Here is a 57,671-nt window from a genome sequence, read left to right as displayed (position 1 = left end):
TTAGCTAATGGACCATTACCATTCTTACTATTTATCAAAAGGATAATCTGATGAAAACAATTAAAGTTTTAAGTCTCTTTCTGCTCGCCATGGGTCTAGCCGCTGTCGCCAGTTGCAGCTCCGATTATAACAAAGAAGGCACAGGTGAGTATTTCGACGATAGTGTGGTCACTACTAAAGTTAAAGCGGCCATTTTAGGTGAAAAAAACTTAAGTGTGGCTGAAATTAATGTTGAAACATTTAAAGGCGTGGTTCAGCTCAGCGGGTTTGTCAAATCACGTGAGGATATCAATACTGCAGTAAAAGTAACAAGCAAAGTTCCAGGTGTCATTTCAGTCAAAAACGATATACAGCTAAAATAACCCTTCACTCGACTTCGACTAGACCAATTGGTCATTTAGCTTCAGTCATTCCGCAACCCGTTCTGGCGTTGCGGATTTTCTTTTTGCAGCTGATTTTCTGGTGTTAGGCCTGAGCCACCAGTGGTAGGAATAGTAATGTCAAAAATAATTCAAAATACACTAGCACCACAGGTTCAGAATCAATTGATCCATGACCTACCCGCTTTAGAGCAAGTAGAATTATTATCACAAGCTAAATTAGTCCAACTTAACTTCGCTGACTTACTGTGTCAGCCAGGGGAGTTATATCAATACGTTTATTTTCCGTTAACGGCCTTTATTTCATTGATCGCTAAACTGCCAAAACACCCTGCATTGGAAATGGGCTTAATTGGCTATGAAGGCATGCTTGGTGCAACAACGTTGTTGAGCACTCGACAAGTCCCTTCTGAGGCAATTATCCAAGGTTCAGGTAAAGCCTGGCGTATCCCAATTGCAACGTTTGAAGACTTACTTGCTCAAAGCAGCAGTCTGAGACAGATATTGGAAACTTACCTATACCAATTATTATGCCAATTATCACAAAATGCCGTCTGCGCACATTTTCACTCAGTCGAATCTCGGCTTGCACGCTGGCTATTAATGAGTCATGACCGCATACAGACTAATGAGCTGTTTCTCACCCATCAGTTTTTATCTGATATGTTGGGTGTTAGGCGAAGCAGTATTACCGAGGCCGCGGGAGAATTGCAGGCCAGCGGCTGTATTTCATATAACCGTGGGCGGTTATATATCCTCGACAGACAAGGTCTGCTGGCTCGTTGCTGCAGTTGTTATCATTTAATGCGTACTTAACAGTATCTTTTTTACTCCACAAACCAACAAAAATGCCATTATGTGTGCTAGCGTACATAGCATTGATACTTTGCGCTGTAACCTCTATAAACGACACTAAAGCACAAGGACACACTATAAGTCATGGACACACAACAATTGGAAGCGGTGCCAGAACAGGCACTGAAAAAGGCTAATGCCCCCCCCCCCGAAAACAACCGGTTACTAAACGACTTACCTGATGAAGTCAAACAGCGTATTTTCCCGCATCTAGAGCTAGTGTCATTAGAGCTTGGTGACGTGGTCTGCGAAGCTGGCTCGAAGCTGCGTTATGTCTATTTTCCACTGGACTCTATTATTTCACTGCTCTATGTGATGGAAAATGGTGCATCTGCTGAAATTGCAGTCGTTGGCAATGATGGCATGGTCGGCGTTGCACTGTTTATGGGGGGAGAAAGCACCACGAGTCGAGCCGTAGTACAAAGCGCTGGCGTTGCTTATCGGTTGTTTGGTCAACGGCTCAAAGACGAATTTAACCGCCATGGTGCTCTGCTCCACCTCTTGCTACGTTATAGCCAAGTATTGCTCACCCAAATGGCCCAAACGGCAGTTTGCAATCGCCACCATAGTATTGAACAGCAACTATGTCGCTGGCTGTTACTCTCTATCGATAGGCTATCGGATGATCGCGTATTGATGACGCAGGAATTAATTGCCAATATGCTTGGCGTACGCCGAGAAGGCGTCACAGATGCGGCTGGAAAACTGCAACGAATGGGAATAATCAATTACAGTCGCGGTAATATTGAGGTACTGAACCGCAAATTGCTGGAGCAAACCTGTTGCGAATGTTACTCCGTCGTTAAGCAGGAGTCAGAACGTCTGATGCCACTAAAAAATAGTCAACCTCGCAGGCTATTTCAGTCATACATACTCTAGATAAACTTTACCGTTGTAAAACCCTATTTTACTAAGGTGAAAGTTCAGGCTTCAGATAGCAAAGCTGTCTGTGGTACACCCTAAATAAATCGGGCAGTCATCAAAACTAGATACGCAAGGATAGCGTGTACTGATACTGCCAATCCCAAACGCCTGCACAACCACCGCAATTCCTTGCACTTATCATCAAACGACTTTCCTTTAAATCCACAAAGTGCCTACATCTAAATGCTAATGCCACGGACTGCATGCGCGCTAACGCACAGACGTTCAATATTTAACAGGTCATTCTGAATATACGGTTCATGCACTCTTGCACTGCACCGGATTACTTGAGGTTTATATGAATAAATTCACTGAACAAAATAAAACCATCGTTAAAGATGAACAGAATACTAAAACCAACAAAGCCAATCCTCCGGTCACCGCTAGCAACAACCAAACGGGTAAAACTATCGCAGGAGATAAAGCTAAACAGGAGGTTGATGTCAGCCAAAATACCGAAAAACAGCAAAAAGATGCCTTTAACGGTAAATGGCAAAGCCAGATCCAAGCCGCAAAAGGTAATTGGAGCAAAATCAGCGAAGCTGAATTACTTAAATCGAACGGCAATGAAGCCAACCTAAATGAACTCGTGCAAAAGCATTATTCATTGAGCCGAGATGACTCGAGCAAACAGGTAAAAAGCTTTATTGATAAATGTAAATGCTAAACCTTGCGGTTGTACTGAATAACAACCGTATTTAGCTTAGGCCAGTGTCGCTATTGCTGCACTGGTTCTCTTTCTGTTAGGGAGTACCATCATGAATTTATCGTATCGCAAATTTATTTTTACCTTAGCCATCTTACTCACCCTTTCGCCACTACTGTCAGTATCGGCCGCTGATACAGCAACGAAAGCAATGGATGATGTACGCCAAGAAAGCCAAATTGCAACAAGTTATGCCCTCAACCCCTATTTACGCGCTAATGATCTAAAAGTCACAGTACAAAAAGGTAAAGCAGTATTGACAGGTAAAGTGGACGAAAAAATCAGTAAAGAACTCGCTGGTGAAATAGCTCAGGGCGTATCAGGTATTAAAGATGTTGATAACCAGATAGTCGTTGACATCAATTATATGCCCAAAGTTAACCCAAATGGTTTTGGTGACAAAATTGATGATGCCAATATCTCGGCCGCTATTCGCTCTAAATTGCAATGGAATAAAGATGTCGATGACGTCGGCACAGAAGTCATGACTAAATCCGGACGAGTCACGCTAAATGGCACAGTAAACAACCAGAACGCAAAAGATATTACTCATCGGTTGGCACTCAATACTCGCGGCGTAAAATCAGTCACCAATAATTTGAAAATTCAGAGCGCTACGATAACCAAAGACGAAAATGCCAAGCTGAAAGAAAAAGCTGAGAGTAACAACATCTCAGATAGCTGGATCACCGCCAAAGTAAAATCTAGTTTTATGTATTCGAGCAATATTAATGGCTCTGATATTAATGTCAGCACTAACAACGGTATTGTGACACTGACAGGCAAAGTCAGCAGCGGCAGCGAACAATCATTAGCAGTTGAAACAGCACAGAATATTCGTGGTGTTAAAAGTGTCACATCCAAAGCATTAACATTTTAATAACACCAACTAATTCAGGCATAGTGTTATTGATCAGCATCTTTAATTGTGTGTCTTTCGATGAGGCTTTCGCCTTTATATTGGCAATATCGCGCAGCGATAAGCCTATGAACGAGAGGCATGGATGCCGAACAGGGCTGTAAAGCAAGGATGCTGTTGGACGGGACTCGAACCTGCGCCCCCGGCGTGACAGGCCGACTTCTGTTTATAAAGAGTCTAATATCTCCATGGAAGGAGTGTATGCTCAACATTGTCAGGAACAATGTGAGTCCAACTGAACTACCGCGCTTTTAAATTTCACCAACAAAACGAAAAAAGCCTCTGCATTGCTGCAAAGGCTTTCATCTTTATTTGGCGGGTGAATATCGCGCAGCGATAAGCCTATAAACGAGAGGCATGGATGCCGAACAGGGCTGTAAAGCAAGGATGCTGTTGGACGGGACTCGAACCCGCGACCCCCGGCGTGACAGGCCGACTTCTGTTTATAAAGAGTCTAATATCTCCATGGAAGGAGTGTATGCTCAACATTGTCAGGAACAATGTGAGTCCAACTGAACTACCGCGCTTTTAAATTTCACCAGTAAAACGAAAAAAGCCTCTGCATTGCTGCAAAGGCTTTAATCTTTATTTGGCGGAGCGGAGCGGACGGGACTCGAACCCGCGACCCCCGGCGTGACTGGCCGACTTCTGTTTATAAAGAGTCTAACCAACTAAACTACCGCGCTTTTAAATTTCACCAGCAAAACGAAAAAAGCCTCTGCATTGCTGCAAAGGCTTTCATCTATATTTGGCGGAGCGGACGGGACTCGAACCCGCGACCCCCGGCGTGACAGGCCGGTATTCTAACCAACTGAACTACCGCTCCAAACTTTTTATTATACCGCTACTAGAGCACTATAATTTTAATTTTCAATAACTTGACTGGCGGAGCGGACGGGACTCGAACCCGCGACCCCCGGCGTGACAGGCCGGTATTCTAACCAACTGAACTACCGCTCCACTCAAGTTGCGGAGAATAATACGGTCGAGCCTTGCTAGCGTCAACCGTTTTTTTCACTCGCCTATATCGTTTAGTTAAAATTTCGCCAACCTAATCTAAAAACCCTGACTAATGAATAAAATATCTTCATATTCATCAAACTAACTTTCCCAAAAAACCGTTAAATATTCCAAAGAGTACGCTCTGTTTTATCGATGATTATCGAATTCATCGGGCATAGTCAGGTCGATTTCATCCTGGGAAAGTGCCGCGGGTTTGTTTTCCGCCGCTTCATCCAACAGACGCTGCTCAGCCGCGGCTAATGCCTGCGCAAGACTCTGACGCTTACGCCACACAATTAAACCTAACACGCCTAAAATCAACAGCACCGCATTGATGCTAATGATCCAGAACATGGCATCTTGCTTCGCCAACGCCTCTTCTTCTGCGGCTTTTTGGGCGGCAATGGCGGCTAATACCTCTGGACTGGGTGGAGGCTCCGGCGGTTGCACTAGGTTGAAAAAGAGTTCGGGTAAATCGAGCACTATTTCACGCCCCGTGTGCGTTGTTGTCGCAACAAACCCTTTGATGCGATAACTGCCAAACTCAGAAACGGGCGGTAATATCAACTCAGTGTCGGGTTCGGTTAGCCCATTAAGCACCACAGGCAGTTGCAGCCCAGCCGGACCGACCAATTCAAAAGAAAAATGGGTATCAGCTAGCTGCAATACAGTGCTATCGGCGTGCAGCATGATTTTCCATTGGCCCGTTAAGGGATCTTCAGGGGTAATCACCTCAGCATTTATTGGCCGTGCGGATAAGGTAAAAGGAAAAGAAACTTGCCGCTCAAACACATTATTACGCGCTTGAACCACAAAATCATATTCCCCCCAGGGCTGCTTAAGGTTTATTTCACTGGTAAAAAGGCCATCGTCGGGCTTTTCATCGAGCTTTTCACCACTGTCCTTGTAGGAACCGGCAATGATATCGCCGGCGGCAAAGTTTTCATCCCCTGCCCTATGCTTACTCACAAAATGTGCGGTCCATTCAACCAGATAATCTAGACCTGGCATACGCACGCGCTCAGCATCCCCCATAAGCTGGGCAACAATTTTGACCTGTTCCCCTTGAAAAAGCGGTTGAGGCAACGGCTGAACTTCGATTTCAAGCTTAGAGACTTTCTTGATCTTGGAGCCAGGTACGACCTTGCCGACCAACTGCCAAGGCCCTGGCGGTGGCGATTCGATGTAAATCATGTCACCGGTAATACCGTCAACCCATTTGACGGTTTCGGGGTGACGACTGGCGTACCACTTACTACCATCGGGAAGCACTATCACCACGGGGGCAGAGCCGTATTCACGCTCCACCAATAGGGTCATGCTGCTCACCATATGATCTATTCTAAAGCGGTTTTTAAGCTCCGAAGCTGTATCTAATGACACCACTTTTACCTTGGGTGTCTGCGCATTCGTGGTGATCGTGGGAGTGGCGATCGTGGAAGTGGCGTTAGTAGGAGTGGCTGTCTTCGCGTTAGCAACAGGCTCAGGCTTATCCGCTGCCCATATGGCGGCACTGGCAAATAGCGTGCTTAACACTAAACCAATCTTGAACAGGGTTGTATGGCGCGACTTGGTCATAACCGATTATCTATCCTCTCCAGAGGCATTTTCCTGATTTTGCGACTAAATCAAGGCGTTGTTCATGCATGACTAGTTCATCGGCCGATGCGCTGATCACTTTAAGATTAAGTGAATTAGGATCAAACCTTTGGATCCCGCCCGCCTCTTGCCCGGCTTCTTCATTTGATAAATTGAATTTGGTTTGACCGCCCGTCATGATTAAGTAGACGTCGGCGAGGATCTCGGCATCCAATAATGCGCCATGGTACTGACGACGGGAGTTATCGATACCATAACGTTTACACAGGGCATCGAGGTTATTTTTTTGCCCTGGATGCAAAAATTTGGCAATTTCTAACGTATCGAGGATGTCACAAATGCTGGCCGTTTTCGGACCTTGAGGCTGCAGCAGTGAAAACTCATGGTCCATAAAGCTCACGTCGAAGTTGGCGTTATGGGCGACAATTTCAGCACCGTCAATAAACTCGATAAACTGCTGGGCGATTTGGTGGAACCGCGGCTCATGCGCAACGCGCTCATCGGTAATACCGTGCACCGCAATGGCTTCGGGATCGATAGCTTGTCCGGGATTAATATACTGGTGAAAATAGCGGCCAGTCAGGCGACGGTTGATGACTTCAACGCAGCCGATTTCAATGATCCTGTGTCCCAAATAGACGGCACCACTGCCCTGGTTCATACCCGTAGTTTCAGTATCCAGAATAATCTGACGACTGGCGTTTGAGATAATATTCATACTTTTATGCGCTTCTTATGACAATTTTTAGTTATACTCGGCCGAAATTCACGGCAATGGTAACAATTCGATGACTGAACTAAAACTGATCCACATCTTCACCGACGGCTCTTGCTTAGGCAACCCCGGACCCGGTGGCTATGGCATTGTAATGAATTATAAAGGCCATACAAAGGAGATGTCCGACGGTTTTGCCCTCACAACCAATAATCGCATGGAATTACTGGCACCTATCATCGCCTTGGAAAGTTTAAAAGAGCCCTGCCGCGTGGTGCTCACGAGCGATAGCCAATATATGCGTCAAGGGATCATGACGTGGATCCACAACTGGAAGAAAAAAGGCTGGATAACCTCTAACCGTACGCCTGTCAAAAATGTGGATTTGTGGAAACGCCTCGATAAGGCCTCACAAATACATCAGATTGACTGGCAGTGGGTAAAAGGTCATGCGGGGCATGCAGAAAATGAACGCTGCGATATCCTCGCCCGCACTGCCGCAGAAGCAAACCCAACCCAAGTTGACGAAGGTTACCAACCTTAACTTACTATACTGCCAAGGGTATTTGTGCCTCCCCGCCATTTTACCTAAGAAATATTAAAGAAATTCCCACAAAACTGCACAAATGCCTGCCCTAAAGACGTCGCTTGGCGACTCTTATGGGTAATGCGATAAAATTGCCGCTCCAGGACTAAGCCTTCTATCGTCACTAGGGCTAATTCTTTACGGCTGATGTCTTTATCCAGTGTGAGTTCAGATAATACCCCTAAGCCTGCACCTTGTTTAACGGCCAGTTTTATCGCATCGGGCGTAGTGAAACAGAACTTGGCCTCGGGCTGCATATCCAGTTCATTAGCCGCATTTACAAAATATTCTCGGGTTCCCGAACCTTCCTCCCTCAGTACCCAAGATTGACCTCTCACCATAGAAGGTGTAACAGTTTGCCCGGCTAAGGGGTGCGCCGGATGGCAAAATACCAATAATCTGTCCTTATGCCATGCCTCAACATTTAGACGATTGTCGGTGCAATGTCCTTCGATAAATCCCATTTCCGAGCGAAACTGTGCCACGGATTGGATCACATCCTGGGTGTTAGTGATCGCCACATCAACATGGGTTTGAGTATGCTGCTGGCAAAAAGCCACCGCCGCCTTTGCAAGGAGATAATTACCGATAGTGGAACTGGCGCTGACACTTAGGTGTCCCACCAAGTCCCCACCTTGAGTGGTAAAAGCCTGCTCAATTTGCTCGACCCGGTGAAGCAACTCCGTTGCCAGTGGCAATAATAAATTCCCTTGAGAATTGAGCTGCAGCCGATTGCCTATCCGTTCGAATAGGCGCGCATTGAGCTGTTTTTCTAATTCGGCCAATGCCATAGACGTGGCCGGAGGCGATAAATTGACTTGATCCGCCGCTTTAGCAACCTGGCCATTACGTGCTACGGCTTCAAATACGGCAAGTTGCCTTAAGGTAATTCGCATATCACACTCGTTTCTACGCTACGTTATTTTACATGTTCGGATAAATGCCCTGAACGTCCCGCCGTGGGGGCGGTGGTCCAGTTAGGTTGCAATACTTTGCGTTTATCGCGAATTGGCGTTAATGGCGATTCTAATTTACGCGCCACAATCAGATATAAACTGCCCGTACTCGGTAACCAAGAAGCCAAGGTTTGCTGCATAAAACGCCCTTCATTAAACTCGCCAATTAAGGGGTGATACACTAAACGCTCGTCACTCACCACTTGATACCCCAAAAGGCCAAGCCAATCTCGTACCCGTGATGGCATAAAAAAACGCCCATTCCAGGGGAGACAATCTTGATATTTAGGCCACAATTTGCCTAAAAAAACCGGACTTAATGGATTAAACCCCACAATAAATAGATACCCTCCGGCGATCAGCACTCTGTCAGTTTCACGTAAAATGCGGTAGGGATCGGGCTCAAACTCTAACAGTAGACTCATCACTACCGCATCTATAACGCCATTTTGCAGCGGCAGATGACAAAAATCCCCAACTATGGAGGCATTGTCGCTGGCCGTGAGGGAAAAGTGGTGGGCAACGGGTGATTCCATACTCGACAGCTCTGCACTTAAAGGGCCGAGCTTCAACAAATGATACCCAAAAACCCTAGGCCACCAATGGGTTAATTTCTCAGCAACCGCTTGCTGTAAGGCGGAACCATTCGGCAAGTCTTCCCATTGCTCGGGTTTGCGTTCAGTACTGAAATACGACACAAAGTTCCTCCTTCCACCATAAAACATTGCCATAGATGAATCGATACTGGGTATAAACATCACCCATTCAATCGCTTCCAATAAAACGGCAACAGTCGCCAAGCACCGTCCACTTGTGGATAATAACCTTATCTATAAATCGAAATACAGCTATAGGTAGTTCTATGCTCACTATAACAGCGATTAATGCCTTTAATGACAATTATATCTGGGTGTTACAACCAGGAACGCTATCCCAAGTTTATGTGGTAGACCCTGGCGATGCCAACGCGGTCATTGCCTATATTGAGGCTCATCGGCTAACGCTTGCGGGCATTTTACTCACCCATCACCATAGGGATCATACTGACGGTGTCGCGGAGTTAGTGGCATATGTAAAGCAAACAACCCAGGGCGTCCTCAATGTGTATGGACCACACAATGAAGCTATTAACGGGATCAATATACCACTTGATCCCAGTGTTACCGCAGCGCTATCACTTCCGTTTCTCAAGCATAAAATACAAATACTTAGTGTTCCTGGCCATACCGCAGGCCATATTGCCTATGTTATCGAAGATGCTCTTTTTTGCGGTGACACGTTATTCAGTGCTGGCTGCGGCCGTTTGTTTGAAGGAACGCCCCAGCAAATGCTCCACTCCCTCAACCAACTGGCAAACCTACCCGCCAATACCCAAGTTTACTGCGCCCATGAATATACCCTCGCAAATCTTAAGTTTGCCCTAACGGTCGATCCAAACAACACCGCATTACAGGCATATGCTCGACAAGCTGCCGAACTGCGTGCACAAGGCAAGGCAACCATCCCCTCTAGCATCGCATTAGAACAAGCCATCAATCCGTTTTTACGCCCAGATGACCTAAATATACTGAGTAGCATAAAACAGCATTTCAACATTCAAGATTCCAGCAAATTAGATAAACTCACCTGCTTTACCCTACTTAGACAGTGGAAAGATATTTTTTAGCAGAAACAGTTTTATTTCCGCTTGAAATTTATACAGTTTTTCCCACCTTTGATAAGGTAAGTCAATAATAGCCTTACACTATGTGAGATAATTAAGGGACAAGATAGAAAAGATCCCATAGAATGGCTCGTTTTTGCGTGAATACTTTGCGCTCTGTGTTGTCATTATCTTCATTAAAATTATTCGGTTAATAATATAACTGGCATAAATGAAGCCCTGACAATGCACTAACAGAGGACTACCGTTTTCCATGAGAGTATCACTTTATGTTGTAGTAGGGGGATTTGCCCTGCTCACTGGTTGTCAGACCTTAGACAACCACGAGGTTACTAAGCCAGAAGCTGAAACCGTCGCAACCGAAAATACAGTCCCACAGTATTACCTCGCATCCCCAGCCGAATCGGCTCAAATTACCGATGTGTGGGAACGAATTCGTCAGGGAATGCAATTACCTATCCCGGATCAGAAATTGGTTAATCAATACCGTGATTGGTACATTAAGAACCCAAAGCATCTAGAAATCATTTCAGAGCGCGCGGCGCCCTACATGTACATGATTGTGGAAGAGCTTGAAAAACGTCATCTTCCTATTGAGATTGCGCTACTACCCATTATCGAAAGTGCCTTCGATCCTTCTGCTTCATCTGCCAGTGCTGCTTCGGGTTTATGGCAATTTACCACACCCATGGCCAACCATTTTGGCCTAGAAATGAACTGGTGGTACGACGGGCGCCGTGATGTCCCGGCATCCACAGTTGCGGCGTTGGATATGCTGGAATATCTCTACGAGAAAACCAATAATAATTGGCTCTATGCTTTCGCCGCCTATAATTCCGGCGAATCTCGAGTACTCAATGCCATTAAACGCAATGAGGAAAAAGGGCTTGAAACCGATTTTTGGTCTCTTAATCTGCCCAAAGAAACCGAACGCTATGTGCCTCAATTACTCGCACTCGCCGAAGTCATTAAACATGCGGACGAGTATGGCATCAGTTTAGCCCCCATTGAGAACAGCCCTACCATTGAGGTTGTGGATATCGATAGCCAGATTGATCTTGCGATGGCCGCAGGGCTTGCCAATATGACCACCCTTGAGCTGCAAAAACTCAACCCAGGTTATAACCGTTGGGCAACCTCGCCATTGGGACCGCACACTTTAGTGCTACCAATTGATAAATCTGAAGAATTCAAAAAAGCCCTCGCAGAAACAGAAAGCGAAGCACGGGTCAGTTGGTTGAGATACACCATAAAACCCGGCGATAGCATTGGGGTAATCGCAAAAAATCACCATACGACCATTGCCGCCATCCGTGCCGCTAATGGGATGAAAAACAATACTATTGTGGCAGGTAGACATTTGATCATTCCGGTATCTGCGGATGATAAACAGCTGTACGCCATATCAACGAGTCAAAAATTACCGAAGAAAACTCGGGCTCTAGCAACGGGTCCCCAGTTGACCTACAAGGTGCAATCAGGCGATACCCTATGGGAAATTGCCCACCAGCATAAGGTAAGTGTAAAGCAGCTAACAGCATGGAACCATTTGAATAAAGGCAGCAAATTGCATGTAGGGCAGCAGCTCACCATCATAGCGCCACAGGCTCAAGTGACGGCGGAACAAATTCGGACTGTGAGTTATAAGGTGAAATCCGGCGATTCATTAGCGCGGATCGCCAGCAAATTTAACGTTACTGTAGCCGAGTTATTAGAGTGGAATGGCTTAACGCCATCGCAATATATCCAACCCGGTCAAGTGTTAAAACTGGTGGTTGATGAGAGCAAGTTAAGCGCCTAAATGCTTGGCCTAAGCTCGACAGATATACAAAGGCAGCGACCTCGGGACGCTGCCTTTTTTTTATATTTTTAGTACTAGGCACGGCACAAAAGTACTCAACTATCTGAAATGGCTATTTGGTAACTGCTAAAACAACTTCGGGCGTTTCTTTAAAAGCTATCTAACGGTAAAGCCACCTCACATTAAAAGCCAACCAACGCTAAAAGCCAACTAGCATTAAAAACCACCTAACTTTTTCAGTAGAGAATCCTGTAACTTTTCCTTGGCCTTATCGGTTTCTTCCTTCAACTGATTGTTGAGTAATGCCTGAGTATCTAAGGCATATTCTGGCTTTTGGAAAGTCCCTGTAATGGCTAATGGGATATCGACCCCCACCAATGCATCTTTCTCACTTCCCCCCTGACCTTTAAGTGAATTAACCAAACTGGTCGTCAATTTATAGTCTAATGTTTCGGTCAATAAATTTGCACTGCCCTTACCCGCTAACCGTAGTAAGGGTGATGACATAGCAAGATCGGGATTGGTTGCGATACCGTTTTCAAGGGAAAAATTCCCCGTCAGACTCGAAAAGTCGGTTTTACGCTCCTCTTTCGTATCTGCCGATAAATCTCCCTTTAACTTAGCCTGAGCACTGCGGATCATCTGTGGAATATTAACGCCGTAGAGGGCGCCATCGGTCACATCAAAGCGGCCATTTGCGAGCAGATTTTTCTTTAGCAGCTCAGGGATCAGGCTCTTACCTTTTCCCTTAATATTGATATTGGCCGTTCCTGCTAATAAATCCACCTCGGCAAAATCTTTAAGTAACGATCTCACTTGTACACCCGTCACTCGCTTATCAAATTGATAACTCGCCACACTCTGACGCGCATCCACTTGTGCGTTTACCATCAACTTACCTTGGTATAAATCGGCGGTTAGCTGTTTTAGATCAACGACCCCGTCTTTGACGCCTAAGTCTAGCAGCCAGTTCTGAGTGGAAAGATTAGCGACCTTAATGGATTTCACCGCCAATTTAAGCTTCATATCGAGGGACTTAAGCGCACTTAAATCAGGTTCAGAGGCTTTGGCGGCAGTGGTTGCCTGAGCGGTTTTTTCTGTTCCTTCTGTTGTTGCAGATTTTGGCAATAGAGCATCAAGATCGATATCACCCACTTGGAAATCGGCATTAATTTGCGGAACTTTCCCGCCGTAATTCAGCGTTAATTGGCCCGAAGCACTCATATCCGCGGCGCTCAGCTTCATAATATCCGCAGACAGTTGCTTTTTATCTAAGGCTATTTGAGTGTTTAGACTAATTGCGGTGCTCACTTTTTGATTAGGGATGCTGTCACCTTCAATCACAGTGTCAATATTGAATTTATCAATAACTAATTGATTGAAATCTGCGCTCAGTTTAATTTCACCCTCCCCTTTACTGCTCACTTTCATCTCGGCTAAGGATGCCGTAAATTCGTAGGCTATGGGGGCAAACTTATCAAGGGAAAATGCGCCTAAGGTTAAGCTCTCTAGGGTAAATGTTTGCGTCTGCCCCTTAGCCTCATCGATCAAATTGATTTGTGTGTTGGTGATAGCAACACCGCCCACCTCGATACTTGCAAGCTGAGTTTTAGTGGCAGGTTCACTGGCAGAGCTAGCTTTAGCAGCAGAATCCCCCGTTAACCCATCTAAGCTTGAACTGCCATTCTTGCGGGTAACTAAATTGATTGTAGCGCCGTCCAAACTCAATTGGGCAATTTCAATCTCTTTACTCAGGAGTGGCATCAAGGCCACTTCCGCTATGGCTTTATTCACTTCAAGCATAGACTTAGGTGTAAAACCCTCAGGATTTGAGAGCGAAATTCCCCCTAAATTAATGCCAATAGTGGGGAAAAATGTCCATGAGAGATCATCACCAATCACTAACTCGCGACCCGTTTGTTTTTTCACGGCGTTGACTATTTCAGGTTTAAAGTCATTCGGATCAAAAAATACCGTGAGATATAAGGTAACGACCAATACTAAGGTCACCAAAATAGCTAAAAGCCACTTAATCAATTTCATATAAACATCCTTATCGATAGCATCTTACATTCAAGTATCGAGCCTTAATTTAAAAAGGCAAAGTTCAACGACTCCTCGCTAATGGCGATCCCATTTTGATCCGCATAAATCATCATCCCGGGTTTAACGAGTACGCCCCCTATTTCTATAGGCACATTCACTTGTCCTTGGTTCAATTTATCTGTCTTTATCGGCATAGCACCGAGTGCGTAGACCCCAAGGTTAAAGGTTGCCAATCTCGCCGCATCGCGGATATAGCCATTGATCACCACGCCCTGCCAGCCATGATCTAACGCACTTTGGGCAATAAGATCACCTAGAAGCGCCCTACGGGCCGAACCGCCGCCATCGACGACCAACACTTTGCCATGACCATCCTGTGCCAGCACCTCCTTCACTTTAGAGTTGTCTTCAAAGCACTTCACAGTCACAATCTCGCCCCAAAAAAGACGTTTTCCACCAAATGCAGTAAAGGTGAGCGGTAATAGGGTGAGCTTCGAAGGATAGTGGTCGAACAAATCAGGTAATAGATCAAGCATTTGAATCTCCGCACTGGTTAAAAATTTAGACTACCCATTATTGTAGACCTCGACAAGGCCAAAACAAAAACGGCACAGTTTTTATTTAATTTTGACTTCTAATTGCTTGGTGAAAATTGGCATTCACATTATAATCTGTGATAGTTAACGTCCTGTGACAACCTCTTAGGGTTTTTACCTAAGTGATATCATTATTTAGTTCCTCTATTTTCTTTGTTATAAAGCGAAAACCAAATGACTACTGATCTTGATTTACAGAGCGCAATCGCGGCTCTTGATGAATATGGATATGATAAAAAAGTCTCAGCGGATCTTGAGCAAGCCCGTAACAAACAACAGATGGGAAAATATATCAAATCCCTCGACTATAGTTTACGTCGACTATTGATATTGCAAGAAACAGTTAACGAATTAGTCGAAGAAAAGAAACATCAGCTTGCATTGCAAGAGCATGTTCAAACCTACAAAACAAAGATTATCAATTTATCTCGGGAATTTAACATCTCCTATGAGGATGTCTTAGCCATCATGGCAGAGTTAGCTAATAAAAAATAATCTCATCTTTAAGCCTTTTTACACTGTTCATATACTCAAAAATTAGCCCTGTAACCTAGGGCCTATCAGCTTTATTGAGTAAGTGACTCTTAGTTTGTAAAAAAGAGGCTAGATAAAAATATCGAGCCTCCTAGGTCTAACCTGTTATTTATCTTGCATCAGCTGGCGGATATATTTCACTGGCGCACTGCCATAACTTAAAAATTTCTCATGGAAGGTTTTAAGATCAAAATCCTTATCCTTGGCCTTTTTGTATTCTTCACGGAAATCATAGATCTCACGATAGCCTGAATAATAACTGGTGAGCTGAACTTGGCTTAGCGTTGCACGGCGCCACTTACCTTCAGCTTCAGCCTGCTGTTGAAATGCTTCATCCATCATCAAGGCTATCGCCTCTTTTTCAGTCATACCTTTTACATGGATGCTGTAATCTAAAATAGTGTTGCTGATAACTCTCAAGTTCCACTTGTAATACATGAGCCACATTTCAGGTTCAAAATTACCGTAGCCTTCCTCAAGCATCATGCGTTCGGTATATACAGCCCAGCCTTCGACCATAGCCCCATTACCAAATAAGCTCTTCACTAAGCTTAGTGACTCATTGGAATAAACCAACTGGGTATAATGCCCAGGAATAGCTTCATGGATATTGAGGATCTGCAAAATCCAATGGTTATATTCACGTAAATAGCTTTCAGCAGACTCATCGCTCATATCATCGAGTGGCGTGACATTGTAATAGGTATTACCTAATTTCTCATATGGACCAGGGGCACTGATAGAGGCTCCGGCGAACCCACGCATATATTCTGGGGTTTCACGCACGACTAACGGTTTTTTAGGGTCGAGGGTCACTAAGTTTTTCTGATTAACAAAGTCGATTAACTGTGGAATTTGTTTACGAACCTCATTCACAAAGTCGTCACGTTTAACATGTTGGGTCGATAATTTATCAATTAACTGACGAATGGCGATTTTATTATCCGCAGGTTTTGGCGTAGTGAAATATTTAGACCACAGTTTATCGGTTAACTTGGTCATTTCACCTTGAACTCTTTCTTTATCCGCCATGGCCTTTTCGTAGAGTTGCTTTGCCGTCATGCCCGCTTGAATATCGAAGGCAAACTTCTGTTCGTATAATGCTTCTCCAATCCTAAAGCTACGGGCGCCGTCTTTTTTGAGTTGCGACACAAGGTTGTTAAGCCATGTAATATGCCCGTTGATTGCCACCGTTGCCGCATCGAAACGCGTCTTAAATAGGGCTTTTTCACTATCGCTCAAACCTGAATCGGCAACTTGCTTTAATAAATCATCGGAGAAAACAGAAAATGCCCCTTGGTTCTGCATGATGGCAAGTTCAGTATGCTCTAAGGTGGGCTGATTGATATTAGCCTGCGCCGCCGCGTAATAAGCGGGAATATTTTCCATACGCGCAAGCACCGAGCGCAATCTATCATCTAGCGGGGCAAAGTTCTCGTTGATAATTTGGGCAAAACCACCCGCGACATTATAGTTAGAGGGATCCCACTGCCAAGATTTAAAAGTGGTGATATCCCACGCCATACTGCCCAATAAATTATTGATTAAGTGGTAATCAATCAATTCATTGGCGCTTAGGGATTGTTGATCAAACTTGGCGAGGGCTGCCTGCTGGGCGTTAACAAAAGCCAAGGTTTTAGCACGGCTAGCCTCATTAGGTATATCAAGGTAGCCATCATTGACATGTTTACCACTGTATAGAGCCCAAGTGGGTGATAATTCCCACAGGGAATCGATAAAAGCATTACTAAATTGTGCAAAGCTTGTGGCTTGAACTTCTGCGGTAACCGCAGCTGCGCTGGTATTAGTCTGAGATTGGCAGCCAACAATACCGGCGAGCGATAACAGTATCGCAAGGGAGAGCGTAGTTTTTTTCATTATATTTCGTCCTTTATACTATGATGTTCGAGCCCAAGTTTTAAATCAGCTCATTTAACGCTTTAAATCAACTCACTTAACACTATGCCAAGGGCAATGACACACAAGTGTGGCAATTAAAAATGCACTAAGTTAATCATATTGCTTCAGTAATTGCAGCTATGTTGCCACAGAATACATGCTCAGTTACAAATTTGTAGTTCAGGCATAACGCGCAACGAAGGATAAATAGCAAGCGCGTATCTAAGATAATCAAACATAATCAAGGGGGGATGAGCAAAGATCATTTCTGGTAAATCCTGCAATATTCGCCTTTTATTTACCACCGCCTGCTATAATACCGAGCTGCTTCGCTGTTGAGTCACACTTAACAGTTTGCCTATGAATTATTTATTTGAGACACCCAATGCCATTTTCCAAACTTGGATTAAGCGAACCGATTGTAAAAGCCATTACAGAACTCGGTTATTCAACTCCGACCCCCATTCAAGCTAAGGCGATCCCCGTTATCCTCAGCGGCAGAAATGTGCTCGGCGCCGCACAAACGGGCACAGGTAAAACCGCCAGTTTTGTGTTACCGCTACTGCAAATGTTTGCCGATAGCCCCAAAATCCGCCCTAAGCGAGTACGCGCTATTATCCTTACACCTACCCGTGAACTTGCGGTGCAGGTCGAGGAAAATATTCGCCAATATGCAAAATATCTGCCGCTGACCTCCATGGCCATGTACGGCGGTGTCGATGCTACGCCGCAAAAAAAACGCTTAATTGAAGGCGTCGATATCCTAGTGGCGACCCCTGGTAGATTACTCGATATGTACACCCAAAGAGCCATTCACTTCGATGAATTATCTGTACTGGTATTAGATGAAGCCGACCGAATGCTCGACATGGGATTTATTGAAGATATCAATAAAATCATCGAAAAATTACCGCCACAAAGACAAAATTTGCTCTTCTCGGCCACCCTGTCGAAGCAAGTACGAGTATTAGCTAAGACCGCCGTTGAAAATCCCATAGAGATTGAAATTGCACGAAACGCGGCCACGGCGCCACAAATCGATCAGTGGCTCACCACAGTTGATAAGGATAAAAAATCTGCGTTACTCAGCCATCTGATTAAAGAACAAGCGTGGGATCAAGCGTTAATTTTTATCCAGACCAAGCAAGGTGCCGCCAAATTAGTCAGTCAGCTTGAAAAGCGCGACATTAGCGCAGAAGCCTTCCACAGTGGCCGCAGTCAAGCGGTTCGTGAGCAGCTTTTAGCCGATTTTAAATCCGGTAAACTGGCATTTTTAGTGGCAACGGGCGTCGCATCCCGCGGCATAGATATCGATGCCCTCACCCGGGTTGTTAACTATGACCTACCCGATGAAGCCGATGATTATATTCATCGTATTGGGCGTACAGGCCGCGCCGGTGAGCAAGGTGAAGCCCTGTCCTTTGTGTCAAAGGACGACTTTAAAAATCTGTGTGCGATTGAGCGCCGCTTAGGCCACCTCATAGTGCGTAAAGAAATCGAAGGATTTGCCCCTAAAAAAGAAGTGCCAATCTCCATTCTCGATTTTGTGCCTAAACATAAGCCGGAGAAAACATTTCGCCCATCGGTATCGGCTGCGGGGGCTTATCGCAGTGCAAAGGAAGGTACTTTCGAGACGGCTAAGGCGAAAAAGCATCGCAGTTCCAAGCCGCAACCAAAGCCAACGCCAACGCCGAACGCGACTTTGCGTCCAACAAGAACTACAGCAGAAAGTCCAAAGCAACAGGACAGAGTCGCCCCTTTTAATCCATGGACCAGCGGACCTAAAACCAAGTAACTCAATCGAATAGAAGCTAATACTATGATTATTTTCACGACAAATATCGGCGAAATCGGCATTGAGCTCGATGTTGAACATGCGCCCGTTACCTCAAAAAACTTTCTCCGTTACTGCGAAGAAGGGTTTTATGAGCACACCATTTTCCACCGGGTTATCAAAGGCTTTATGATCCAAGGCGGTGGTTTTACCGCCAAGATGAAAGAAAAACCGACCCACGACCCCATAGTCAACGAAGCCAATAAAGGGCTTTCAAATACCCTTGGCACTATTGCTATGGCCCGCACCGATGCACCGCACTCGGCCACGGCGCAGTTTTTTATCAATACCGCGAATAATGATTTTCTCGATCATACCGCAACCACTAATAACGGTTGGGGATATGCTGTCTTTGGTAAAGTAGTCGCGGGACTCGAGGTGGTGCAGCAAATTGAAAAGGTCAAAACCACTAAGGTCGCAGGCCATGAAGATGTACCGCGCGAACCTATTATTATCGAGAAAGTGACCATTACAGACTAATTTGCACACTTATATACCCAAACAACCTAAAGATGCAGGATTCATTTATTCAGCTAGCTTGGGTATAAAAAGGGAGCTTATCGCTCCCTTGGTTGTTATTGCGGGTCAATCAATATCCTTGAGCGGCCATAACACTATATGATCTTCGATATCTTTTACCCTGCGTTCATCAATCACTTTACCTTGAATTGACATGCCAGAAAGGTGCATCGCCTCTTTAGAACCTGTGATTAACGGGTGCCAGCTTGGCAAGTCACGCCCAGCGGCAAGCCGGCGATAGGCACAGCTATCGGGCAACCATGTCAGTTGATTGATATTATCTAAGGTAATCACTGTGCATTGGGGAACATGGCTAAATCGGTCACTGTAATGCTGACAACTAGCGCTATTATGATCGAGTAATAAACAGGCCGCATTGGTGTAATACAAGTCTTCGGTTTCATCGTCGATCAATTTATTTAAACAACATTTACCACAGCCATCGCAGAGGGATTCCCACTCTGTTGCTGTCATCTGCGCTAATGTTTTACTCTGCCAAAATGCCATGTTCGAAACTGTCTTCCAATAAAAAACCCGCTTTGTGCGGGCTATTTTACACTAATTTGTTGGGGATGCTTAATTCTCTCCGATAGATACACAACAGAAATGCCAAAATAGTCAGCGCTATTCCTGCCAGAGCTATCACTGTCAGAGCCATCACTGTCAGCGTTATCCCAATGCAATAGGGCCCGGTAATTACCATAAACCAGGTATTTTCGCCCTTTTACCCCATCGGGCATAATCAGTGAGGCGTTGATATCTTCACGATTGGGGAGATCGGTATTATCAAATTTGCGAATACCCAGAGCTTGCCACTTAGCTAAAGATTGGCGCTTATCCAAACCCACTAGTGCTAAATCAATAGTGGCAGGCACTTGCACTTGCCTGCCCCAGGTATCATCGACCTGCCAACCTTGGTGGTTTAGCAGATTTGCAGCCGTGGCAAAAGCATCACTGAGGTTGCCCCAAATATCTTTCTTACCATCGCCGTCACCATCTTGGGCATAGGCAAGGTAGTCTGTCGGCATTATCTGGGTTTGTCCCATCGCACCGTGCCAATTGCTTTTAAGATCGTCAAACCCCAAATGGTCTTTATCCATGATAGACAATGCCGCCATAAATTCCTTTTGGTAAAAGTCTTGCCGCTCACCATTAAAGGCCTGTGATGCCGTCACAGATAACACGGGATAATTCCCTGCATCCTCGCCAAAATCGGCGACAAGTCCCCACAGCGCGACCAAAAACCTTGGTTGAACTTGATATTTATCAGCAATATGATTAAGCACTTGCTCATGTTCTTTAAACAGCACCCGCGCCGTGTTGACTTTCCATTCGGGCACCACTTGGGGTAAAAAGGTATCGAGATTTTTAGCGTCTTCTGACTTGGTATTGTCGGTGGCAACGGCTTTTTTAAAGCGTTTTATCTGAGGAAAAGCGCTATCTAAGGTGGCTTGGCTAATGCCTTTTGCACTCGCCTCTTGTTTTAACTGCATAAGATAATCGCTAAAACTAAGATTTGTGCGGTTTTCTTGCCCCAGTGCTAGAGGACTTATCAAGATAGCGAATGTACATGCAACAACAGGGTAAATGATGGTTTTTAGCATATCCCATTCCGCTGAATTATCAGTCTTTGATCCCAAGACTGCGTTTATGCTCGGCCAATAAATTAACCTGTGGCGGCGGAATTTGTAAATAGAAGCCATTCTCTTCCAGGGCTGCTCTGACCTTTTGTATATCAGCCATCCCTAATGACTCACGTTTAGCGATAGGAAATACCATCACTAATTGTGGCACACCAAACATGTCCATCAAGGCAACGGGGACATCTTCAAAACAATCTCGTTTCTTTACGAATAAGTAAGAGTCAACCTTTCGACTACTTTTATAAACGGCACATAGCATAAGAGTATCAATATCCAATAGTTCAAACTTGCCAGTCAATGGGGCACACTATAACATGGTCGCCTAGTAATTTAATTGTAAAATCAGCGAACCGACTGATGATTTCTTAAGAAGAGTGCCGGGATGTCAAAACCTAGCTTAGAGTTAAAAGGTGCTTCTTTTACTCTTTCAGTACTTCATATTAATAGCAGCGACTTACATGCTGTTATGGCTGAATTAGATAGCAAATTGTCACAAGCCCCTCAATTTTTTCTGGGTGCTCCTTTAGTCGTTAATTTGAGTGCCATACAGGATAACGATTTCAATTTGCATGGCTTAAAAGAGTTATTGCTTTCTCGCCAGTTAGTGATTGTCGGGATCACGGGGGCCACCACAGTGCTCAGCAATCAGGCTAAAGCCCTAGGATTAGCCATTGTAAAAGCCGGCAAACAAAGCTCTCCCCCCCCCCCTGCACCGCGCCAAACCAAGATAGTTAAGCAGAATATCCGCTCAGGTCAGCAGGTCTACGCAAAAAATGGTGATTTAATCATATTTGGTGCCGTAGGCAATGGCGCTGAAGTCATTGCCGATGGTAGCATTCATATCTATGGCGCATTACGGGGAAAAGCCATGGCTGGCGCGGCGGGAGATCCGACTGCCGTCATCATAGCCCACTCCCTTGAGGCCGAACTCGTTTCGATAGCAGGGCAATATTGGCTCGCTGAAAATCTACAACAACATAGCACAAATAAAAGCGGCTGCATTCGCTTAAACGGCGAGTCGCTTATGGTTGAATCATTGCCCCTCTAAATGGCAGAACAAAGGATAGAGAGAAACATGGCACAAATTATTGTTGTCACTTCAGGTAAAGGCGGTGTCGGTAAAACCACATCGAGTGCGGCGATCGCCACCGGACTCGCAATGCAAGGACACAAGACTGTCGTTATCGATTTTGATATCGGCTTACGAAATCTCGATTTGATCATGGGCTGCGAGCGTCGTGTCGTTTATGACTTCGTCAATGTGATCAACGGTGAAGCCAATCTTAATCAGGCGCTCATCAAAGACAAGCGCTGCGAAAAACTGTTTGTGCTGCCCGCATCGCAAACCCGCGATAAAGATGCGCTGACCAAAGAAGGCGTGGGCCGGGTGCTCGATGATTTAGCCAAAGACTTTGAATTTATTATCTGCGACTCCCCTGCAGGGATTGAGCAAGGCGCTATGATGGCACTGTATTTTGCCGATATCGCGATTGTCACCACCAACCCAGAAGTGAGTTCGGTGCGCGACTCAGATCGTATTTTAGGTATGCTACAGAGCAAATCTCGCCGTGCAGAGCTGAATTTAGAGCCTATAAAAGAGTTCTTACTGCTGACTCGCTATTCACCGAGCCGCGTGAAATCCGGTGAGATGTTAAGTGTTGACGATGTTAAAGAAATCCTCGCAATTGAATTGTTAGGTGTGATCCCTGAGTCACAATCAGTACTCAAAGCCTCAAACTCAGGCGTGCCTGTGATTATCGATCAAGAAAGCGATGCAGGCCTCGCCTACAGTGACACGGTCGCGCGCCTATTGGGTGAAGATGTTCCAGTACGCTTTATTACGGAAGAAAAGAAAGGTTTCTTACAACGGATATTTGGTAGCTAATTATGTCTTTACTCGACTATTTCAAAAGCAAGAAAAAGCCTAGCACTGCGGTAATGGCAAAAGAGCGACTACAAATTATTGTGGCTCATCAACGTGGTCAACGGGACACTCCCGATTATTTTCCACAAATGAAACAAGAAATTATTGCGGTTATTCGCAAATATGTGCAGATTTCTGATGATCAAGTGTCAGTGCAGTTAGATCAAAACGACGATAATCTGTCGGTACTCGAGCTTAACATCACTCTGCCCGACAGATAAGTCGAGCTTTCCCAAGCTGGTTCAAGGTGCTCAGGTATGAGTTTCGTCATCTTGGACTGGTTTGGATATGCGTCATCCCCAAATGGGGATGACGTTTTTTGCCGCCTAGGGTTTACGCTAAGACTAAAGCTCAAGTTTGGCTAATGACTGCGCGGCTAATTCACCACGCCAGCCACATAACACTGCGGGTAAATCGCCCTGCTGATTATCCCAACGCCACTGCAGATATTCATGGATATGCCGTTTAGACGCTAACATTTCCTGTGGAACTTCATGGTGTTCACACAATTCTGCCAAACAGGTTTTAATGCTCTTAAAAGCCGATTTGTAGCCGGATTTTAAGGCCAATACATCGACTAACTCGGGTAAATTGACGAGATCCGCCGTTTGCATGATCCGCAGTATCTCTTTACCGTGGATACGCTTTTCCTGCTCGGTTAAGTCATTGAGTTTCATTAACTCAGCAATACTTTTAGGCTGTTTTTTCGCAAGGGCTATCAGCCCATGGTCCTTAATCACAAAACCTAAGGCAAGATCCCGAGCTAAGGCTTTTTCAAGGCGCCATTTAGCTAATACCTTAAGATAGGCTAATTGGATCTCATTCAATTGAAAGGCATTTTTAACCTTTAAATAGGCGGTATCTAGATCCGGGGCCGCTAAGCGCCCCTCTGTCATCCGCTGGCCTTCCTCGTATAACCAAGTTAATCGCCCCTGGGCGCTGAGTTTGGCTTCAAGTTGTGGATAGAGTTGATATAAGAAGAGGACATCGTTCGCCGCATAGGTCAGCTGCGCTTCGCTTAAGGGACGTCGCATCCAATCGGTACGGGATTCGCCCTTATCGATCACTTCACCAAGACAAGTTTCCACCAACTTAGCGTAACCCACGCCATGGCCCATACCACACAAAGAGGCGGCAATCTGGCTATCAAAAAGCGGTGAAGGTTGGCATTGACCATAATGGGCAAACACCTCTAAGTCTTCACTGCAAGAATGTACTAACTTGATAATATTGGGATCATCGAGCAAGGCCCAAAATTGCGATAGATCGGGTAATGCCACAGGATCGATCAAGGCTAAGGTGTGGCCATCATATGCCTGAATGAGGCCTAATTTTGCATAATAAGTACGAGTACGAACAAACTCGGTATCTAAGACGAGTATTTTACTCTGTTGATATTGGGCGACGAGGGCATTAAGGCTCGCTACATCGCTCACATAGTGAAACGCTGACAAATTCTTCTCCAGTTCCTGTGGGGTCAATCACAGTCCATAAAAACAAAAGCCGGCTCATTGCCGGCTTCAATCCTACGCGCGCTTAACTTCGTCTCTAAGCTCTCGTCGCAAGATCTTACCCACGTTGGTTTTAGGTAACTCTTTCCTAAATTCTACCAGCTTCGGAACTTTATATCCCGTTAAATGAATACGACAATGCTTAATGATGTCATCTGCGGTTAAGGATTTATCTTTTGTCACCACAAAAACCTTCACTAACTCACCACTGGCGTCGTTGGGAACCCCCACGGCAGCCACTTCGATAACCTTAGGATGCAGTGCGACCACCTCTTCCACCTCATTGGGGAAGACGTTAAAACCAGAAACCAAGATCATGTCTTTTTTACGATCGACAATATAGAAAAAGCCTTTCTCATCCATGTAACCAATATCACCCGTGGCCAACCAGCCATCTTTATCGATCACTTTGGCCGTTTCTTCAGGGCGTTGCCAGTAACCTTTCATCACCTGAGGGCCTTTACCAAACAACTCTCCGGTTTCTCCTTGGGCTAAGATGTTTCCATCGTCATCGCGGATTTGAATAAGTGTCGAAGGTGCTGGGAAACCGATAGAACCGTTATAACCATCTAAATTATATGGACAACAAGTTAATAGCGGCGAAGCTTCGGTCAAGCCATAACCTTCAAGCAAACGGGTTTTAGTGATGTTTTGCCATTTATCTGCCACGGCTTTTTGTACCGCCATACCGCCGCCAATCGACAGTTTTAGGCGAGAAAAATCCAATTGAGAAAAATCTTCACTGTTTACGAGGGCATTAAATAAGGTATTCACCCCAGTTAGTGCGGTAAAAGGATATTTTTTTAGTTCAGCGACAAAAGCAGGAATATCACGGGGATTGGTGATCAGCAGATTCTGGCTCCCCTTGTGTAAAAACAGTAAGCAATTCACTGTTAAAGCAAAAATATGGTACAGGGGCAATGCCGTAACCACAAATTCACTGCCATCGTTTAAGGCTGGCGAATAAGCACCATCGGCCTGCAACACGTTAGCAACCACGTTCCCATGGGTCAGCATCGCCCCTTTAGAGACCCCAGTTGTGCCACCGGTATATTGCAAAAAGGCAAGGTCATCATTGGTGATAACGGGTTTGACATACTGCATGCGCCGTCCACGGGAAAGTGTGTCGCGCATTGAAAGTGCGTGGGGTAAATCGTATTTAGGCACTAACTTCTTAATGTACTTCACCACAAAGTTCACTAAGGTGCGTTTTGGCGCACTTAATTGATCACCTAAACTGGTGATAATCACGCTCTTAACCGGAGTTTGATCAACCACTTCTTCTAAAGTGCGGGCAAAGTTTGACACCACCACAATGGCTTTGGCGCCAGAGTCAATCAACTGATGTTTAAGTTCGCGCGGTGTATAAAGTGGGTTAACGTTAACCACCACCATACCGGCACGCAAAACACCAAACAGCGCAATGGGGTATTGCAGTAAGTTTGGCATCATTAAGGCAACACGGTCCCCCTTTTCGAGCTTTAATTCATTTTGTAAATAGGCGGCAAAAGCACGGCTACGCTCTTCTAATTTACGGTAGGTTAGCGTGGCACCCATGTTGATAAATGCAGGTTGATCCGCATACTTAGCCACCGCCGTCTCAAACATATCGACGAGCGATGAATACTGATCCACATTTATCTCAGCAGGCACATCTTTTGGTAAATGATTAATCCAAGGCTGATCCACAACTCTCTCCTAAATCCCCACAACTGCGGAAACGGTATCCATACAACCGTCAACACTCGATAAATACCGAGTTAAAATACCGGCTTACATTTCTTGTTATTGATTAACTCGTCATAAATCATACGAGCGTTTTAATTTTGATCATCATCACATAAAAAAAACAAAAAACCTAGTGCCTTTTTTGGTTAGCAAAAGCCACTATTCAACAAAGTCTCGGATCAACTGCGCTACCCCCTGCGCATTCTCCATATGAACATGGTGATCCCCCTCGATAATGTGTTCAGAAAGCTGTTTGAACCACACTCGCGCCTTAGGCAAGGCGCTCTGCAATTGGCTAAATCCCTGTTTACCGCAAATCAATAGGGTTGCCACCGAGATATCCTGCATGAGTGCATCAACCTGGGCGAAAGTTAACCTCTGGGGTGAATCTAACTTCAACCTTGGATCGCTTCGCCAACCGATGCCATTCGCTTCGGGGCGCATATTGCGCTCAAGTAATAATCGGCACCAAGGTTCAGCCAAGCCAGTTAAATGTGCCCTTGCTCGCACCGCGGTATCGATACTATCGTAAATTTTTATCTGCCGATGCTGCTGGCTTAAGTGCTTTTCATGCTGATAAAAACTCTTGCGTAAACGCGCCTTCGCTTGCGTCGGTGATTCAAACAATGGGCTTAAGGCTTCAATCAAAATCAGTTTATTCACCTTTTCAGGGAAGGCCGCCGTGTAGGCCGACGCAATGATCCCCCCGAGTGAATGTCCAACCATGGCGAGCGGTTTCTGCGGTAAGACGGTCAACAAGGCGTCTAGATCATACAAGTAATCAATCCAATGCAGCGGATAATGGCCCGGCCGGTGGGCTGAAAATCCATGTCCGGGCCAATCGATGGCAAGCACCTGATAATGAGGTAAAAACTCAGCGAGCGGTTCAAAACTATTGGCGTTATCTAACCAGCCATGTAAGGCAAGCAATAACGGCTTATCCCTCGCCCCCCATAATCGACCACTCAGCTTGATATGGGGTAATACAAACTCAACTTGATTTTGGGGGGCGAAAGATTGCCACATATTGTCTCTGATGTCAGGTAATTAACGTGCTTTTTTGATAAATTTGAGCGTCATGCGGTCACTTTCACCGATCGCTTGGTATTTTGCTTTATCGGTATCGCCCAAAGCGTACGAGGGGGGAAGTGTCCAAACACCCTTAGCGTAATCCTTAGTATCCTTAGGGTTGGCGTTGATCTCTGAGCTTTGATCTAAGGTAAAACCGACTTTTTCGGCTAAGGCGATCATCTCAGTTTGATCCATATAACCGCTGCTAAAACTCATCCCTTTGTTAGCTCTGTGTTCAACGACACCAAATACCCCGCCGTCTTTAAGCACTTTATAGGAAGCGGCAAATACATTTTCCAATTGATCCGCTGAGGCCCAGTTATGCAGATTACGGAAGGTTAGCACCAGATCGGCACTGGCGTCGGCACCGAGTTCCATTTTATGGGGTGGATCAAATGTGACGATTTTAGCTTTTCCAAACAAGGCTTTATTTGCTGTCATCCAAGTTTCAAACTTAGTACCCGCATTGGCTCGATATTTATTTCCGGGGGTATCGGTCGCGGGTTGAGTCTCAAAACTGGCCGCAATATATTGGCCTTCTTTGGCTAAATAGGGCCCTAAAATTTCACTATACCAACCATTACCGGGCCATAGTTCGACCACAGTTTGATTGGGTGATATACCAAAAAATGTCAGGGTTTCTGCAGGGTGACGATAGATATCTCGACTGGCGTTTTTAGCTTGGCGGAATTCACTCTTGATAGCCTTGTCCAAGCCATCATCGGCGTGAACTATGCCTGAACACAGACCAGTAATAAGCATGCTGGCGATTAACGTGACTTTTTTCATCGTAATTCTCCTTGGATACCGAACACTTAAGCTAGCAGCCAATGCTTAAAAATCCAAGGAATAGCACAATAAGTTCATGAGTTGCGGTGTAAATATTTGTGAAAATTACGCCTCAGCCAGTATCGACAATCCGGTTGGATTAATGGCGGGTAGCTAAATCGACTCGGCGCCAAGCGAAGAATAAGGCGCAGGCGCTACAAAGTAGCCATAGGCCGACCCAAATCCATGCCGGGATCCACGAGTGCTCCGCTAGCAATACCGCATCCCCTTGCCCATCTAATCCAAGGAGCACGGTTGGGCTAGCGAGGGCATTGAGCATAATCATCAGGCCAACAACGCGCAGAAATTGAGTTAATATTTTGTTTTTATTCAGCTTTAATGGCAATAAAAAGATAATTGCCAACACGGCGAGTATGGCAAACGTGAGCACATCCCGCCCCCAGAGTAACCCACTCAGCACGACTAATGCGCCAAGCAGGGCAAAACTGACTCGGATCCCCCTTGGCCAAGTTGCTAATAAGTAGATTAAATATCCCCAGCAGGCCGCGCCCAAATACCCTGCAAAACCAATAAACAGCGGCGAACCACCTTGGCTAAAGCAAAAACCAGCCCCATTGGGGAACAGCTGAATATGGCTCACAAGACCACCACTTAGGACGGTTGCAATACCATGGGATAATTCATGGAAATAACTCTCGAGCCATTTAAATGGCACACTGAGATAGGGTATGCGAGTTAATAGCAAAGCCAACACCAGTTCAATGATAAATAACCCACGGCTTGGAATACCGGAGACGGTCAAATCCGTTGGTTTTTTAGCATAAAATGTTGATTGTGATGACGTTGTTTGATTATCAGGCATATACGTCTACACCCACCATTTGCTGAATTTCTTCGCGCTTGGCGGCATGCTGCGTCTGTAGATACTGGGCTATCGCCCCTTGGTGGCCGCGGGTATCTTGCTCATATTCGAGCTGAGCACCGAGCCTTGACTGTAAACTTTTCGCTGAAGGGGATGAAAATTCATCTAAATTTAGGGCGGCAACGGCATCTTGCTCAATCACTGGGCGCGACGATTCAGGTGCTGTAAGCCCCTGAGCAATAGCGGGTCTATTACTCGCCACCGCATTGGTCAAACTCATTTGATTCACATTTATCTGCATCAAGATGCCTTTTAAACACTCAGCTTAGGTGAGTCCAGTGTATTGTTTGGGCTACCACACAAGCGCGAAACGAGGCTCAGTTCCTAACTTACTAACGTACTAACGTATCCGCATAGCATCGCATCACGCCCTATGGTGAACAGATCATTCACGGCCGGGTAACTTTTTCCATGTCACTGTATCACGTAAATAAACAGGTTCAAGTTCATCGACTGCGGTGCCAAGCCCCGCTTTTATTCCTACATCCGCAAGTTTGAGCATAGCCCGCGCATCGGGATATTTCACGGCATTCAATGCTAAAATCCCCGCGCCAAGCGCCAGTAGATCAGGATAAGCATCAAACCCCGTACCACATCCAACGATAGGTTGCTCAAGATTTAACGCAAGCTGCACCTCAGCAGGTGCACTCACGGCTTCTTCACCGACGAGGGTCGCAATACCATCGACCGCCACAAATTGCCCCCAATACACCTCTCCCATACGGGCGTCGATAGTACAGAGCACTTGCTCGGCTTGGTGTTCAGTTATCGCCATTTGCGCCATTGCCGCTAGGGTTGAAATACCAATCACAGGCAAATCTAACCCCAGCGCCAGACCTTGGGTCATGCTGGTGCAAATGCGAATACCAGTAAAGCTGCCGGGGCCGCGGCCATAGGCGATGGCATCGAGTTTATCTAAGCCAATCCCCGCTTGCTTCAAAACCGAATCCACCATAGGCAAGAGGCGCTGGCTATGCTCACGGGGCGCATCGGCTATTTGTGAAAAAACCTGCCCTTGATAGGAGAGCGCTGCCGAGCAGGCTTCGGTGCAAGTGTCTAACGCGAGAATACAAGCTGAGTATGATTGTGTTGTTGTCATTTAAAAACCGGATTAGCGGGCAAGGTTTCGCATCAAACTTACATAATCTGTATTGCGCGAATATGCCATGGGAAAACTGGCGCAAATGATAACATCAAATGCCCGAAAACAAAGGGCTAAGCAAGTAACTCAGCTAAAATAGCGCCCGCATGATATTCAGTCGCAAATCAGGACTTGATGGATTTATGTGATCTAAATCAATGATCGATAAACTCATTAATGAATACCGCTCGCTTGGGGAAACTTTTGCAACTCTGCTTGTCTGAGCAGACAAGTCTGGATTGAATTCATTCCTTGCCATTCCTTTACCATTGTACGATTGCATTAACCCGCCTGCGATAAGGAAATTTCATGTTAAACACGCCTCCATTGCGTCGCCTAAGACGCTTACGTAGTTCAGAAGCGATGCGCGATCTGCTGCGCGAAACCCATATTTCGCTGAGCGATCTTATCCATCCCCTGTTCATTGAAGAGCATATCACCCATGCCGCCCCCATCTCCACGCTCCCTGGCATCAGTCGTTTACCAGAGAGTGCACTTGCGGATGAAGTGCGCGAACTTTACGCCCTCGGGATCCGCTATGTAATGCCCTTTGGGATTTCCCACACTAAGGATGATAAAGGTAGCGACACCTGGGATGACAATGGCTTGCTCGCCCGCATGGTGCGCACCATTAAAGCCGCCGTGCCCGAGATGATGGTGATCCCCGATATTTGTTTTTGTGAATACACAGATCACGGCCATTGCGGCGTGGTGCACAATAATGAAGTCTGCAACGATCTCACCGTCGAAAACTTAGTTAAGCAATCGGTCACTGCCGCTAAAGCAGGCGCCGATATGTTAGCGCCATCGGCCATGATGGACGGTCAAGTAAAAGCCATTCGCCAAGGGCTCGATGCCGCAGGTTTTGAGCATGTGGCGATTCTGGCCCACTCGGCAAAATTCGCCTCTTCCTTCTACGGTCCTTTCAGAGCTGCGGTCGATTGTGAACTCAGCGGTAATCGCAAGGGATATCAACTTGACTATGCCAACGGGCGCCAAGCCCTGCTAGAAGCCTCATTAGATGAAGCCGAAGGCGCCGATATCCTAATGGTTAAACCCGGTACGCCCTACTTGGATGTGTTAAGCCGTTTAAGACAAGAAACCCACTTACCACTCGCCGCCTATCAAGTCGGCGGCGAATATGCAGGCATCAAGTTTGCCGCCCTTGCAGGCGCGCTAGATGAGCGTGCTGTGGTGACAGAAACCTTTATCGGCTTAAAGCGTGCGGGCGCGGATTTAATTGTCAGTTATTACGCGAAACAATATGCCGAGTGGTTAGCGCAATCCCACTATTGCACTGAGTCTTAAGCCTATCGACCAAGCAGTTAACTAAAACGCCACCCTATCGGTGGCGTTTTTTATCCGTCAATCTGCTCGCACATTAAGCTTATGTTGTAGCTCGGCAAAAAGGGCTCTGATCTTTTCAACCTTTGGCCGCACCACGATTTGGCAATAGGGCAGCTCGCCATGCAGGGCGAAGTAATCATTGTGGTAATCCTCGGCGGGATAAAAAGACTCAAAGGCCACCACTTGAGTGACGATCGGCGCATCAAATACCCTTGCCTCGGTTAATTTGGCAATCATGGCGTTGGTCTCTTCAATCTGCGCCGCATCGTGGGCAAAGACGACGGAGCGATACTGCGGCCCTTTATCATTGCCTTGGCGATTAAGCGTGGTGGGATCATGACTCTCAAATAACACCTGCAGCAGTGTCGTAAAGCTGATTTGCACAGGGTCAAACTCAATATGCACCACTTCGGCATGCCCAGTTAATCCTGAACACACGGATTTATAATCGGCATCACTCGCCTCCCCGCCCGAGTAACCTGAACTAACGTTCAGCACGCCCTTAAGGCTCTTAAAGATCGCTTCAACACACCAAAAACAGCCCGCACCAAAGGTGGCAAAGGCCGTTTTATGCGTTGATTCAGTCACCTCATCGGCCGCTTGAAACACCATAGAGACAGAGTTAACGCAGTGGCGAATATTCTTCGGCGTTAAATATTCCCCTTCAAATACATGGCCTAAGTGTCCGCCACACTGGCTACAAACAATCTCCGTTCGGTGGCCATCGGCATCGACATGCCGTGTTACCGCCCCCTGGATTTCATCATCGAAGGCTGGCCAGCCGCAGTGGGCATTAAACTTATCATCTGAGCGATACAAGGGCGCATGGCATTTTTTACATAAATAAACCCCTTTCGCGTCGTGCTGATAATACTCTCCGCTAAAGGGGCGCTCAGTGCCTTTATCTTCAATGACATAGCGTTCAAAATCCGTCAGTTTGTTCATTTTATTGCCCCTTCGGTTTACATCAATTCTCAATTGGATTGCAGTTTTGAGGATTAAAAAGCTGATTTAGTTCAGTTATGGGACCGGACTAGATGCACATAAATTTGTTAAGCGAGTAAAAATTCAGCTATTGATCTTGATCACGCTCGCGGTGTGTTTGCACCCGCTCTAGCGCACAGTTACACTTGCCACGGGTCATATTATAAATACACATAATAAGTAGAAATCAAAATGAAACTAGAAACAATTGATTACCGCGGCGAAGGCAGCGCCAAACAATTTGTTGAATCGCTGCGGGAAACCGGTTTTGGCGTTTTATCTAATCATCCGATTGATAAACGCCTGGTTGAGGATATTTACACTGAGTGGCAAGCGTTTTTTAACTCAGAGGCGAAAAACGAGTTTATGTTTAAAAAGGAAACCCACGATGGTTTCTTCCCCGCTTCGATTTCAGAAACCGCTAAGGGCAATACAGTCAAAGACATCAAAGAGTATTACCACGTCTACCCCTGGGGACGTATCCCTGACTCACTGCGCGCCAATATTCTGGCCTATTATGCTAAAGCCAACGCCCTGGCCGCTGAGCTATTAGAGTGGATCGAAACCTACTCACCTGAAGAGGTAAAAGCCAAGTTTTCGATGCCCTTACCCGAGATGATCGCCGATAGCCAGAAAACTTTGCTGCGTATTCTGCATTACCCGCCAATGACGGGCGATGAGGAACTGGGCGCCATTCGCGCCGCGGCCCACGAAGATATCAACCTTATCACTGTACTGCCCGCTGCCAATGAGCCAGGGCTACAAGTGAAAGCCAAAGACGGTACTTGGTTAGATGTGCCAAGCGATTTTGGCAACATTATCATCAATATCGGCGATATGTTGCAGGAAGCGTCCGGCGGGTATTTCCCATCGACCTCCCACCGAGTGATCAACCCTGAAGGTACGGATAAAACCAAATCACGGATTTCTTTACCGTTATTCCTGCATCCCAACCCAGCGGTGGTGTTGTCAGAGCGTTATACCGCCGACAGTTATCTGATGGAAAGACTGCGCGAACTCGGGGTGATCTAATCCGCCGCGACAATTTAATCCAAGAAAGCATCAAGGATTAAGCGATTGAAGCGCCTTAGGGCGCTTTTTTTATGACATTCGCGACCTTCAAGGTAGAATAGCCATTCTTTAAGTTATTTAGGACAAGGCGTTATCATGGCAATTCAATGGTATCCAGGGCATATGCATAAGGCACGCAAAGAGATCGAAGAGGCAATGCCTCAGGTGGATCTCGTTATCGAAGTGCTGGACGCGCGCATTCCCTACAGTAGCGAAAACCCCATGGTGGCTCAGCTTCGTGGCGACAAACCTTGTATTAAACTGCTCAATAAGTCAGATCTTGCCGATCCTGAAGTCACGGCGCAGTGGATTGAGTACCTAGAACGCGAGCAAGGTGTGAAAGCCACGGCAATCACCACGTTACAAGCGGCTATGGTTAAAAAAATCCCCGATATCTGCCGTAAACTTGTGCCGAGCCGTGATAAAACCGAAAAAGACATTCGCACTATGATCATGGGCATTCCAAACGTTGGTAAATCTACCATTATCAACACCTTGGCAGGCCGCGTTATCGCAAAAACCGGTAACGAACCCGCAGTCACTAAGACCCAACAGCGCATCAACCTACGCAACGGCATTGTGCTCTCGGACACCCCGGGCATCTTATGGCCTAAAGTGGATAACGAAGCCAGCAGCTATCGTCTTGCCGTGACAGGGGCCATCAAAGACACCGCAATGGAATATGAAGATGTCGCGCTGTTCGCGGCGAAATATTTCCTTAGCGCCTACCCCAAAGAAATTTGTGAGCGTTATAACCTCAGTGAATTACCCGTAGATGATATGGCGCTGCTCGAAGAAATCGGCCGCAAACGTGGTGCCCTGCGCCCCGGCGGGCGTATTGATTTGCATAAGGCATCGGAGCTGTTATTGCACGAATATCGCTCAGGTAAAATTGGACTTTTATCCTTAGAAACCCCCGCCATGGTCGAAATTGAAAAGGTAGAAGTGGCGCGTATTCTGGCTGAAAAAGAAGCCGAGAAAGCCGCTAAACTGGCCGCAGAAAAACTAAAACGCTCGGGAAAACGCCATAACGATTAAGTCTGCTGGTGAGTAATCTTAGGCGATTAACCCGAGCCTAAGATAAGCTCTGGGCGAGTACAGCTAAACGACCAGTGCGACTCCAGCGATTAGGATCTTAACGTTGGCAGAAATCCACTAACGCAGCCTTGCCATGGTGTTCTCTCACCGATACGGTGAATATAAACCTGACACAGAATTGTGAACAGCCTCTACCTTGGCTCATCTTTTGGGCACTAGCGTAACCTGTCGGTTTGAAGGAGATACCCAACACGCTTTGGAATGAAAGTACGTTGGAAAAGTGCAAAATATAGTACGACTGAGTGACTTAAAACTGTTGGAAACTTAGTGTATACAGGCACCGACTTATAGGCGTGCCATGGAATTCGCTCATCGACACGCAGCTAGTCCCTCCCTGGATGCTCGACCGCCCCGTCCATGGGGCGGACGGTCGTCTCGCCAATCACCATGGCTCACCTGTTTGGCATTTGCGTAATCTGTAGGTTTAAAAGCCTTACGAAGCACGTTTTGGGACAAAAACTTGTTAGATTCCCAACTCTAATTTTTGAGTTTAGGATTAAAATTTCTATGGGTTTAACGCTTTGCTAAGCGGCGAAAAATTGTTGGCTAAAATAAGCGAGGAACGAGCAAAACTTGACTGTTTTTCGTCCGTTTTAGCGACTTGTTAGGACTTTTCTATTAACTTACTTTTATCGAATAAGTAAGCAGTCTCTTTGATCTCCTTTCCATTATTTGTCGCTATTTTCAACTCATGTTTTTTATTATTTACATCAATAATTTCAATACACTTATCCAAAGGGATTTCCCATACTTTTGAAATTATTTCTACAATGTACCCAGAGCAAGTTAAATCAAAATTCCAACGTTTACTAGAACTCCTCCCCCAGCTTGCTCCATTTTTGTTGTGAAAAACACTAGGTACACCTGAAATTTCAGTGAAAAATATATTTGGCTCATAAACTAGAGCATCAAAGTTATCAGCACTGTATTTAAGAAAGAAGTCATCAGCGATTATCACTTTGTCTAATTTACCGATAATATCGTTAATCTGTTGGCAATTAACATTAACGCCGTCATAGATCGCAATTGGTAAACTATCAGCTTTACCTTTTAATATCCGAACTAATTGTGAAATCGAAACTAATGCTTCCGAATTATATAGTTTACTGACTAATTTAGCTTGCTCTGAAACCCATTCTGCAACCGATTCTTCACTCGCAATAATTTTCGAATCATTCCTCGCTGCATTTTTATTATTCCCAATAAAAATACCATTAATTCCAGACATACTACTTTCAACTAACCCACCGACAACTATATGCCCACCTAAAGTAGGTGAGTTTTTTGAAGAGCCCATAGCTGAGCTTCCTAAAAAACCCCTGCCTATTAATTTATGATCATCGTTATATATTTCTCGAACATTATGTGCTGCTTTCTCTAAAAACTCATCAGATACATCCTCATCCGAAAATCGCTTCCGATCATTAATAATGCTCAACAATTTTACAAATTCTTGCGATGTACACTTTATCCAGTTATCTTTTGGTATCGTTATTTCGTTCTCATATTCACAAACGAGCATTTCAACATCTAAAGCAGGGGCTATCGCTAAACATAATTTTTGTAATGTTAATTTTTTATCGTCAGATTTCTTGAATAACTTATTTAGAATATCTTTATTAACAACCCTTATTTTTATTCTGGTGCCACCATCTAATAAATATTCATCAGGACTAGCGTTTCTTATTATTGGCCTCGAATCAAGTCCGCCTTTAAATTCAATAACATGCGTATTACCCTGTGCACTTGTACACTTTCTTGTGGTTATTTGAATATCATCACCAAACATAAATGAAGAGAAAAAGCCTATTCCATATTTTCCGGTAACATTGATATCTTTAGTCATTAAACCAGGATGTTCTTCAAGCATTAACTCTGACCCCCAGTAACTCGTACCGAAGTCAAAAAGATAATTTTTTATAACATCAAGTGACATACCGATTCCATTATCTTCAACTTGGATAAATTCATCGTCTCCATTTCTCAATCTTGAGATTTTTATACAGCCCCAATCTCCATTTCTATTTTCTAACTTTCTCCTAGCCCTGATAGCATCAGAACTATTTTGAATAAGCTCTCTAATAGGTACTGTTAAATCTCGCCCGTAAAGCTCTTCCCCTCCGAGGTTTCGAATAATTTTAGGTAAATCTCCAATATGAACAAACGCATCAATAGGCGCCCAACCATCAGTTTGAATAAGTGATGAAAGTCGTTCAGGCGATTCAATGCCAAATACACGTTTAGCACTAAATCTATTCATAGAATGATCAGCTAAAAGAGCATCAGTTTGTCTAAGTTCTTTATCTATCATTTTAAGTGCTTCATAACAAAGCCACCAAGAAGAAGCCTCTGATGACTTGAATGAATGTCCACTTGTATAAAATAAACTATCTTCTGATAAGTATGGTTTCTGTAATTTTTCTTGGAAGCACCAGTGTTCGTCAGAAGAAGGAGATAGTTTTCTTAATGTTCTTAAAAATTGTGGAGCCCTTCTTGAGTCTATATGTGATGCATCAGAAACCCGCAAAATACATGACAATTTGAGTGGATCTATAGTCCATTGTCTAGGACACCAGCTAGGAGCTCCAATAGTTCTTGAAAATTCATGCTCTAATTTGGAAATATCCCACCAATGACTATGTGCTATCTTACCAATAACTCTCCCAAAAGTTTGTCTAATCTCAGGATTATCAATAAGAAATACATCACCTTGAGTACTTTGCCATGGTGTTAGTGCCAATTTCTCAGCAGAGCTAGCATGCAGTTTCCGCAGAACTGTCGAAATAACAAATTCTCGAATATCTTCAGGCAATGTATTAGAAGAAATTGAATCAGGAATCGGGATACCCTGCCTACTACATCTTTGAGCTACTGTATCTGACCACATAGGCAGTTTCTCTAAGTCTTTTATTCCACAAGGATAAGCAGCCAAAGACATTGCAAGATCATGCAGCAAAAATGCCCCACCAAGAACATAACCTTCAACAGGGGTTAAGTCATAATCACTACCACAAATACAATCTGCCATTTCCCATAGAGCATCAATATGAGTTATGTCATGAACCGTATACTCAGGAAGGCTTCTGCTAATCTCATTTGAGAGTAATACTACATTTTCTCTAAACGAAATAAATGAGTCTTTTAAGCGGTTAATTGCTGTTTGATTTTCACTACATTTACTACCTAGGGTATTCTTCCATGTGCTTGTTAATTGATATTTTTCCAAAATAATCCTCACTAGGCTTTAAAGTAGAACACAGAGCCCTAACGCCGCATTCTAGTGAATCCCCAGATAAATTCGATGAGATTCAAATAAGTAGACATGCATGATGCTGTTTTATCTAATCAATTTCGCCAAAAACCTACTAGATCCAACATCAAAAAAATCTCGCCATCCATTTTAGTTCAACAACATAATGCACTTTTGGTTTGTCTACAACTTGTACGATCTAAAATTGCTTAAATAAGAGTCATCAAGAGTTGAATGGCTAATGCTGAAGCATGAAAATGAGCTAACTCATTAAAAAAATGGTGTATTTAAGACATGCGAATCCACCCTATAGAAAAATGGGCAGTGATTGGTTTGATTAAGCAGGATTACAGTCAACAGGCTTGGCCGCTGCCACATCCGTGTCAATTGGTACAAATGATGCTTTAGGAATTTACATTTTTGCGGTAGCGGTTTTTATACCATTAGAATAGTAATTAGTTGATATCTATGACTAGATGTTCCCCTGTGAACCAAACTAGGAAAGACTGATTCACTGTTAACGATTTTTAAAATCCCTCATGGTTAGGTCATACTTTTTGCTATTCATTACTTTATGTATCTCAAACTATCAGACTAAGCAAGAGCTAACCTTCGAGCCGTGGCAAGCTTTGGGGCATTTTCAAGTTAACCGATTTTAAGCACGCCACGCTCTAATCGCCTCTCTTGCTAAACCCGATAGCGGTTTTGAGACTTCACGGCCTTTATAAATTGACGATGTATCTTTAGCGATTGGCACAGAATGGTGGATATCGTGAGCCAGATGATTGAGATACTCGCGGCCACCACTTTTATAGTTTTGCAGCTCCTGATCATTTAGCTGGATCATATAGCTATAGCCAAATGCATTCATGTTGCAATTTGCATTCAAGTACAAGTGACCTTCATGCTCTAAAAGAAACCATGCTCGGTCTTCAGAATCCATTACTTTCATCGTCATCTCACATTAGGGATTAGGTTGCATTGTTAACACTCGTTTTTCTTTAAGACTCGCAACCGAGTTCGTATGGACAAGGGTATCGGCTTATTGCCCAGAACGGTCAACACTGCCATCCAATGGGGGTTCGATTATATCGGTTCTTACCCGCAAAAAACTAGCAAATCGAGGTAAACCATTAACGGTTAAGCCTAAGTATTTATAGGTAATAATCGCGCCCACCGCGGGTGGATGCTGCCGCTCCGCCAAATTAAATCCTGTGCCTATGCTAAAAATACGGCCATCTGCGGTTTGCACCCTTAGGGCTCCCATTTGACCAGCAAATTGGCCTTTACCGCCAATATGGCCAATGACTTTTGCTTCAGCATCAAAATACGGTTTTAATTTCATTAAGTTAGGATTGCGCCCTACCCTATATTGGGCACTGCGCCTATGCAACATTAAGCCTTCTGCGCCTTGAGCCACTAAGGTATCGAGTTTTTGGTATAGCGCCTCAATACTGTCCAATCTAACCTGCTCAATAACCTGCAGATAGGGCGATTTCCCCGAGAGAAGGCTGAGTGCGAGTTGATAACGCTGTTCAAAGTTGCCCGCCGCTTCCGGCAAATCAAACACCATAAAACGTACCGACCGCCAGTCGTCCTCCTTCGGTGTCGATTGACGGATTAAGCTCGATATCGCCTCAAACTGCCCTCGCCCAAGCCATAATTCTCCATCAATGGGGATGGGAGGAAAACCCGCCGTAAACCATGTTGGTGCTGCAATCGGATTTCCCTGGCGAGTCACAAAACGGCGACCATCCCAATAGCCGCGAACGCCATCGAGCTTCTCGCTGATCAAAAACTCACTGATATCTAATGCAGGCTCATCCGCCGTAAATTCAGTGGCGAGTTGAATATTGGGTGCAAGGGGGTTGGCGTGAAGCACGCAAGAAATCAGTAATAAGATGCCGCCGCACCATTGCAATAGCAGATTGCAGAAAGGTCTGAATATTAAAAAAAGCGCTTTGTTTGCGTGAGTCATTCCCTTGCCTCTTAGTCAAACCTGTCCAGCACCAAGCTTAGATTGAAGATTAAAGGATGGCGAATTACCGCTTAATAGGTCGAGATCCCCAGTGAATTAACCTCGTTAACTATTTATGCACTGGTGATCTCGGGCTATACTGCGGCCAATTTTATCTGCCCGCGCAAATCTAACATAACACAATCATGTTTATAGCCGAATTTGAACGGGATAAACCTTAGCTGTCTATCGCTCAAGTCAATGGAAATACTATGAAACCAGCAAACAACCACGGTATTAAGCGCATCGTTAGAGCCACAGGATTTTCGATGAAAGGCTTAAAAGCCGCCTGGGTTCACGAGGCGGCCTTCAGACAAGAATTAATGCTGGCAATTGTGATGCTTCCTATCGCACTCTGGGTCGATGTGAGCACTGTCGAACGATTATTACTGATCCTAACCCTGTTTATCGTGTTGATTGTTGAGTTACTGAACTCGGCAGTTGAAGCCGTAGTCGACCGTGTGGGAAGTGAAATCCACCCCCTCAGCGGCCAAGCAAAGGATATCGCCTCTGCGGCAGTATTTTTAGCTCTGGCGTTATGCGGTATCACTTGGTTCGCCATTTTAGTGCCTCTGTTTATATAATCCGCAGCAGTAAAATCGCCTTTAATATGAGTATTAAAGGCGATTTTACACATTAAGGTTTAGGGATATTTCTCGCTTAAATACCATCATCGATCAAAAAGTCGATCGCCTGCTTAATCTGCTCCAACCGATCATTTTCGGCCCAATAGGCCACATACACACTGCGGGAAATGGCATTTGCGCCGCGCACAAGGTGCAATTCGCCTTTACGCAGCAACGGCTGCACTAAATGCTCAGGCAAAAACGCACAGCCGCCATTATTTAAAATAAAGTCTAAGGCAATACGAGCTGAGCTGGTGTGCAGTGTCGGCACCGGAAGCGTGGCATATTCCTGGGCATGGATAATATTAAACGCCGTCCCCCAGTCCACCTTCACATATTGTCCCGGCGCCACCCCATCAACCACAATATCTGCCACACTCGACACAAGCAGTAAATTGATTTGGCCTAATTGCACTAATTCAAATTGGTCCAACTTAGGAGGGTCGAAGGAAATCGCAATATCCAGCGTTCTATCCATCAATTGGCGTGTCATCACAGTCGAGGGTAACACTTCAGTTCGCAGTGCAACCCCTGGTAAACCAACATGTAAATGCTGCAAGTGCCCTTGAAGATACGCATCCCAGATATTAGGGCCAGCACCGATAGCCAATTGAGTCGACTGCAACTGGCTTAAGGAGACATCTTGTTTAGCGCGCTCCCAAGCGGTTAAAACCGCTTCGGCATGACCAAGCATTCGCTCACCTGCAGGAGTGGGCTGAATATTATTGCGCTGCCGCTCAAACAGCGCGACGCCGAGAATGCTCTCAAGCTGTTTAACCCTAAAACTCACAGCACTGCGGGTGAGATAAAGATTTTCCGCCGCCTTACCAAAATGGCGGGTACGGGAGACTTCGAGAAAGGTCTTAAGTAAATCGGTATCCATAAAAATTCTTGACCAACATTGGCAAATTTTTTTGATTTATAAATCAATAATACTAGCCAATACTCCAGTTGCAAATCTTTGTATATCAAAAACTAGAAGGTAACTGCCATGTCTGAACAGTCTTTTTCAAACGCTAATAAGGGTTCTGAGACGGTTAACGGCTCAGCTGCCAGCTTTGTATCTCACAAACGTTTTTATGATGATGCAAACTTCCCTAAAGGCTTTAAACGCAGTGGTGACTTTACCAGTAAAGAAGCCGAACTCCTTGAATTACATGGCTATGCCATGAAAAATCTTGCCGAGGGCAAGACACTACCTTGCACCGCCGATGAAGCGCAATTTGTCGAAGTCATCAAAGGAAATATAGCTCCCAGTAGCTTGTTAGAGCAGATCTGGTTAAAGTACCGCAAACTCGCCCTAGGCAAACCCTTTTATGCGGTCGTTGGCACAGTACATTTGCCTGCGACTAAACCCGAGGTCGAGCCCGAAGCAGTATTTGATGTCGATATTGAAGATGATGTTCAGGATGAACCTGAACCCGAGGATAAAGAATGAAAATTAAGGTTTGCGATTAAATGCGTGGGTGGATTTTATATAAAGAAACCGCGACTCAGCTAAAACCTGAATGGTATGAAATTGAACGCCTATTGGCGGCTGCCAAAGCCGACAATATTGAATTAGAAGTTTATGCTCCGGATGAGTTTGATCTCACCGTGACGAGAGAAGACAACAAGAGTATTTTGTTAAACGGACAACCCGTTGAATTACCAGATTTTATCATTCCACGTATGGGTTCTGGCACCACCTATTTCGCCCTTGCGATTATTCGTCATTTAGAGCGTTTAGGGGTGTATTGCCTCAACCCCTCTAAGGCCATTGAGATAGTCAAAGACAAACTGTTCTCCCAGCAACTGTTGGCCGAGAAAAATTTGCCGACCCCTAAGACTATGTTGGTTAAATTCCCGGTCGATATCGAACTGGTTGAACGCCATTTGGGATTCCCCGTGGTGATCAAAACCCTGTCGGGCTCACAGGGCAGCGGCGTGTTTTTATCCCATAAAGCCCGTGAATTTGATGATTTAATGCAGTTAATTGAGGCAACCAATAAAAATGCCAATATTATCTTGCAGGAATTTATCGCCAACAGCCATGGCCGCGACTTGCGGGTCTTTACCATTGGTGGTCGGGTAGCTGGTTGCTATGAAAGACGGGGCCAGGAAGACAGCTTTAAGGCCAATGTGAGTGCAGGTGGTTCGGCGCGCCCCTTTGAGATCACCCCTGAAATTGAATGGCTCGCCACACAAACAGCGAACATTCTCGATCTCGATGTCGCAGGTATCGATCTTCTTTTCGATAACGGCCACTATAAAATTTGTGAGGCCAACTCATCCCCAGGATTCGAAGGATTAGAGTCTTGTTTAAATGTGGATATCGCCGCCCAAATTTTGCACTTTATTCGTATTCGCCTTGGGATGTTCAATAAGGATGAGCCAAGCAGTCCAAAAGTGATGACAGATACGCTGAGCTCTTCAGATCTCGGCGATCAAGCTACCCGTGATAAGGTTAACCCCTCCATTAAAAGCTAAGGCTTAATGTGACTCACATTGCGGCGCTAACGCTTGTTATCGCCGCAATCGCAATATTTAGACCTCTCTTTCCTCTCCATTTCGCGCAAACATTACTGTGAACTTATACGCACTTTTCCTATGGTATTTCTGTATTCATGCTGCTTTTGTTTTACATCAAAAAAACCATACTTTTTTAAAACATTTTATTCACATTTTGAAATTTGCTGTTACACTCCAAATGTGCTTTTTATGACACAAAAGTCTGATGGTATCGTTAAACATAATAAGAAGAATGCTGGAGTCACGTTTGAAACCGAACCGCTTATTACCACTACTGGTAGCCGCATTGGCAAGTACTCAAGTGCAAGCAGGCGATTTTACTATCGAACTAGGTGGTTTTTATTCACAATCAGACTCTAATATGCAAGTGACTAACCCCTCTACGGGTAATAACTTCACCTTAGATTATGAATCTGACTTGCAATTAGCTGAGAACGAATTTCTCCCATTTGTTGAATTAAATTATCATTTTAATGAACGTCACAACATCTATTTTGATTGGAAACAACTCCATCGTAGCGCCGAAACACTCGCCTTAAGTAAGCCCTTTCAGATTGAAATCAACGACACTATTTACGATATCCAAGCGGGTGGTAAGCTCAACTCGACCCTGAATATTGACATACTGCGTTTGGGCTATGGCTATGACGTATTTCAGGGCAGTAACTACGACGTTGGTGTGTCGATTGGTTTGCACACCATGTTAATCAAAATGGGATTCGAAGGTGTGATCGGCGCATGTGCGGCATCTGAATTGTTAAATAATGTCTGTGGCAGTCAACCGATCCCCCGTATGGTAGATGAAAACGTTACCGCCCCACTGCCTGATATTGGTCTGTATGCTAATTATGAGTTTACCCCCGGTTGGGAGCTAGTGACTCACGCCCAGTATTTTTATGTCAAACTCGATGATGTTGAAGGTGAACTCGTCGATGTGAAGTTAGGGATTGATGCGCAAATCACCTCTAATTGGCGTATGAGCGTAGCCTATAACTATTACAAAGTGGATGTGGATATCGCCCAAACATCCGCCGATGAACAAACCCAGGTCGCTAATTACAATATTTATTACAGCTTTATTGGACCTATGCTTTCTGTAAGTTATACCTTCTAAGCTTCGAAACCCCTTCTAAGCTTCAAGTCACTGGTAAAAAGGGCGCCGTTTGGCGCCCTTTTTACATTTCCCACGAGTTATCATTCACCGCTAATTATCATTAATAGCCAATTATCATTCACAACTAGTTGCGACCATCTTGCTCACGTTTAGCCTTAAAATCAGACGACTCTAACCAACGGGGCCAATCTGTACTATTGGCGAGTGCTGTTAATATACTGGCTATCAAATCAAGGTCTTGACTAACCCCCGCCAATGACCAATTGGGATCATAATCGTCCGCACCTTGGTGATATTTATGGGCAATATAATCGGGATCTGTATCCCCAAGACTCATAAACAACAGACCGGGCACGCCTTGCTGGGCCAAGGCAAAATGATCTGATCTAAACATCAAACCATTTTGTGGCCTAGGGTCCGCTTTGACCACACGACCTTGGGCCTTCGCCGCTGTGTCTAAATAATGCTCTAACTCAGAAACACCTTCGCCATAACGTAGAATATAATCAACACCTTGATTCATATTCATGCCATCAATATTTAAAAAGGCGACTATATTTTTGTTGGGCACACTGGGATGTTGTGCAAAATGCTGGGCACCAATCAGGCCCGTTTCTTCGGCGGTAAAGGCACTAAATAGTATCGACCGCGCTAATGGCGCTGTCTGTGCTTGTTGCTTAAAATAACGCGCCAAGGCTAAGACACCCGCCACCCCACTGGCGTTATCTACGGCGCCATTTAAGATCTCTGGTTTTCCGTCTTCCATCACTGTGCCTAAGTGATCCCAGTGGGCATGCATCATCACCACCTCATCGGCGCGCGTCTCACCAGGTAAAATAGCGGCTACGTTATGGGATTCTGCACGTTCAATACTGTTTTTTAAGGTCAGCTGTGCCTGTAATTTTAAAGGTTGTGCCTTAAAGTTTGACTTAGCGGCCTGTAGCTTTAACGTATCGAAATCCATCCCCGCCTTGGCGAAGATTTTTTGCGCGACATCATGTTGCACCCAGCCCATCACTCCCACTTGCCCTAGGTTATTATTACCATCGACCAACGTGAATTTAGTGCCCGTATTTGAATTTTGCACTACACCCCAGCCATAGGCGGCGGGAGCCGTTTCATGCACGATAAAGACCGCTTCGGCGCCCTGACGAGCAGCCTCTTCATACTTGTAGGTCCAACGGCCGTAATAGGTCATGGCATTGCCTTTGAAAACCAAGGGGTCTTGAGTCGCAAACCCTGGATCATTGACTAACACTATGACGGTTTTACCTTTTACATCTATGCCTTGATAATCGTTCCAATGGTATTCGGGGGCATTGATACCATAGCCGACAAACACTAGGTCACTATTGGTCAGGGAAACCTTATCGACAACCCTTTGGGTTCTGGCGGTAAACTCACTGCCGTTAGCAAATTTAAGCCCCCCGATGTCGAGCTGCATTTGTTGATCGGCACTGATTTTAGCCAGTGGCACTGGCTGTAAATAGCTATCGCCAAAACCCGGTTTCAGCCCCATCTCTTTAAAGGCTTTTTCAAGGTAGGCAATCGTCAGTTGCTCGCCTTCCGATAGCGGCGCTCGGCCACCGAAGGCATCACTGGCTAAGGTTTTCACGTCGGTGCGATACTGCGTCAGATCAAGAGTATCCACAAAGGATTGCGCAGCAATGGCAGGCAGGGACAGCAAAGTACCTAAGGCACCGGCTAGGATGAAATTTTTCACGACTTTCTCCCAAGTTATTATCATTCTTTGATTTTGAGGATAAACTTTATCATATACTTCACAGCTTGTGACGGGATGATGGGATATGTTAGGCAAAGCTTGGGGTATTTCTCACAAAAGCACCCGAGTAGAGCGCAAGTCGCAGTTCATCCATTTTGTTAGTCTTATTTTTATTCATTAGGGTCAATACATGTCACGAGAATTATTGCAAACCGCGGCGCTGAATCTTAAAAAAGCGGTTCCGTTAATGCTCAAACATAAAATCCCCACCACGCCTATCAATTATGCACTCTGGTATACCTATGTAGGCGAGCAAAATCCCGCATTGAATCAGCAATTAGATACTGTGATTGCCCATTACAACACTTGTCCACCTGTGAGCAGCGAACTGCTCTATCGCCAATATGTTGCCGATCCCCTTGAGTTAGATGTGCGCGAAATGCGTCAAAGCATAGAGGCCATGGTGACAGAGCTTTCCCAATCCCTCAAAGACACCAATCTGGATGCCAACGAGTTTCAATCCCGCATAGACAGCAACTTCGCCAAACTCAATCGTATCGAAGAAGAGTCCTTCAGCGTCGAGCAAGTGTTGGAACTCGTCCGCAATTTAGTCAAAGAGTCCGACAATATCCGCACGAGTACGGCATTTTTTACCGGGCAACTGCAAAAGGCACAAACTGAAATTGATGCTCTGAAGCTGAAACTCGAGCAAACCGAGAAAGATGTCCTTTACGATGCCTTGACTGGCTGTTTGAATCGGCGCGCCTTCGATACCGATTTCAGTGGCATGTTAACCCAAGCGCCCGAAGGCACTTGTGTTATTTTGGCCGATATCGACCACTTTAAATCTTTTAATGATAACTATGGCCACCAGCTGGGGGATCAAGTCCTACGTGCCGTTGCTAAACGGCTGCAGGAGGCCTGTCGAGATGGGATTAAGTTATACCGATTTGGCGGAGAAGAATTTGCCATTATAGTGCCGAAGAGCCAATTACGGATCGCCAGACAACTCGCCGAGGCCATGCGCCGTGGGCTCGAAAAACTCAGCCTTAAGGATAGAAGAAAAGACGAGCGTATCGATAATATCACCGCATCCTTTGGTGTTGCCCAGTGGCAAGATAAGCAAACTGGTATTCAACTTATTGAAAAAGCTGATAAGTTACTTTACGAAGCCAAACGTCTTGGCCGTAATCGGGTTATGCCGATCAGTAACTAAGCTCAATCCGTTACTTCAGCGTTAATAGCGTCTGTGTTACAGGGATCGCCTGCACCACAAATCTCAGTTCAGCCCCACCTTCGAGTGCATCGAAGGGATAGCAAGTGATGAGGGTTAATCGGTCGTCGTGACTGGGCGCCATAAATTCGGTTTGGGATTCATGTACAACCTCTGTTGCCACCACTTGATAAAGGATGTCCTTTCCCGATGCAGTTTGCAGTGATAATTGTCGACCGATTGTCATGCCCTTTAAAATCGAAAAATGTGTGTCCCTGTGCCCGGCAATCACAGTATTACCCGAGTCCCCCGCCCTCGCGCTCGATAACACTAAACCCGGGCCAAAGGCTAAGTTGCGCCCCGATGCGCCAGCAAGTACATAGAGGCTATCGTTTGAGGCGATTCGATCAAAATGGCTCACTTGGCTATGTTGCTGAAACGATAATTTCGCCACCGGATAAGTATCCGCCCATGACCAAGGCTTATGGGATTGACCATCCTCTAAGGTTTTAGTCCAGGCCTGTTCAATCAAATACTGGGCAAAGTGTGCTTTAGCTTGCATATAGAGTCCTTTTCCTAACAAAGTGCCGCCGAGTAATAGACATCCGACGAACAACCACCGCTGTGCTTGCTGCCACCGCATAGCGTTAATACTCACACTAGTGGCTTAGTCTTAAGTGCGAGCAGGTTTGCCCTCTCCACCCGACGTTGCTTCAGCATGGAGGCGGCGAGCAACAGGGCGATAAATAAGCTTATCGCACCGAGTAATATATCGAGGCGGCTTGCAGTCGCCGTCTGTGGCAGTATGCCCAATGGCTGCCAACCTAAGGGCAAATGCTGGCGTACAACCGCATCACGGCCCATGGCATTGGACTCAATTGGCGTCAAATCCACGGCCACTAAACTGGTATAGGCGCTGACTAAATGATAATTGAGGGATAAGGCGATGATCTGCTGCTTGACCCTATCATCGTTGGCACCGTTCTTACTTAGCTCCAGTGCCGCGATCTGCTTTCTGGCCCAGAGTAAATCTAAACCGGCATTCTGATCGGGGATCGCCGCCAAGTTATCCATTAATGACAGGGATTGCTGCCAGTTTTTATGCCCTTGACGGCCCGTGATCACTAACCCCTTAGACTCGCGTTCACTACGCTTAAGGCTGATGAGCACAGGCTCACCTTGATAAAGATCGGGGATGGTTGATGGCCAATAATCGGGGATATTGCCATCGTCAAAACGCACATGAATATCGGTTAATACTGGGTACTGGATTTTATTCAGTAGTTCGCTGATCTTTTGGTCGACCTCCTCTACTTTGCCAATATAGGTAAAAGTGCCGCGACCCAGTTCCGCCGCCCTTTGCATAAAATGCGAATTAGGCGCCGAGCCAATGCCCACGGTAAACAAGCGGCTATCGCCGATTTGATAACGGATTAAATCAAATAGGGCTTGTTCATTGCCCACCGAGCCATCGGTCATAAAGATCACTTGCCGTAGGAATTGCGTTTCTTGAGTAACATTTTGATCATTTGTCGCCAATGCCGCCTTCAGCGCCAACGCCATTTCGGTGCCACCATCGGCCTGTAGGCGGTTAACAAATTGACGGGCACGGGCTAAGTTCGACGAGGTAGCCGAAAGTGATGCCGATGATAACTGTGACATCTGGGAGTTAAATTCGATGATGTTAAAACTGTCCTGGGCTGTTAATCCGTTTAGGGCATATAAGAGTGCATTTTTCGCCTGCACTATGGGATCCCCCGCCATCGAGCCCGAGGTATCTATCACTAAAATTAACTCACGGGGCAGACGCATCTGGGAATGCTTATCCGCCTTAGGCGGTAACACCATGACTAAGCTGTAACTGTCTTCGATGGTATTCCCAGCCCCTTGGGGCAAAACATCACTTTCATTGTGGTGGGTTTTCCCCCTTTGGTTAAACACCCAAGCGAGTGGACTCTGGCCTTGTTTTAAGCGCCACTGCAGGACAAAATCACGGTTTGCAGGCACAGAATTAACGAGCGATACCCTAGTTGAACCATGCTCTTCATTGAGTTTGATGTGATGGTACAAACTTTCAACCGCACGGGTCTCGACGCCCTCCCCCAGATCCACCGAAATATCGGCCTTAAGCTCAGGGGAATACTCCACATCAGCCCCGCGAATAGGGGCAACAATTCGCTCGGCATCAAACACTTGAGCACTGGTCACTCGGTCAGTGCCCTCGCCATTATCGGTTGTCTTTCCGGGGATATAACGCGGGGCCACGACCAAGGGAAACCGTAGACTAAACAAACCATCTTCATATTTAATGACTTCTTGATAGCTAATTTCGACCACGAGTTGCTCACCAGGCGCAAGATTCGCCACCTCGGTCGTGAACATATTGGGCCGCTCCTGACTCACTAAGCTTGCGCGCTTGCCCTCGGCTTTAGCTTGCTCAAAGCGTTGTTTTGCCTCGGCCCTTGGATGAATTTGGCCTTCAATAATACGCTGACCTATGTGCAGCCGGAGTGAATCCACCGCCGCCTCATTCGGTAGAGGGAACAGATATTGGCCATTGAGCACAAATTCGCTGTTGTTATGAAAAATTTGCTTAACGCTCACCCTATTGCTTAGGCCAGAGACGCGCATCGACACTTGTGTGTCTAAGGGTAAGGAAGGCACTAAGGCACCATTGGGATTTTGGTATACCAAGATACCTTGAGTCACATCTTGGTAATCGAATGTCGATGGCTGCGGCAGTGAAAGCCCATCCTGCATTGACGGCACATTACCAGACTCAAGTTGCGTCCCGGGGCTATTGGGTGAAGCCAGCACAACAAAGGGTAAACACCAACAAATCGCGACGGCTATCATGAGTGTTGCAACGGCTTCACTGACTTCTTTAATTCTTTTCCCTGTGGTCATCACAAAGACTCCCTGATCTTAAATATGCTGATATTGAATACACTGATGTTAAATACAGTGCTACCCAATGAAAAAGGCGCTAACGGCTATTTGGCGGCATGATTTCATTAGGAAAACATTGAATGAGGCTATTAAACACAAGTGAAATGGCATAGCAGGGGATGGAAAATGGCAATGCGAATATCAATTGTGGCAACAAAATGGCAATGGCATTCGAGGCCTTTTTTCTCAGGTAAAATCCTGTATAGTCACGAAAACTTAATCCCAGCAGTCAATAGGAATCGGGTTCTATGAAACGTATCGCCATAGTGGAAGATGAGGCCGCCATTCGCGAAAACTATAAGGATGTGCTGCAACAGCACGGCTACAGCGTACAAACCTATGCCGACAGACCCTCGGCCATGCTGGCTTTTAACACGCGTTTACCGGATTTGGCGATTATCGACATAGGCTTAGGCAACGAGATCGACGGGGGTTTTATGCTGTGCCAATCCCTGCGGGCCATGTCCAATACCTTGCCCATCATCTTTTTGACCGCCCGCGACAGTGACTTCGATACTGTGTGTGGCCTGCGCTTAGGCGCCGATGATTACTTAAGCAAAGAAGTCAGCTTTCCCCATTTAACCGCCCGTTTAGCCGCCCTGTTTCGCCGCTCGGAATTGGCCGCCAGCCAAACACCGAAGGAAAACCTGCTCGAACGCGGCCCACTGACCATTGATGCCAATCGCATGCAGGTATATTGGGATCAACACCCCATAGAGCTAACTGTCACCGAGTTTTGGATGGTGCATGCCCTCGCCAAACACCCTGGCCATGTGCGCAGTCGCCACGAACTGATGCAGGAGGCAAAAATTTTCGTCGATGACAGCACCATAACCTCCCATGTAAAGCGCATTCGTAAAAAATTTATGGCAGCGGCACCAGAGTTTGACTGTATCGATACCGTCTACGGCATGGGCTATCGCTGGGATAGCCTTGCTTAATATGAGTCTTGCTAAATCAAGCCGCTATAGGATGTTAACCTCGAATTTATGACACGTTTCCCCTTCGGTCTTCGTACCAAAGTCATTGGCCTCAGCCTATTTTTACTCTGCCTACCTTGGCTGGGGTACCAATATGTGTGGGAAATGGAAAAATACCTACGCCACGGCCAGGAGCGCACCCTAGAAGGCACGACCCAGGCATTGGCCACCGCCCTGCACGAACGCCCAAAACTGTTCGATGGCCAAGCAAGCTTCTTAAAGCAGGTGGAAAAAAGCCGCGATCTCTATGCCTATCCGCTGGCAGGGGCGATTTTGCTCGACGGAAAACTCAATGAATGGCAGGAATACCTGCATAGGTTTATCCAATACGGGGAGGCGCACCAAATTATGCGTGCCGATCCCAACACTCCTTTGACCTTAAGTTTTACCCATATGGTTGGCCAGTACGATGGTTATCTGTATGCCTTCTTTCAAGTCGTTGATCCTAATTTAGTTTATCGAGGAAAAAATGCGCTGAGTGTCGATAGAAACGATCATCTTTCCATCGCCACCCTCGCCCCCGACAATCAATTCAAGCGCTATATTGTCGCTACGACTCAACCCGGCTGGATCAGCGCCTTCGAACTGCCCGCCAATCCTAAGCAGACAGTGCCCGTCACACCAGAGGTGCGCATTCAAGGGCAATGGGCCGCCACGGATGTGGGCTACAATATTGAACTGCGGATCCCACTCGATATGGTGGGGAGCAAACTCGGCTTTGCCATCAATGATGTGAATGACAATAAATACCGCGATGTCAGCGCCATTGTGGGCACCTCCGCCCTAGACACAGTCGATAAACTGGGAACTGTCCTAGTACCATCACCAGAAATTGAAAATATTATCAAAGGGATGAGCCATTACAGCTCGCGGGTTTGGGTAGTGGATAAACACGGCCGCGTGCTGGCAAAATCCGGTGATATTCGAGCGAATAGCAGCGTCTGGACCCGCACCTTAGAGGATGAGGCATCAAACTCCCTGTGGGAGAGTTTCAAGCGCAATTACCTGCATCCGCTTTACTATAAAATTCTGACTAAGCCACCGAAGGATTTTATCGACTCACTGCAGGACTCCACCGAACTCGACGGTAGCCATATTCGTAAGGCCCTCGCGGGGCAGCAAAGCTCGACATGGCGCTTAACCCCTGACAACAAAGCTGTGGTGCTCGCCGCCGCCAGCCCAATTTGGATTGATAACAATGTGATGGGCGCCGTCGTTGCCGAAGAAACCACCCACGGCATTCGCACCCTACGCAACCGTGCCCTGGAAAAGTTGTTTAACGTCATCCTGACCATTATGAGCATGGGCACTCTGGCGCTATTTTTCTTCGCCTCGAGTATCTCTAACCGCATCCGCAAACTGCGGGATGAGGCAGAAAATGCCATCGACAGCCAAGGTCGAGTCCGTAATAACCTTAAGCCCTCTAAGGCACGGGATGAAATTGGCGATCTCTCCCGCAGTTTCTCCAGCATTGTGGGGCGCCTTGGCCAGTACACCCATTACCTTGAAAATATGTCATCGCGCCTGTCCCACGAGCTACGCACCCCCGTCGCCGTGGTGCGCTCATCCCTCGAACATTTAAATCTGCAAACCTTAGATAAAGACACCCAAAAATACGTTGACCGTGCCCAGGAAGGTGTCAGCCGCCTAAGCATGATCTTAAATAATATGAGCGAAGCGACTCGCCTAGAGCAAAGCTTAACCCAAGCGGAACTCACGCAATTTCCGCTGTCTCAGGTGGTGAGCGGTTGTATGCAAGGCTATCAAATGACCTATCCAGAACAACACTTTAGCGTCAAAGTGCCCGAACAGCCGCTGATGATGCAAGGGGTCCCAGAGTATATTGCCCAGTTAATGGATAAACTTATCGCCAATGCGCTCGAGTTCTGTGATACGGGCAGCGCCATCGAAGTCACGCTTACCCCTGTCGGCAAACAAGCAACCTTACTTATCAGTAATTTAGGGCCAGAATTACCCGTCGATATGTCGGAGCAGATTTTTGATTCTATGGTCTCAGTACGGATAAACCAAGCCCAAGATAAACCCCACCTAGGGCTAGGTCTATACATTGCACGGCTGATCGCCGAGTTTCACCAAGGTAAAATCCTTGCCCGCAACCGCAGCGATCATAAAGGGGTTGATATCCTAGTCACGCTGCCTTTGAACTAAGAGTGAGTGAGGCAGGAAGAACAAGCAAGAACTTGAGTCAAACTCATATTCATCCTCCTGCCATTTTAGTCAACAGATGCTAAGATGACCGCCATCACAATGAATGTTAACCTCAAAGATGACTCGCCAAGGTAATTCCCTATGACAGATAAACACCAGCTCGCCACCCAAATCGTCAGCTTAGGTCGAGACAAAAAATGGACTAAAGGCGTGATCAATCCCCCCGTGTTTCGCGCATCGACCATAGTGTTTGACACTATGGAGGACATGCGCCACGCCGCCAAAAACAAGACCAATGGCGAGATGTTTTATGGCCGCCGTGGCACCCCGACCCATTTTGCCTTTCAGGCCGCCATTGCCGAGCTTGAAGGTGGCGTGGGCACCGCACTCTACCCTTCAGGCGCGGCGGCAATCAGTGCGGCGCTGCTGTCATTTTTAAAAACGGGCGATCATCTGTTAATGGTTGATAGCGTGTATGAGCCCACACGGGATCTTTGTACCCATATCTTAGGGGGTTTTGGTATCGAAACCACTTACTACGATCCGCTGATTGGCGCGGGAATTTCCGACCTTATTCGCCCCACTACTAAGGTGTTGTTTTTAGAGTCTCCCGGCTCCATCACCATGGAAGTACAGGATGTGCCGACCTTATGCCGTATCGCCCACGAACATGGGCTGATAACGATGCTCGACAACACTTGGGCATCCCCAATCAATAGCAAACCCTTTGAGATGGGGGTGGATATTTCTATTCAGGCGGCGACCAAATATATCGTCGGCCACTCGGATGTGATGTTAGGTACGGCCACAGCCAATGAAAAATACTGGCCACAATTGCGTGAACACAGCTATTTAATGGGGCAAACCACCTCCCCCGACGATGTTTATCTTGCCGCCCGCGGCCTGCGCACCTTAGGCGTGCGCATGGCGCAGCATGAAAAAAATGCCCTCGTGGTCGCCAACTGGTTAAAAACGCGCCCTGAAGTGGATCATCTCCGCCACCCCGCCTTTGAGACTTGCCCCGGCCACGAGTTCTTTAAACGCGACTTTAGCGCCTCCAACGGTTTGTTCTCCTTTGTATTAAAACAGGGCGATGCCGATGCGGTCACCGCACTGGTTGAAAATATGAGTCACTTTAAGATGGGCTTCTCCTGGGGCGGCTACGAGAGCTTGATTTTAGGGATTTTCGGTATTGATAAAATCCGCTCTGCTACCCAGTGGGATGCGAGTAAACCCTTAATTCGCTTGCATATAGGATTAGAAGATCCCGCCGATTTAATCGCGGATCTCACTGCAGGGTTTGAGCGCTTTAATGCAGTGCTGGCGGCTAAAGCTGGCTAAGTGCTAAGTGCTAAGTGCTAAGTGCTAAGTGCTAAGTGCTAAGTGCTAGCCAAATCTTAAAATCAAAAAGGGGCGGAATGTGTATTCCGCCCCTGCTATTACTTATCTAAATACTTATCTAAAACTAAAAGTTTTTCTAAAAACTCTTCTAAAAACAACCTATTCCCTAAAGACGGCAAAAACTGCCACACCTTAGGCGGCAAAGATTAATTGCTTTTAGTTCCCACAGTGAGCGCGGGATCGACCCAAGCCTGTGAGCCATAAAGCGGCACCGTTGAGAGCGCATGTTTATGGCTGCCATTGGTCTCTTTGGTCGAATAGGATAAATACAGCAAAGTTTGGTTTTGCGCATCATAAATACGGCGCACTTTTAATGACTTAAAGAGAATACTCAAGGACTCAGTGAATACCACTTCGCCGTGTTTTCCCATATCTATCTTAGCCATATCGGCTGGTGTAATAGGCCCAGTTTGGCGGCAGCTGATCCCCATATCGGAAGGGTCAGCAAAATCTAAATTCGCTTCGATACGGCTAATATGGCAAGTCACCCCAGGGATTTTAGGATCCTGCTTAGCATCGATAATCACATCCTTGGTCGTGAACAGCCCTAAGCTGACCTTGCCCACATCATCACCACAGCCAGTCACTAATAGCACCAGAGTGGTCGCCACAGCCATTTTTAACAGAGTTCTCATTTTCACATTCCTATAAATCATTGTTTAACAAATAGCTTTTGGGCCCATCGGGTTAATCCTGCTGTCACAGAGCCAAAGTGATCGCCGACCACAACCGGAATATTGGGGTAAATCCCGGCAATTTTGGCATAAATGGCAGGGCTTCGCGCCGTGCCGCCGGTGACATAAATAACATCGGGTAGACATTCTACCTGAGCAGCAACACTAGACAAGGCATCTGTGGATAAGCCTCGCTCTGCTAAGGTGTTAGCCGCTTGACTCAATGCTTGGTGCATCAGGGCTTCGACTTTCATTAGCGAAGGCTCGATGGCATTTTCAAATAGCTGGCGGCTTACCGCCGCTCGAAGGGCTGCCTCAATAAAATCGAGTTCAATATCGGTCTTATCCTGATCCGATAGGGCAATTTTGGCGCGTTCAGCCAAACGCACTAACTGGTAACTTAATTGCTGACGCTGCACCTTTAATAACCGGAGCAGTAATTGTGGCTGCTCGGCTTCTTTTACCAACTCATCAATCAATTTACGCGTGCTTAGGGTCGCAAACTCACGTTGGGCACTGATATCATTGACGGCCACCGCATTCCAAAAAGGATTGCTCGGCATAGGCTTACCATTGATCATCAATGAGCCTAAACCAAAATGCGGCATAAAAGCATTCATCGCTAGGGCGATATCCAGATCATTACCCCCGATCCGCTGACCACTGTGGCCTAGGCAATCGATGGCGCGATCCTGGGCCATTTTATGGGAGGGGCCCATCTTAACCACGGAGCAATCCGTCGTACCACCGCCCACATCGACCACCAGCACGGTTTTATCTTCCTTAAGGCTCGCCTCATAATCCATACCCGCGGCGAGGGGTTCAAACAAAAAGGCGACCTCTGAAAAACCGGCCCGGGTTGCCGCAAGGGAAAGAATGGCTTCGGCTTGACGATTACTCTCCTCGCCACCGATACCTTGGAAGTTTACTGGACGGCCAATCACCGCATGGGTGATGGTCTTAGCGCCTGAATCAAACATGCCCCTCAGGGCTAAGATCGATTCGGCCCGCACTTTAATGTGCTGCATCATCAGGGTGACAATATCTTCAAATAGGGCAATTTGCTCGGGTCTAAGTCCCGTTGCACCTAAAAAGGATTTTGGCGAACGGACATAAAAACCTTCTTCTGGCATTTCTAGGTAGGCTTTCACCGCTTGCTCGCCCACAAATACGGCTTGAGTGTCGGGGTCAAGGTCGAGTTCATGGCGTACCATGCGGGCACGGCTCAATTGTGCGGCACGTTTTTTGGCATAATCGGCTTTATATTCAGGAGGAAGCGCTTGATACACGGCCTCGGCGATAAGCTCCCTGTCCATCGCATAGAGTGTCGAAGGTAAATAAGTGGAATTCTCTGATAAGGGTAATAGTTGCACACTCCCCCCCTGCATAATTCCAACGGCGCAGTTGGCACTACCATAATCAAATCCGACGAACATACCTTTACTCCCGCGATAAAAAGCCGAGCAAGGTAACATAGTTTGCCATAATGCCCAAGGCGTTAATGGGGTTTGCCTATTGTTTTATAGACAAGTGTGCCTATCGTTTTATCTCCAGTGATGACTCACTGTGAAGCAGGTGCTAAGTGCCTAGCGGAAAAAGCGGTCTAGTGCTCCAGACTTTCATCTTAGGGTCATATTTCTGTCACACTCGTCATCAATCTGACATATTTCCCTCGTATCTTTAGGCCCACATAAATCGATAAATCTCTGACAGATTTTCGCGTACATGCAATATTTATCATTTAAATTCCTTCACTTGTCAGCAGTAAATCTGATTGCACAACGGCGGATGAATGCTATTGTATATTGCGCCATGACGCTTGCTTAAAGGAGCTGTGCAGTGTCCCCGAATACCGATAAACTTTCGATCGATAAAGAACTTTCTTGGTTGTCATTTAATGAGCGGGTGTTGCAAGAGGCCTGCGATCCCAATGTTCCCCTAGTCGAGCGGGTACGTTTTCTTGGCATTTTCTCCAACAACATGGATGAGTTTTTCCGCGTACGGGTGGCGGCCGTCAGACGTTCGATTTTGCTGTCCTCACTGCAGGAAGGACGGAGCAATAGCCGCCATCTTATGGCTAAAATCCAATCTAAAGTGATGGCCTTGCAGGAGCGTTTCGATAACATTTATACGGATCTGATGCGTGAATTGGTTCGCCGTAATATTTTGTTAATCAACGAGAAACAATTAAGCGAGTTCCACAGTAATTGGCTTAAAAAGCACTTTAGGGATCATTTTAAGCGCCATATTGCCCCGCTTATCGTCAATAACAACAGCGATC

Annotated in this window: 54 protein-coding genes and 3 tRNA genes (2 of these 57 only partly in view); 27 read left to right on the top strand and 30 right to left on the bottom strand. The window is 46.0% G+C overall.

All coding sequences use genetic code 11. From position 1 onward, the window contains the following. From JFT56_RS08690 to JFT56_RS08665, 6 genes are all read left to right on the top strand, one after another. Positions 1-8: the 3' portion of a DUF3309 family protein gene (locus JFT56_RS08690; protein ID WP_233095586.1), read on the top strand. It extends 199 nt beyond the left edge of the window; only the last 8 of its 207 coding nucleotides appear in the window; its start codon lies beyond the left edge, outside the window; it ends in the stop codon at positions 6-8. 42 nt (positions 9-50) lie between these two features. Further along, a complete protein-coding gene (locus JFT56_RS08685) occupies positions 51-362 on the top strand; it encodes a BON domain-containing protein (protein WP_198783229.1) in 312 nt (103 codons plus the stop codon). A gap of 135 nt (positions 363-497) precedes the next feature. Beyond that, the gene (locus JFT56_RS08680) at positions 498-1,196 is read left to right on the top strand and encodes a Crp/Fnr family transcriptional regulator (RefSeq protein ID WP_198783228.1); all 699 of its coding nucleotides are present in this window, start codon (positions 498-500) and stop codon (positions 1,194-1,196) included. A 123-nt stretch (positions 1,197-1,319) separates the two neighbouring features. Continuing rightward, on the top strand, positions 1,320-2,114 hold the full coding sequence (locus tag JFT56_RS08675; protein ID WP_198783227.1) for a Crp/Fnr family transcriptional regulator: 795 nt from the start codon (positions 1,320-1,322) through the stop codon (positions 2,112-2,114). Positions 2,115-2,457: 343 nt separating this feature from the next. After that, entirely contained in the window at positions 2,458-2,826 is a 369-nt protein-coding gene (locus JFT56_RS08670) for a hypothetical protein (RefSeq protein ID WP_198783226.1), read from the top strand. A gap of 91 nt (positions 2,827-2,917) precedes the next feature. Continuing rightward, entirely contained in the window at positions 2,918-3,745 is an 828-nt protein-coding gene (locus JFT56_RS08665; RefSeq protein WP_198783225.1) for a BON domain-containing protein, read from the top strand. Between the two features lie 430 nt (positions 3,746-4,175). Here the strand turns inward: JFT56_RS08665 and JFT56_RS08660 are convergent. From JFT56_RS08660 to dnaQ, 5 genes are all read right to left on the bottom strand, one after another. Further along, positions 4,176-4,306: transfer RNA gene (locus JFT56_RS08660), tRNA-Asp, on the bottom strand. 227 nt (positions 4,307-4,533) lie between these two features. Continuing rightward, positions 4,534-4,610: transfer RNA gene (locus JFT56_RS08655), tRNA-Asp, on the bottom strand. Positions 4,611-4,667: 57 nt separating this feature from the next. Next, positions 4,668-4,744: transfer RNA gene (locus JFT56_RS08650), tRNA-Asp, on the bottom strand. A 189-nt stretch (positions 4,745-4,933) separates the two neighbouring features. Then, positions 4,934-6,364: a TIGR03503 family protein gene (locus JFT56_RS08645; RefSeq protein WP_198783224.1), complete on the bottom strand. Its 1,431-nt coding sequence runs from the start codon at positions 6,362-6,364 to the stop codon at positions 4,934-4,936. Positions 6,365-6,374: 10 nt separating this feature from the next. Continuing rightward, on the bottom strand, positions 6,375-7,103 hold the full coding sequence (dnaQ, locus tag JFT56_RS08640) for a DNA polymerase III subunit epsilon (protein ID WP_198783223.1): 729 nt from the start codon (positions 7,101-7,103) through the stop codon (positions 6,375-6,377). Positions 7,104-7,173: 70 nt separating this feature from the next. On the opposite strand from dnaQ, the gene rnhA reads away from it, so the two are divergent. Further along, positions 7,174-7,644 (top strand): ribonuclease HI, encoded by a 471-nt coding sequence (rnhA, locus tag JFT56_RS08635; RefSeq protein ID WP_198783222.1) that lies wholly within the window; start codon positions 7,174-7,176, stop codon positions 7,642-7,644. 44 nt (positions 7,645-7,688) lie between these two features. On the opposite strand, the gene JFT56_RS08630 is transcribed toward rnhA, so the two are convergent. Continuing rightward, a complete protein-coding gene (locus JFT56_RS08630) occupies positions 7,689-8,582 on the bottom strand; it encodes a LysR substrate-binding domain-containing protein (RefSeq protein WP_198783221.1) in 894 nt (297 codons plus the stop codon). A 23-nt stretch (positions 8,583-8,605) separates the two neighbouring features. Further along, on the bottom strand, positions 8,606-9,340 hold the full coding sequence (locus JFT56_RS08625) for a class I SAM-dependent methyltransferase (RefSeq protein ID WP_198783220.1): 735 nt from the start codon (positions 9,338-9,340) through the stop codon (positions 8,606-8,608). A 164-nt stretch (positions 9,341-9,504) separates the two neighbouring features. Here JFT56_RS08625 and gloB point away from each other — a divergent pair, with 164 nt between their 5' ends. Beyond that, the gene (gene gloB / locus JFT56_RS08620) at positions 9,505-10,308 is read left to right on the top strand and encodes a hydroxyacylglutathione hydrolase (protein WP_198783219.1); all 804 of its coding nucleotides are present in this window, start codon (positions 9,505-9,507) and stop codon (positions 10,306-10,308) included. Positions 10,309-10,558: 250 nt separating this feature from the next. Then, positions 10,559-12,106 carry a LysM peptidoglycan-binding domain-containing protein gene (locus tag JFT56_RS08615; RefSeq protein WP_198783218.1) on the top strand — a complete coding sequence of 516 codons (1,548 nt, stop codon included), beginning with the start codon at positions 10,559-10,561 and terminating at the stop codon, positions 12,104-12,106. Between the two features lie 216 nt (positions 12,107-12,322). On the opposite strand, the gene JFT56_RS08610 is transcribed toward JFT56_RS08615, so the two are convergent. Together JFT56_RS08610 and JFT56_RS08605 are read right to left on the bottom strand one after the other, a co-directional pair. Beyond that, positions 12,323-14,149: an AsmA family protein gene (locus JFT56_RS08610; RefSeq protein WP_198783217.1), complete on the bottom strand. Its 1,827-nt coding sequence runs from the start codon at positions 14,147-14,149 to the stop codon at positions 12,323-12,325. A gap of 44 nt (positions 14,150-14,193) precedes the next feature. Beyond that, positions 14,194-14,688, bottom strand: coding sequence for a putative 4-hydroxy-4-methyl-2-oxoglutarate aldolase (locus tag JFT56_RS08605; RefSeq protein ID WP_198783216.1), 495 nt, complete (start codon positions 14,686-14,688; stop codon positions 14,194-14,196). Positions 14,689-14,922: 234 nt separating this feature from the next. Between JFT56_RS08605 and JFT56_RS08600 the strand changes: the two genes are divergently transcribed. After that, positions 14,923-15,243, top strand: coding sequence for a hypothetical protein (locus JFT56_RS08600; RefSeq protein WP_007648425.1), 321 nt, complete (start codon positions 14,923-14,925; stop codon positions 15,241-15,243). A gap of 144 nt (positions 15,244-15,387) precedes the next feature. On the opposite strand, the gene JFT56_RS08595 is transcribed toward JFT56_RS08600, so the two are convergent. After that, positions 15,388-17,160, bottom strand: a complete 1,773-nt coding sequence (locus JFT56_RS08595; protein WP_198783215.1) for a DUF885 domain-containing protein — start codon at positions 17,158-17,160, stop codon at positions 15,388-15,390. 406 nt (positions 17,161-17,566) lie between these two features. On the opposite strand from JFT56_RS08595, the gene JFT56_RS08590 reads away from it, so the two are divergent. Together JFT56_RS08590 and JFT56_RS08585 are read left to right on the top strand one after the other, a co-directional pair. Beyond that, positions 17,567-18,976: a DEAD/DEAH box helicase gene (locus JFT56_RS08590; protein WP_198783214.1), complete on the top strand. Its 1,410-nt coding sequence runs from the start codon at positions 17,567-17,569 to the stop codon at positions 18,974-18,976. A gap of 24 nt (positions 18,977-19,000) precedes the next feature. Beyond that, entirely contained in the window at positions 19,001-19,495 is a 495-nt protein-coding gene (locus tag JFT56_RS08585; protein ID WP_198783213.1) for a peptidylprolyl isomerase, read from the top strand. Positions 19,496-19,600: 105 nt separating this feature from the next. On the opposite strand, the gene JFT56_RS08580 is transcribed toward JFT56_RS08585, so the two are convergent. Genes JFT56_RS08580 through JFT56_RS08570 form a run of 3 tightly spaced genes read right to left on the bottom strand, consistent with a single transcriptional unit; the run spans position 19,601 to position 21,436 of the window. After that, on the bottom strand, positions 19,601-20,041 hold the full coding sequence (locus JFT56_RS08580) for a YcgN family cysteine cluster protein (RefSeq protein WP_198783212.1): 441 nt from the start codon (positions 20,039-20,041) through the stop codon (positions 19,601-19,603). Positions 20,042-20,082: 41 nt separating this feature from the next. After that, on the bottom strand, positions 20,083-21,138 hold the full coding sequence (locus JFT56_RS08575; protein ID WP_198783211.1) for a lytic murein transglycosylase: 1,056 nt from the start codon (positions 21,136-21,138) through the stop codon (positions 20,083-20,085). A 19-nt stretch (positions 21,139-21,157) separates the two neighbouring features. Continuing rightward, a complete protein-coding gene (locus JFT56_RS08570; protein WP_198783534.1) occupies positions 21,158-21,436 on the bottom strand; it encodes a YcgL domain-containing protein in 279 nt (92 codons plus the stop codon). A gap of 123 nt (positions 21,437-21,559) precedes the next feature. Between JFT56_RS08570 and minC the strand changes: the two genes are divergently transcribed. Genes minC through minE form a run of 3 tightly spaced genes read left to right on the top strand, consistent with a single transcriptional unit; the run spans position 21,560 to position 23,322 of the window. Next, the gene (minC, locus tag JFT56_RS08565; protein ID WP_198783210.1) at positions 21,560-22,225 is read left to right on the top strand and encodes a septum site-determining protein MinC; all 666 of its coding nucleotides are present in this window, start codon (positions 21,560-21,562) and stop codon (positions 22,223-22,225) included. A gap of 27 nt (positions 22,226-22,252) precedes the next feature. Further along, positions 22,253-23,062: a septum site-determining protein MinD gene (minD, locus tag JFT56_RS08560; protein WP_007648438.1), complete on the top strand. Its 810-nt coding sequence runs from the start codon at positions 22,253-22,255 to the stop codon at positions 23,060-23,062. A 2-nt stretch (positions 23,063-23,064) separates the two neighbouring features. Continuing rightward, positions 23,065-23,322: a cell division topological specificity factor MinE gene (gene minE, locus JFT56_RS08555; protein WP_198783209.1), complete on the top strand. Its 258-nt coding sequence runs from the start codon at positions 23,065-23,067 to the stop codon at positions 23,320-23,322. Positions 23,323-23,445: 123 nt separating this feature from the next. Here minE and rnd read toward each other — a convergent pair whose 3' ends face one another. The 7 genes from rnd to tsaB all read right to left on the bottom strand — a co-directional run bounded on the left by rnd (position 23,446) and on the right by tsaB (position 30,221). Further along, a complete protein-coding gene (gene rnd / locus JFT56_RS08550) occupies positions 23,446-24,555 on the bottom strand; it encodes a ribonuclease D (RefSeq protein WP_198783208.1) in 1,110 nt (369 codons plus the stop codon). Positions 24,556-24,627: 72 nt separating this feature from the next. Further along, positions 24,628-26,301 carry a long-chain-fatty-acid--CoA ligase FadD gene (gene fadD / locus JFT56_RS08545; protein WP_198783207.1) on the bottom strand — a complete coding sequence of 558 codons (1,674 nt, stop codon included), beginning with the start codon at positions 26,299-26,301 and terminating at the stop codon, positions 24,628-24,630. Between the two features lie 198 nt (positions 26,302-26,499). Then, entirely contained in the window at positions 26,500-27,366 is an 867-nt protein-coding gene (locus tag JFT56_RS08540; RefSeq protein WP_198783206.1) for an alpha/beta fold hydrolase, read from the bottom strand. Between the two features lie 21 nt (positions 27,367-27,387). After that, positions 27,388-28,200, bottom strand: coding sequence for a class I SAM-dependent methyltransferase (locus JFT56_RS08535; RefSeq protein ID WP_198783205.1), 813 nt, complete (start codon positions 28,198-28,200; stop codon positions 27,388-27,390). A gap of 139 nt (positions 28,201-28,339) precedes the next feature. After that, entirely contained in the window at positions 28,340-29,062 is a 723-nt protein-coding gene (locus tag JFT56_RS08530) for a M50 family metallopeptidase (protein ID WP_198783204.1), read from the bottom strand. After that, complete coding sequence (locus JFT56_RS08525) at positions 29,055-29,363, bottom strand: hypothetical protein (RefSeq protein ID WP_198783203.1); 309 nt, start codon at positions 29,361-29,363, stop codon at positions 29,055-29,057. Before JFT56_RS08525 ends, JFT56_RS08530 begins: the two co-directional genes overlap by 8 nt. A gap of 144 nt (positions 29,364-29,507) precedes the next feature. Continuing rightward, a complete protein-coding gene (tsaB, locus tag JFT56_RS08520; protein WP_198783202.1) occupies positions 29,508-30,221 on the bottom strand; it encodes a tRNA (adenosine(37)-N6)-threonylcarbamoyltransferase complex dimerization subunit type 1 TsaB in 714 nt (237 codons plus the stop codon). Positions 30,222-30,572: 351 nt separating this feature from the next. On the opposite strand from tsaB, the gene hemB reads away from it, so the two are divergent. Continuing rightward, positions 30,573-31,571: a porphobilinogen synthase gene (gene hemB / locus JFT56_RS08515; RefSeq protein ID WP_198783201.1), complete on the top strand. Its 999-nt coding sequence runs from the start codon at positions 30,573-30,575 to the stop codon at positions 31,569-31,571. 57 nt (positions 31,572-31,628) lie between these two features. On the opposite strand, the gene JFT56_RS08510 is transcribed toward hemB, so the two are convergent. Continuing rightward, entirely contained in the window at positions 31,629-32,555 is a 927-nt protein-coding gene (locus JFT56_RS08510) for a bifunctional methionine sulfoxide reductase B/A protein (protein WP_198783200.1), read from the bottom strand. A gap of 231 nt (positions 32,556-32,786) precedes the next feature. On the opposite strand from JFT56_RS08510, the gene JFT56_RS08505 reads away from it, so the two are divergent. Beyond that, positions 32,787-33,626, top strand: a complete 840-nt coding sequence (locus tag JFT56_RS08505; protein ID WP_198783199.1) for an isopenicillin N synthase family dioxygenase — start codon at positions 32,787-32,789, stop codon at positions 33,624-33,626. 135 nt (positions 33,627-33,761) lie between these two features. After that, positions 33,762-34,703, top strand: a complete 942-nt coding sequence (gene ylqF, locus JFT56_RS08500; protein WP_198783198.1) for a ribosome biogenesis GTPase YlqF — start codon at positions 33,762-33,764, stop codon at positions 34,701-34,703. 664 nt (positions 34,704-35,367) lie between these two features. Here the strand turns inward: ylqF and JFT56_RS08495 are convergent. The 3 genes from JFT56_RS08495 to JFT56_RS08485 all read right to left on the bottom strand — a co-directional run bounded on the left by JFT56_RS08495 (position 35,368) and on the right by JFT56_RS08485 (position 39,991). Continuing rightward, positions 35,368-37,989, bottom strand: coding sequence for an ATP-binding protein (locus tag JFT56_RS08495; RefSeq protein WP_198783197.1), 2,622 nt, complete (start codon positions 37,987-37,989; stop codon positions 35,368-35,370). A 679-nt stretch (positions 37,990-38,668) separates the two neighbouring features. After that, on the bottom strand, positions 38,669-38,956 hold the full coding sequence (locus JFT56_RS08490; protein WP_233095584.1) for a hypothetical protein: 288 nt from the start codon (positions 38,954-38,956) through the stop codon (positions 38,669-38,671). A gap of 99 nt (positions 38,957-39,055) precedes the next feature. Then, entirely contained in the window at positions 39,056-39,991 is a 936-nt protein-coding gene (locus JFT56_RS08485) for a DNA ligase (protein ID WP_198783195.1), read from the bottom strand. A 251-nt stretch (positions 39,992-40,242) separates the two neighbouring features. On the opposite strand from JFT56_RS08485, the gene JFT56_RS08480 reads away from it, so the two are divergent. Continuing rightward, on the top strand, positions 40,243-40,614 hold the full coding sequence (locus JFT56_RS08480) for a diacylglycerol kinase (RefSeq protein ID WP_198783194.1): 372 nt from the start codon (positions 40,243-40,245) through the stop codon (positions 40,612-40,614). Between the two features lie 76 nt (positions 40,615-40,690). On the opposite strand, the gene hdfR is transcribed toward JFT56_RS08480, so the two are convergent. Further along, positions 40,691-41,539 carry an HTH-type transcriptional regulator HdfR gene (gene hdfR / locus JFT56_RS08475; RefSeq protein ID WP_198783193.1) on the bottom strand — a complete coding sequence of 283 codons (849 nt, stop codon included), beginning with the start codon at positions 41,537-41,539 and terminating at the stop codon, positions 40,691-40,693. Between the two features lie 108 nt (positions 41,540-41,647). Here hdfR and JFT56_RS08470 point away from each other — a divergent pair, with 108 nt between their 5' ends. From JFT56_RS08470 to JFT56_RS08460, 3 genes are all read left to right on the top strand, one after another. After that, positions 41,648-42,094 (top strand): DUF413 domain-containing protein, encoded by a 447-nt coding sequence (locus JFT56_RS08470; RefSeq protein ID WP_198783192.1) that lies wholly within the window; start codon positions 41,648-41,650, stop codon positions 42,092-42,094. Between the two features lie 20 nt (positions 42,095-42,114). Then, entirely contained in the window at positions 42,115-43,125 is a 1,011-nt protein-coding gene (locus JFT56_RS08465) for an ATP-grasp domain-containing protein (RefSeq protein WP_198783191.1), read from the top strand. A 289-nt stretch (positions 43,126-43,414) separates the two neighbouring features. Then, a complete protein-coding gene (locus JFT56_RS08460; RefSeq protein ID WP_420136018.1) occupies positions 43,415-44,281 on the top strand; it encodes a hypothetical protein in 867 nt (288 codons plus the stop codon). A 124-nt stretch (positions 44,282-44,405) separates the two neighbouring features. Here the strand turns inward: JFT56_RS08460 and JFT56_RS08455 are convergent, their stop codons facing one another. Beyond that, complete coding sequence (locus JFT56_RS08455) at positions 44,406-46,028, bottom strand: M28 family metallopeptidase (protein ID WP_198783189.1); 1,623 nt, start codon at positions 46,026-46,028, stop codon at positions 44,406-44,408. 166 nt (positions 46,029-46,194) lie between these two features. Between JFT56_RS08455 and JFT56_RS08450 the strand changes: the two genes are divergently transcribed. Beyond that, positions 46,195-47,220 (top strand): GGDEF domain-containing protein, encoded by a 1,026-nt coding sequence (locus JFT56_RS08450; protein WP_198783188.1) that lies wholly within the window; start codon positions 46,195-46,197, stop codon positions 47,218-47,220. 10 nt (positions 47,221-47,230) lie between these two features. Here JFT56_RS08450 and JFT56_RS08445 read toward each other — a convergent pair whose 3' ends face one another. Both JFT56_RS08445 and JFT56_RS08440 read right to left on the bottom strand, forming a co-directional pair. Continuing rightward, positions 47,231-47,860 carry a class GN sortase gene (locus tag JFT56_RS08445; protein WP_198783187.1) on the bottom strand — a complete coding sequence of 210 codons (630 nt, stop codon included), beginning with the start codon at positions 47,858-47,860 and terminating at the stop codon, positions 47,231-47,233. Between the two features lie 11 nt (positions 47,861-47,871). Further along, on the bottom strand, positions 47,872-50,124 hold the full coding sequence (locus tag JFT56_RS08440) for a marine proteobacterial sortase target protein (protein ID WP_198783186.1): 2,253 nt from the start codon (positions 50,122-50,124) through the stop codon (positions 47,872-47,874). Between the two features lie 290 nt (positions 50,125-50,414). Between JFT56_RS08440 and pdsR the strand changes: the two genes are divergently transcribed. The 3 genes from pdsR to JFT56_RS08425 all read left to right on the top strand — a co-directional run bounded on the left by pdsR (position 50,415) and on the right by JFT56_RS08425 (position 54,656). Next, complete coding sequence (pdsR, locus tag JFT56_RS08435) at positions 50,415-51,107, top strand: proteobacterial dedicated sortase system response regulator (protein WP_007648493.1); 693 nt, start codon at positions 50,415-50,417, stop codon at positions 51,105-51,107. A 48-nt stretch (positions 51,108-51,155) separates the two neighbouring features. Continuing rightward, positions 51,156-53,315 carry a proteobacterial dedicated sortase system histidine kinase gene (gene pdsS, locus JFT56_RS08430; protein WP_198783185.1) on the top strand — a complete coding sequence of 720 codons (2,160 nt, stop codon included), beginning with the start codon at positions 51,156-51,158 and terminating at the stop codon, positions 53,313-53,315. 141 nt (positions 53,316-53,456) lie between these two features. Further along, positions 53,457-54,656, top strand: coding sequence for a cystathionine beta-lyase (locus JFT56_RS08425; protein ID WP_198783184.1), 1,200 nt, complete (start codon positions 53,457-53,459; stop codon positions 54,654-54,656). Between the two features lie 206 nt (positions 54,657-54,862). Here JFT56_RS08425 and JFT56_RS08420 read toward each other — a convergent pair whose 3' ends face one another. Then, positions 54,863-55,351: a CreA family protein gene (locus tag JFT56_RS08420; RefSeq protein WP_198783183.1), complete on the bottom strand. Its 489-nt coding sequence runs from the start codon at positions 55,349-55,351 to the stop codon at positions 54,863-54,865. A 17-nt stretch (positions 55,352-55,368) separates the two neighbouring features. Beyond that, positions 55,369-56,826, bottom strand: a complete 1,458-nt coding sequence (yegD, locus tag JFT56_RS08415; protein WP_198783182.1) for a molecular chaperone — start codon at positions 56,824-56,826, stop codon at positions 55,369-55,371. Between the two features lie 403 nt (positions 56,827-57,229). Here yegD and ppk1 point away from each other — a divergent pair, with 403 nt between their 5' ends. After that, a protein-coding gene (gene ppk1, locus JFT56_RS08410) for a polyphosphate kinase 1 (protein ID WP_198783181.1) crosses the window boundary here: on the top strand, positions 57,230-57,671 show its 5' portion. It continues 1,730 nt past the right edge of the window; 442 of the gene's 2,172 nt are visible here — the first part of the coding sequence; it begins with the start codon at positions 57,230-57,232; its stop codon lies off the right edge, out of view.

Origin of the sequence: Shewanella putrefaciens, assembly GCF_016406305.1 — a bacterium.
Classification (GTDB): domain Bacteria; phylum Pseudomonadota; class Gammaproteobacteria; order Enterobacterales; family Shewanellaceae; genus Shewanella; species Shewanella putrefaciens_C.
This window is presented reverse-complemented; position numbering and strand designations above follow the sequence as displayed.

Excerpts from the sequence above, each read along its gene's own strand:
- JFT56_RS08685 (WP_198783229.1), top strand. The coding sequence starts at position 51 with ATGAAAACAATTAAAGTTTTAAGTCTCTTTCTGCTCGCCATGGGTCTA.
- JFT56_RS08680 (WP_198783228.1), top strand. The coding sequence starts at position 498 with ATGTCAAAAATAATTCAAAATACACTAGCACCACAGGTTCAGAATCAA.
- JFT56_RS08675 (WP_198783227.1), top strand. The coding sequence starts at position 1,320 with ATGGACACACAACAATTGGAAGCGGTGCCAGAACAGGCACTGAAAAAG.
- JFT56_RS08670 (WP_198783226.1), top strand. The coding sequence starts at position 2,458 with ATGAATAAATTCACTGAACAAAATAAAACCATCGTTAAAGATGAACAG.
- JFT56_RS08665 (WP_198783225.1), top strand. The coding sequence starts at position 2,918 with ATGAATTTATCGTATCGCAAATTTATTTTTACCTTAGCCATCTTACTC.
- JFT56_RS08645 (WP_198783224.1), bottom strand. The coding sequence starts at position 6,364 with ATGACCAAGTCGCGCCATACAACCCTGTTCAAGATTGGTTTAGTGTTA.
- dnaQ (WP_198783223.1), bottom strand. The coding sequence starts at position 7,103 with ATGAATATTATCTCAAACGCCAGTCGTCAGATTATTCTGGATACTGAA.
- rnhA (WP_198783222.1), top strand. The coding sequence starts at position 7,174 with ATGACTGAACTAAAACTGATCCACATCTTCACCGACGGCTCTTGCTTA.
- JFT56_RS08630 (WP_198783221.1), bottom strand. The coding sequence starts at position 8,582 with ATGCGAATTACCTTAAGGCAACTTGCCGTATTTGAAGCCGTAGCACGT.
- gloB (WP_198783219.1), top strand. The coding sequence starts at position 9,505 with ATGCTCACTATAACAGCGATTAATGCCTTTAATGACAATTATATCTGG.
- JFT56_RS08615 (WP_198783218.1), top strand. The coding sequence starts at position 10,559 with ATGAGAGTATCACTTTATGTTGTAGTAGGGGGATTTGCCCTGCTCACT.
- JFT56_RS08610 (WP_198783217.1), bottom strand. The coding sequence starts at position 14,149 with ATGAAATTGATTAAGTGGCTTTTAGCTATTTTGGTGACCTTAGTATTG.
- JFT56_RS08605 (WP_198783216.1), bottom strand. The coding sequence starts at position 14,688 with ATGCTTGATCTATTACCTGATTTGTTCGACCACTATCCTTCGAAGCTC.
- JFT56_RS08600 (WP_007648425.1), top strand. The coding sequence starts at position 14,923 with ATGACTACTGATCTTGATTTACAGAGCGCAATCGCGGCTCTTGATGAA.
- JFT56_RS08595 (WP_198783215.1), bottom strand. The coding sequence starts at position 17,160 with ATGAAAAAAACTACGCTCTCCCTTGCGATACTGTTATCGCTCGCCGGT.
- JFT56_RS08590 (WP_198783214.1), top strand. The coding sequence starts at position 17,567 with ATGCCATTTTCCAAACTTGGATTAAGCGAACCGATTGTAAAAGCCATT.
- JFT56_RS08585 (WP_198783213.1), top strand. The coding sequence starts at position 19,001 with ATGATTATTTTCACGACAAATATCGGCGAAATCGGCATTGAGCTCGAT.
- JFT56_RS08580 (WP_198783212.1), bottom strand. The coding sequence starts at position 20,041 with ATGGCATTTTGGCAGAGTAAAACATTAGCGCAGATGACAGCAACAGAG.
- JFT56_RS08575 (WP_198783211.1), bottom strand. The coding sequence starts at position 21,138 with ATGCTAAAAACCATCATTTACCCTGTTGTTGCATGTACATTCGCTATC.
- JFT56_RS08570 (WP_198783534.1), bottom strand. The coding sequence starts at position 21,436 with ATGCTATGTGCCGTTTATAAAAGTAGTCGAAAGGTTGACTCTTACTTA.
- minC (WP_198783210.1), top strand. The coding sequence starts at position 21,560 with ATGTCAAAACCTAGCTTAGAGTTAAAAGGTGCTTCTTTTACTCTTTCA.
- minD (WP_007648438.1), top strand. The coding sequence starts at position 22,253 with ATGGCACAAATTATTGTTGTCACTTCAGGTAAAGGCGGTGTCGGTAAA.
- minE (WP_198783209.1), top strand. The coding sequence starts at position 23,065 with ATGTCTTTACTCGACTATTTCAAAAGCAAGAAAAAGCCTAGCACTGCG.
- JFT56_RS08540 (WP_198783206.1), bottom strand. The coding sequence starts at position 27,366 with ATGTGGCAATCTTTCGCCCCCCAAAATCAAGTTGAGTTTGTATTACCC.
- JFT56_RS08535 (WP_198783205.1), bottom strand. The coding sequence starts at position 28,200 with ATGAAAAAAGTCACGTTAATCGCCAGCATGCTTATTACTGGTCTGTGT.
- JFT56_RS08530 (WP_198783204.1), bottom strand. The coding sequence starts at position 29,062 with ATGCCTGATAATCAAACAACGTCATCACAATCAACATTTTATGCTAAA.
- JFT56_RS08525 (WP_198783203.1), bottom strand. The coding sequence starts at position 29,363 with ATGCAGATAAATGTGAATCAAATGAGTTTGACCAATGCGGTGGCGAGT.
- tsaB (WP_198783202.1), bottom strand. The coding sequence starts at position 30,221 with ATGACAACAACACAATCATACTCAGCTTGTATTCTCGCGTTAGACACT.
- hemB (WP_198783201.1), top strand. The coding sequence starts at position 30,573 with ATGTTAAACACGCCTCCATTGCGTCGCCTAAGACGCTTACGTAGTTCA.
- JFT56_RS08510 (WP_198783200.1), bottom strand. The coding sequence starts at position 32,555 with ATGAACAAACTGACGGATTTTGAACGCTATGTCATTGAAGATAAAGGC.
- JFT56_RS08505 (WP_198783199.1), top strand. The coding sequence starts at position 32,787 with ATGAAACTAGAAACAATTGATTACCGCGGCGAAGGCAGCGCCAAACAA.
- ylqF (WP_198783198.1), top strand. The coding sequence starts at position 33,762 with ATGGCAATTCAATGGTATCCAGGGCATATGCATAAGGCACGCAAAGAG.
- JFT56_RS08490 (WP_233095584.1), bottom strand. The coding sequence starts at position 38,956 with ATGGATTCTGAAGACCGAGCATGGTTTCTTTTAGAGCATGAAGGTCAC.
- JFT56_RS08485 (WP_198783195.1), bottom strand. The coding sequence starts at position 39,991 with ATGACTCACGCAAACAAAGCGCTTTTTTTAATATTCAGACCTTTCTGC.
- JFT56_RS08480 (WP_198783194.1), top strand. The coding sequence starts at position 40,243 with ATGAAACCAGCAAACAACCACGGTATTAAGCGCATCGTTAGAGCCACA.
- hdfR (WP_198783193.1), bottom strand. The coding sequence starts at position 41,539 with ATGGATACCGATTTACTTAAGACCTTTCTCGAAGTCTCCCGTACCCGC.
- JFT56_RS08470 (WP_198783192.1), top strand. The coding sequence starts at position 41,648 with ATGTCTGAACAGTCTTTTTCAAACGCTAATAAGGGTTCTGAGACGGTT.
- JFT56_RS08465 (WP_198783191.1), top strand. The coding sequence starts at position 42,115 with ATGCGTGGGTGGATTTTATATAAAGAAACCGCGACTCAGCTAAAACCT.
- JFT56_RS08455 (WP_198783189.1), bottom strand. The coding sequence starts at position 46,028 with ATGATAATAACTTGGGAGAAAGTCGTGAAAAATTTCATCCTAGCCGGT.
- JFT56_RS08450 (WP_198783188.1), top strand. The coding sequence starts at position 46,195 with ATGTCACGAGAATTATTGCAAACCGCGGCGCTGAATCTTAAAAAAGCG.
- JFT56_RS08445 (WP_198783187.1), bottom strand. The coding sequence starts at position 47,860 with ATGCGGTGGCAGCAAGCACAGCGGTGGTTGTTCGTCGGATGTCTATTA.
- JFT56_RS08440 (WP_198783186.1), bottom strand. The coding sequence starts at position 50,124 with ATGACCACAGGGAAAAGAATTAAAGAAGTCAGTGAAGCCGTTGCAACA.
- pdsR (WP_007648493.1), top strand. The coding sequence starts at position 50,415 with ATGAAACGTATCGCCATAGTGGAAGATGAGGCCGCCATTCGCGAAAAC.
- pdsS (WP_198783185.1), top strand. The coding sequence starts at position 51,156 with ATGACACGTTTCCCCTTCGGTCTTCGTACCAAAGTCATTGGCCTCAGC.
- JFT56_RS08425 (WP_198783184.1), top strand. The coding sequence starts at position 53,457 with ATGACAGATAAACACCAGCTCGCCACCCAAATCGTCAGCTTAGGTCGA.
- JFT56_RS08420 (WP_198783183.1), bottom strand. The coding sequence starts at position 55,351 with ATGAGAACTCTGTTAAAAATGGCTGTGGCGACCACTCTGGTGCTATTA.
- yegD (WP_198783182.1), bottom strand. The coding sequence starts at position 56,826 with ATGTTCGTCGGATTTGATTATGGTAGTGCCAACTGCGCCGTTGGAATT.